The following is a 57204-nucleotide window of genomic DNA, read 5'->3' as shown; positions in this document are numbered from 1 at the left end:
GCCGTCGACGATATCGACCGGTGTGCGGCTTTCTACCGCGAGGTCTGCGGGCTGGTTGAGTTGGGGCGGGCTGACGCGACCATGAACGGGCGCGCGGGTACCGAGGTGATGTTCGCCCCCACGGCCGAGGGCGGGCCGATGCTCATCCTGGTCAAATTCCACGACGTGTCGGCACCGCGGAGCACCGACGTCCTGCTCGGGTTCAGGACCACCGACCTGGTGGCGTTCTGCGCCCGGGTGGACGCCGCGGGCGGGCGCGTGACGCAGGACATCAGGTCGATCCCCGAGCATGGTGTGGAGGTGGCTTTCGCCGCGGACGTGGAGGGGAACGTCCTCGAGGTGCTGCAACTGCTGCCGGCAAGTCCCGCCGACGGCAACCACCGCACCTCGTCGGCCTCTTCGCGCGGAACCCTGGAGGAGCGGTGAACGCCCCGACGACTGACGGCGGTGACCGGTCGGATCGACCGCCGCGGAGCCGCGTCCGTCCGGGCGGGCGCAGCGAGCGGACGCGGGAAGCCGTCCTGCGAGCGTGTCTCGACCTGTTGGTGGAGGGGGTGGTCGAGCTGCCCGCGGCCGAGGTCGCCGACCGGTCGGGCGTGAACCGCGCCACCGTCTACCGGTGGTGGCCCACTCCGGCCGACCTGCTCGCCGATGCGGTGGCGTTCCACTGGGATTACCGCATCGATGCGCCGGACACGGGCTCGTGGGAAGGTGACGTCCGTTCGGCTATGACCGAGGCGGTAGCCCTGGTCGACGAGCCCGTAGAAAGGGCGATCATGGCCGCCATGGCGACCGGTCGCTATCCGGAGTTCAACGCGGTCGTCACGGATGCCTGGACGAAGTCTCTACCGCAGTGGGTCGGGATGGTCGAGAGGGCCGTCGACCGCGGGGAGGTCCGTCCCGAGGTGGATCCGATCAGCGTCGTGAACCTCATGCTGGCACCCCTCATCGCCACATCGTTGCTGGGAAGGCGCGGGACCTCGTTGCAGGATCTCGAGATGCTGATCGAGCTGGTCTACCGAGCGACGGCCACGCCACCGGAGCGCTGACAGCGGGCGAACCACGCCCGACGGCCCTGCATGCCCATTCTTAAAGCGACAAACTGTTGACTTAGTGACGGGGGCTGAGCACCGTCGGCGTCGACAGCTGCAGCCGTCTCGGCTGCGGTCACCGTGCTCCTCTTCGAAAGGGATTTCATCATGAGTGCTTCTGGTGGGGTGACGGCGCTGACGACGTTGCCGGCGACGGCCACGGCGGCGGAGATCAAGGAGATCACCGACCGCGACGGCGGCGTGATCGTGGAAGACGTGTTGTCGCCACAGCTCCTGGCCCGGATCAACGAGGACGTGGGTCCGTACCTCGTCGGGATGGACCCGGTCCGGGACTTCGGGGCCATGCCCGGCGGCGGGTTCATGCCGCACACGAAACGCCTGGAAGGCCTCGTCGAGAAGAGTGACGCGGTCGTCGAGGTGATCCTCGACGAGCGGTACCAGGCCTGGGTCTCGGAGGTTCTCACGTGGGGGACGGACCACCAGTACAACGCCGGCCAGGTCATCGAGATCGGTCCGGGCGAGCTCGCGCAGACGCTCCACCGGGACGAGTCCACCTGGCCGCAGCTGGCCGGGGGGCCGCACGACATTATGGCCAGCTGCATGCTGGCACTGACGGACTTCACGGAGGAGTCCGGAGCGACGCGGGTCGTGCCCGGCAGCCACCGCCGCGAGGCCGGGATCGACCCGTACGCCCTCGACATCGACCGGGACACGGTCCCCGTCGTGATGAAGGCCGGCAGCGGCTTCTTCTTCACGGGGAAGCTCGTCCACGCCGGGGGAGCGAACCGGACCACCGACTACTACCGCCGGGGCATGTCCATCACCTGTTGCGTCGGGTGGTTGAAGCCCGAGGAGGCGCAGACGCTGGCCGTCTCCCTGGAACGCGCGCGGGCGCTTCCCCAGCGCATGCGCGAGCTGTGCAGCTTCGCCGGCTACCACGCGTACGGTGACAAGTCGCCTATATGCTCACACCGTCTCGACATGGTCGATCCGTACACGGTCTTGTTCGGAGAACAGCGTTGACCGCGGCATCGGCGGGGACTTCGGAGCTGCGCATCACCATGGGCCTTCCCACCCTGTTCCCCCACGGGCGGAAGGAGGAGCTCGCGTGGTACCGCAAGATCGACGAAGGACCGTGGCACGGCCTGGCGACGTGGGACCGCCTGCTGTACCCCGGCGGCTGGTCGGTCGTCCCGCAGCTTGCAGCCGCAGCGGCGATGACCGAGCGGGTGCGGCTCTGGACGGACGTCGTCGCCCTTCCCACGCGGAACGCGGTGCTCTTCGCGAAAGACATGGCCACCATCGACGTCCTCTCCGGCGGGCGGCTGACGCTCGGGGTCGGCATCGGCGCGTTCGACGAGGACTACCACGCAGTCGGGAGCGACCTTCACCACAAGCGGCAGCGCATGGACGAGATGGTCACCTCCATGCGCAAGGTGTGGGCGCAGGAGCCGCCCGTCGAGGGACACCACCCGGTCGGCCCGGCGCCGCTCCAGGAGGGCGGCGTGCCCTTGGTGGCGGGCGTTTCCGGTCCCAAGGCCCTCGCCCGGGCCGCGCGGTGGGCCGTCGGCGTGAGCGACCCGGCGCAGTCCCTCCACTTCAACGCCGAGGAACTGGCCAAGCAGCGTACTCGGGTCGTGGAGGCGTGGAAGGCCGCCGGGAGGAGCGAAAGGCCTCACTTCTCGGCGCCGGTGTGGTTCGCGCTCGGCCCCGACCCGAAGACGCAACTGGCCGAGCACGTCATGGACTTCTGGGGGCGAGGCGTCGCGGACGCAGTCCCGGGCTCCTTCCTCGTCGGTCCCGACGCGGGGACGTTGAACTGCGGAGCCTCCGGGCTCCGGGACGCTGTGAACGGCGCACGAGAGGCAGGTCTCGACGAGCTCCGGCTCATCCCCACAACCGCCGATTCCGACGAGATCGATCGGGCCCGCGAGGTGCTGGGCCTCTGACCGACAGCTTGTCCGGACGAACCTTCGAGGAGTGAGGACTCCGTGAAACTTGAGACGCTGGGACCCGACTGCGAGATCGACGACATCTTGGCAGCGATCGAACGGGACGGCGCGTGCATCGTGCGCGACCTGCTCTCGCCGGAGACGCTGCGGAGTATCGACGAGGACGTGGCGCCGTTGATCGACCGGACCGAGCCGAGCGGCAGCGAGTGGGCGGGGATCAAGACCAAGCGCACTGGTGGGCTGATCGCGCTGTGCCCGGCCAGCCGGTCGACCGTCCTGCATCCGCTCGTGATCGGTGCGGCCAACGCGGTGCTCGGTCCTTACTGCGAGCGGATCCAGCTCAACCTGACGCAGCTCATCACGATCCTTCCGGGCCAGGGCGCACAGCCCCTTCACCGCGACCGCTTCGTGTGGGGCGGAGCCGGCACCGGCTTCATCGGCGCCGGCGGGATCCCCCGTCCCATCGAGCCGCAGTTCAACGCGATCTGGGCGCTGACGGACTTCACCTCGGACAACGGCGCGACGAACGTCGTGCCCGGCAGCCAGACATGGGAGTTCAAACGCGACGCCCTGCCGAACGAGTGCGTGCAGGCTGTCATGCCACGCGGGTCGGTTCTCCTCTACACCGGCTCGGTCATCCACGGCGGCGGGGAGAATCGTTCAAGCGGGCCGCGAATCGGTATGACCTTCACCTATTCCCTGGCCTGGTTGCGCCAGGAGGAGAACCAATACCTGTCCTGCCCGCCCGAGGTGGCACGTCACCTCGATCCCGAACTCACCGACCTCCTCGGGTACACCATGGGGAACTTCGCGCTCGGCTTCTGCACGAACCCCGAGACGGGCCAGGAGGCGCCTTCGTCGAACGCGCCGGAATCCGTCCTGGGGCGTCGGCCGGCTACCCCGGCCGCGCAAGTGTGACCGGAGTGCGGCAACTCCAACCTTCTTGTCGGTTGCACACTCACGCGACGTGATCCCGGTTCGGCACCTGGCGACCTTGTCCGTGTTCTGGTCGGCCTGGTTCCGGCCCGGGTGTACCGCACGGCGGGCGGGTGCCGGTCGGAGGCGTGGCGTCCCAATGCGCGGGCGTTGGGACGCCACGTGTGCCGTAGCCGATCGCGCTGCGAGGCATTTCCATGCTCTCAGCTGGGACCGAGCGCAGTCGCCCAGTTCCCGATCCGGCGATCCGATGCTTGCCCCAGCGTCCTTGATTTTTGTATCGACAACGCTATTTCGCTTCGTGCACCGCGGCACTGTTGGGAGGATGGGTGTGCTGATCCGCTTGGTAAGGGCGCACATTCGGCCCTACTCCCGTGCAGTGGCGCTGCTCGTACTCCTCCAGCTGGTCCAGACCGCGGCCACGCTATACCTGCCCAATCTGAACGCCCGGATCCTCGACCGCGGGGTGGCGGACAACGACCAGGGCTACATCGTTCTCGTGGGCGCCATCATGGTGGGAGTGGCTTTCGTGCAGCTGGTCTGCACATTCGCTGTCGCCCGGATCGGCGCCCGCGTCGGCATGGCGCTCGGGCGGGACGTCCGCAGAGCGGTCTTTGCCAGGGTGCAGTCGTTCTCCGCGCAGGAGATGGGCCAATTTGGTGCGCCCTCGCTCATCACGCGCACCACTAATGACGTCCAACAGGTGCAGATGCTCGTGCTGTTCACCCTCACCCTGATGGCGTCGGCGCCGATCATGTGCGTCGGGGGAGTTCTGCTGGCCGTCAGACAGGACCCACCGCTCTCGCTCGTGCTCGTGGCCCTCATCCCGGTCCTGGGCATCGCGATCGGCGTGATTCTGCGCAGCCTGGGGCCGCTGTCGAACGCCCTGCAGCGCAGTATCGACACCGTCAACGGCATCATGCGCGAGCAGATCATCGGGCTGCGGGTCATCCGCGCATTCGTCAAGGAGGAGCACGAGAGCCGCCGTTTCGCCGCTGCGAACTCCGAACTCACCGATATATCAGTGCGTGTCGGGCGGTTGATGGCCTGGATGTTCCCCGCGATCATGACGATCGCCAACGTCGCCGGGGTTCTCGTGCTGTGGTTCGGAGCGCGACGCGTGGAGTCGGGCGAGATGACCGTCGGGGGCCTGACAGCCTTCATCAGTTACCTGCTCATGATGCTGATGGCCGCCGTGGTGGCGACGTACATGCTGCTGTGGATTCCGCGTGCCGAGGTCAGTGCCCGGCGCATCGTCGAAGTCCTGGACACCGAAAGCTCGCTCGTTCCGCCGCAACGTCCGGTCCAGGACATCGCGCGCCCCGGGCACATCGAGTTCCGCGAGGTCACGTTCCGGTACCCGGGGGCGGAGGAGAGTGTGCTGAGTGCGGTCTCCTTCTCCGCCGGCCCGGGGGAGACGACTGCGGTCATCGGCGGCACCGGCAGCGGCAAGAGCACTCTGCTCAGCCTGCTCCCTCGGCTGGCCGACACCACGGCAGGGAGCGTCCTGGTCGGCGGGGTGGACGTCCGCGACCTGGACCCCGCCGTCCGGAGCCGCGCGATCGGCTACGTACCCCAGCGGCCCCTTCTCTTCTCCGGCACCATCGCATCGAACCTGCGGTACGGGGCACCGGACGCCAGCGACGATGCGCTGTGGCAGGCATTGGAGACCGCGCAGGCCCGGGACTTCGTCGCCGCACTGCCCGACGGCCTCGAAGCGCACATCTCCCAGGGCGGTGCCAACGTGTCCGGCGGCCAACGTCAGCGCCTGGCCATCGCCCGGGCGCTGGTGAGCCGCCCCCAGGTCTACTTGTTCGACGACTCGTTCTCGGCCCTGGACTACGCGACCGAAGCGCGGCTGCGCGCGGCGCTGGCAAGGCAAACCGGCGATGCGACGGTCATCGTCGTCGCGCAACGCGTCAACACGATCCGTGAGGCCCATCGGATCGTCGTCCTCGACGAGGGCCGCGTGGTCGGCGTGGGGACGCACCGCGAACTCCTGGCCGCCAACGCCACGTACCGCGAGATCGTCCTCTCGCAGCTGACCGAGGAGGAAGCGGCGTGAACGCCACCGACGGCAGCAGCGGGCAGGCCGGACCACGGCGGGAGCGCTCGCCCGAGGCGGCGTCCCACCCCGACCACTCGAAGAACTTCCGCGCCACCGCACTGCGCACTCTTGCCCTGCTGGCTCATCGGCGCGGCCAGTTTGCAGGCGTGCTCGTTCTGGGGGCGCTCAGCGTAGGGCTGACCGTCACCGGACCTGTGCTCCTGGGGCAAGCCACAGACCTGGTCGTCCGCGGCGCGCTGGAGAACCCCGACCGCGGCATCGACATTGCCGCTGTGGCACGTGTGTTGGTGTGGACGGCGGCTGTCTACCTCGTCGCGGGTCTCTGCGGCGTCGTCCAGGGGCGCCTCGCGGCCATCGCCGTGCAGGACGCCGCCGAGAGGCTGCGGCGTGATGTCGAGGCCAAACTGTCCCGGATTCCGCTGAGCTACTTCGACCGCAAACGACGCGGGGACGTGATCAGCCGGGTCACCAACGACATCGACAACTTCGCCCAGTGCCTGCAACAGGTGCTAAGCCAACTGGTGATCTCCGTGCTGACGATCGTCGGTGTGCTCGCGGTGATGTTCTGGATCTCCTGGCTTCTGGCGCTGATCGCGCTGCTGACGGTCCCGCTGTCACTGCTCGCGATGACGCTGATCGGCAGGCGCTCCCAACCCGAGTTCGCCCGGCAGTGGCACCACACAGGCCGCCTGAACGCACATGTCGAGGAGATGTACACCGGCCATGCGCTGATCAAGGCATTCGGAAGGGAGGACCAGGCGTTGGCGGCGTTCGACGCCGAGAACGAACGGCTCCACGAGGCGGCGCGCAAGGCCCAAGCCGTCTCGGGATCGCTGCAGCCGCTGATGACTTTCGCGGGCAATCTCAACTACGTGCTGGTCGCTGCCATCGGCGGCCTGCGGATTGCCGCCGGAGCCCTCACCGTCGGTGACGTCCAAGCGTTCGTCCAATTCTCGCGCCAGTTCAGTCAGTCGCTGGGCATGGTCGCCGGCACGATCGGGATGGTCCAGTCCGGGGCCGCGTCGGCCGAGCGCGTGTTCGAGCTGCTGGACGCCCCCGAGCAGACGCCTGACCCCGAAGCTCCGGTGCGCCCCGGCGAAGGCGGACGGGTGGCGTTCGAGAACGTCTCCTTCCGCTACATGCTCGACAAGCCGCTCATCGAAGCACTGTCGCTCGTGGCCGAGCCAGGTCACACCGTCGCCGTCGTCGGGCCCACCGGCGCGGGGAAGACCACCCTCGTCAACCTGCTGATGCGCTTCTACGAGCCGACCGCAGGGCGCATCACCCTCGACGGCACCGACGTCGCCCTGATGTCCCGCGCAGACCTGCGCTCCCGCATCGGCATGGTGCTCCAGGACACCTGGCTTTTCGGCGGCACCATCGCCGACAACATCGCCTACGGCGTGCACCACGCCACCCGCGACCAAGTTGTGGCCGCTGCCCGGTCCGCGCACGCGGACCGCTTCATCCGCACACTTCCCGACGGCTACGACACCCTGATCGACGACGAGGCGGACGCCGCGATCAGCGCCGGGGAAAAGCAACTCCTCACCATCGCCCGCGCGTTCCTCGCCAACCCGAAAATCCTGATCCTGGACGAGGCGACCAGCTCCGTGGACACCCGCACCGAGGTGCTCATCCAGCAGGCCATGGCGCGGCTGCGACAGGGCCGGACCGCCTTCGTGATCGCCCACCGGCTCTCCACCATCCGCGACGCCGACACCATCGTCGTCATGCAGAACGGCAGCATCGTCGAACAAGGCTCGCACGACGACCTGGTGACGCTGCAAGGCGGCACCTACAGCAGCCTGTACGCAGCACAGTTCGCCCTCCTGCCCGCCGCTTCCGAGTGAGCGCGGGGCAAAGAACACCGGCTGTTCGCAGCCTAGGGGACAGCCGATCGCCGAACTTCCCCGCACCGCCGGGCCGCAGTACCTCGCCCCGCCCATCGGCAACAGATTCGTGCCCCCGACACCCACCGGACCCTAATTAACGTACGGCATACACTTAAATGAGGAGACCTGATGACCGCGGATAACCTCCGACTCAACGAAGTCCTCCGCCCCGCCGCCCCGCCCCGGATCGTCCAGGATCTGTACTCGGACGCCCAACACGAACGCATCCTCGACGTGCTCAAGACCCACGGGCCGTGGCCGACGATCGCCGCCCACCACTTCGACACCATCGAAGAGCTCGTCGCCACGTCGAACACCGGCACGGCGGACCAAGTCGACTTCACACTCGACGACATCGCCTCGCCGCACTTCCGCGGCTTCTTCGCGGAGAACTCCGTGCTCTACTACCCGGAGCTGCACGACTGCTTCTACAACGCCCGCTTCCTCGAACTGGCCAAGGACTACTGGGGCGCAAAATACGCGCGGCCGACGTTGATGCTGTTCAACCTCTGCGGGCCGCACCACAGCCGCCTGGCCTCCCACCTCGACGGAGTGACCTTCCGCGGCGTACGCATCGAGAAGTCGCCGATCTGGCTCCAGAACGTCATGGGCCGCTCGGGTCTGTTCACCGACCACGTGGTGAAAATGGCACAGGTGATCACCTGGTGGTACCTGGGCGAGAACGGCACCTTCACATGTTGGCCCGACGGACCGCTCGGCGAGCCCATGCGGCTCGAACACCCCTTGTGGAACAAGGGAGTCGTCGTACAGAACGAGATGATGTTCCACCGCGGTGACCCCGTCGGCCGCCCCGACGAACGGGACACGCCGGGAGTGAAGCACCGTTCCGTGATCCAGTACGACGCCGACCGCGGCGATTGGACGGCGATGACCGACGGCGAGGTCATCCGCCGGTACGCGCCGAACGAGATGCGGCTGCTGGTGCACTGGAACGCCGAACTCTACAACGACCTCGACGAGGTCAAGGCGAGCATGAACCCCGCCGACGACCTCACCCACGACGTGGTCTTCGGGCGCCTGCTCGCCGACATGCGCGCCCGCGGCATCAAGGTCACCGAACCGACGGACCCCCTCCACGACAAGGAGTTCATCCGCGCGCTCATCGACGCGTACTCGATCACGCCGACCACGGACTGGGCCGACCGCTCGGCCTGAGTCGCAAAAGGTAGGACGCTGCCTGGCGGAGCCGACACAGGCATCGCCAGGCAGCCTCCTTTGGCACGTCAGGCAGCAGAAGGAGTGGGCATGGCTCAGGGTTCGACAAGCGGACCCTCACGCACGCGTGGAAGGCCGGCGCGCTTGTCGCGTGAGCGGATTGTCGAGGCCGCGGTCGCATTGGCGTACGAAGATCCGGCGGAGCCGCTGACCCTCAGACGAGTAGCCAAAGCGGTCGACTCAGGTCCGATGGCTCTGTACCGCTACTTCCCCGACCGCGACGATCTGCTGCATGCGGTCGCCGACCGGGTGATGGCGCACATGCGGTTCACACCACCGGAAGGCGCAACCTGGCAGGCGAAGCTCCGCGAGTGGATGCTGTCGAGCCTCGACCACCTGCGGCCGTACCCGCACCTGCTGCCGCTCTTCGCCTCGACGCGAGAGCCTGCGTGGCTACCGTCCATCGTCTTGTTGACCGACATGCTGGGCCCCCTGAACCTGACGGACGAGGACATGGCCCTGGCCATCGCGCTCGTCGGCACAACCGTCGTCGGCCAGGCCACTCTTGCTGCGAGGCGCACCCCGGCCATCGAGATGGGGCCCGTGATGCGCGACGCCCTGCTACATGCGCCGACGGAGGCCCGCGCGCGCGTCGCACCAGTCGTCGACAACTTGCCGTCCGCTCTCGAGCGCCTCTTCGACCTGGTGATCGACATCACCGTCGAAGCGGTCGAAGGCATCGCAGGCTCAGCCGCGAGCACCGAGTACGCCGCAGCCCACACCCGTAGATCACCTTGAACAAGGTGGCGTCCCAGTGGCGGTGACGTCAACGCGGCCGCCGCCGACGGTGGTGTAGCGGGCCGCTCCCTGGGGCGAAATGTTGTGGACTGGGCGGATCACTTGTTCCCTGGCGTGGGCGTCACGTCCCGATCGTGCGGTGCAAGGTCCGGTTGGAGTGGGTCAGGTAGACCCTCCGCTCGGTGACGTCGGTGGTGTCACCGACGACGTCCAAGCGGCTCCGCAAGTGGAGGTCGCTCGATGACGAGCCGACAGAGATCCACATGGGTCCCGGATCCACGATCCATCTGTCGTCCAGGGACAAGTAGGCCAGGAGAGGCAGCTCCAGCGCGAACCTCACCGTTGCCTCTTCGCCTGGCTTCAGTGCGAGTTGATGGAAGCCGGCGAGTTGAACTGCCGGTCGCGAGATGCCAGGGGCGTCGTCCTCGACGTAGAGCTGGACGAGCTCCACTCCCGTGCGGTCGCCCGTGTTCTCAATGGTGACGGTGACGTCGACGGTGCTGTCGGGCGCTATCGCCGCGTGGCTGAGCTTGAGGTCGGAGTAGGCGAAGTGTGTGTAGGTGAGGCCGTGGCCGAACGGGTAGAGCGGTGCCGCGGTCTCGTCCACGTAGCCGCCGTTCGGGTCGCTGGCGCGGCGGCGGTATCCGCTGCCGAACCGCTGGGCGGCGTGGATGGGAACCTGTCCGCTGGAGCGGGGGATCGTATAGGGCAGGCGCCCTTGCGGCTGGGCTGCCCCGGTCAGAATGTCCGCGACTGCGCGCGTGCCGAATTGCGAGCCGTAGTATCCGAGCAGGATCGCGTCGAGATGGGGCTCGACATCCCCGAGGGCGACGGGGCGGCCGGAGAAGATCACGCCGACGGTCGGCCGGCCGAGCGCGGCGATCTCGTGTACGAGTCGGCGCTGCACGTCCGGCAGCGCGACATCAGCAGTGTCCGCGCCTTCGCCCTCTGTACGTACGCTCAAGAACCACCGGGCCAGGCCGCCGAGCGCCAGGACCACGATGTCGGCGTCACGCGCCGCCTCGACGGCGGCCTCGATCTCCTCGGCACCATCGGTTATTCCGCATCCTGTGGCAACGACTACGTCCGCATCGGGGAGCGCGGCGCGCAGCGCATCCGCGAGGGAGACCGCTCCGTACTGCGTCTGGGCGAACTCGTCCTCGTCCATCGCGAGAAGGTGGCCGATCTCCTGATCCACGTAGGCGTCGTCGGGGCCGAAGGTGTCGATGTCGTCGACGCCGACCATGGAGCTCGTCGCGCCGTTCAGCATGGCTCGGGTGAGCGCGATGAAGGAGGGGAAGGTGTACGGCGCGAAGGCCGCGCCGATCCGCTCGGCGTGCGGTCCGACAAGGGCGATGCGGGCGACGCCGCTCAGCGGAAGCACTCCGCCGACGTTCTTGAGCAGGGTGACCGACTCGCGCGCGAGGCGCAGCGAGAGGTCGTGCCCTTCCTGCGCTACGGACATGATCTCGACCGGATCGGTCTCCACGTACGGGTTCTCGAACAGGCCCAGCTGGAACTTGTGCGTCAGTACGCGCACGACCGACTCGTCGACGGTCGTTTCAGGGATCTCGCCTGCGCGGACAGCCTCGATGAGGCGGTCGCCGTAGCCGAACGGCTCGGGCAGCTCCACGTCGATGCCGGCCCGCAGACCCAGCACAGCGGCTTCGCGCGCGTCGCGCGCAGCGCGATGGTGGGTCACGAGGTTTTCGATCGAGAGCCAGTCCGATACGACGGTGCCGTCGAAGCCGAGTTCGTCGCGCAGCAACTCGCGAAACACGCGAGGGTCGGCGGCCGCGGGCACTCCGTCCCAGTCGGCGAGCGAGTTCATCACCGATCCGAGACCGCCGAGCTGGATCGCGGCGGCGAAGGGCCGCGCGTACACCTCCCGCAGCTCGCGCGCTCCCAGTGGCACGGTCGCCATGTTGAGGCCGGCCTCGCTCATGGCGTACCCCAGGAAGTGCTTGCCGGTGGCGATGACGCCGTCCTGGAACGACTCGCCTTGCAGATGGCGCACGAAGGACACACCGAGAGCACTGACCAGGTACGGATCCTCGCCGTACGTCTCGTGTACGCGACCCCATCGCGCGTCGCGGGCGACGTCGAGCAGCGGCGACAGAGCGTGGTGCAGGCCGACGGATCTCATCTGCCGGCGGGTCAGGGCGGCCATCTCGCCGACTCCGGCTGGGTTCCAGGTGGCTGCGAGAGCGATCGCGGTGGGGAAGGAGGTGAAGGTGGGCGCGTTCACACCGTTGAGCGCCTCGATATGCATGATGGCCGGCACGCCTAGACGGGTGTTCTGCACGAGATGACGCTGCACCGCGTTGTTCAGCCGGGCGAGTTCGACCGCGTTCGCCGGGAACCCGCCCATGTGCGGTTCGATGTAGCCGATGCCGTGCGCGAGCTTGGCGGCGGCGACCTCCGGGCGGATGCCGTTCGTGTCGAAAAGCATCGTGGGTATGAGCGACGTCAGTTGGGCGACCTTCTCGTGCAGCGTCATCCGACCGAGCAACTCGACCGCGCGGGAACGTGCGTCGGTCATGGCGCGCTCTCTGTACGAACGGGACATCAGATCTCCAGCCCAGATCCCAGGGGGAACAGCGGGTCGTAGGTTGCCGGCACGTCGGGCGCAGACTCCCGCACGGCCTGCATCGAGCGCGGCAGCTCGACGGGGAGTCTGCCCTGGGGGGCGATGCGGCCGGTGAGGGCGGCGAGCAAGGCGTCGTCCGAGACGCCGAAGGTCACCGTGAGGCCGGCAAGTGCGTCGATCAGCGGTGTGAGGATCGCGGGGCGGTCCAGGGCGACATCCACGATCAGCGGGGTCTGCTTGGCGATCGTGCGCAGTCGGTGCACGAGGCCGGGCGGCAGTTCGAGAGAACCCTGATGGAAGTAGGACTCCAGGAAGAGGTCGTTCCGTGGCTCGAAGGGCGCGTCGATCCGCACGATGGCCATGTCCGCATCCTTCGGCGTGGCCGCAGGCGTGAAGGCCCGTGCGAGGGCCTCCGGTTCCACGCCTTCCGCGTACACTCTCGCGCCCCCGGACAGGGGAAGCAGCGGCGCACCGTGGATTACGGAGTTCTTGAGCACGGTGACCGATCGGGACTGCGTCTCCAAGCCGGCCTGACGGGTCTCGGCGTTGCCGACGATGGCCGCGGCGGCTTCCTCGTCGACGAAGGGGTTGTCGAAGAGGCCGAGTTGGAACTTGACCAGCAGGACGCGGCGCGCCGACTCGTCGATCCGGCTCTCCGCGACCACGCCGTCCCGCACGAGCTCGAGCAGCAGGTCCGTGCACTGCTCGCCGCCGAACTGGTCCGCACCTGCACCGAGGATTTTGACCAGGCGCTCGCGGGCGTCAAGCTCCTCGACCCCCCACGCCCGGGCGGGAAGGACCTTGTCGGCGACGACGTTGTCGTTCACCAGCTCCCAGTCCGTGATGACGAGCCCGTCGTAGCCGAGCTTTTCGCGCAGCAGTCCGGTGAGAATCTGCTTGTTGTACCCGAACCCGACCTCCTCGATCGGGACACCGTCGATCTCGAGTCCGACGGGCATCCCGTAGTAGGGCATGATAGCGGCCGTGCCGTGTTCGACGGCCGCGGTGAAGGGGCGCAGGTGCTCGTCGAACGCCCCACCCCGGTAAACCTGTTCGCGGCCGTACGGGAAGTGCGCGTCCTCGCCGTCCAGCTGCGCGCCGGCGCCGGGGAAGTGCTTGGTGACGCAGGCGACGCTCGTCGAGTCCAGAGCAGCTCCCTGAAAGCCTTCGAGGTAGGCGCGCGTGTACGCCACCACAAGGTCGGTGTCGGCACCGAACGTCTGGAGCTGTCGTGCCCACCTGGGTTCGCTGGCAAGGTCGACCTGGGGATGCAGTGCCATGCGGACTCCCACGGCGCGGTACTCGTCGCGCGCCCTTCGCGCGAATTCGCGCACGACATCCGGGTCGCGGAGCGCCGCGAGGCCGAGCCCGTCAGGCCACTGCGAGAACGGGCCCGCCGTGAACGACGCCCCGGCATTCTCCAGGAACCCGTGTCGGGGGTCGGTGGATATCGTCACCGGGATGCCGTGCGGTGTCTTCTCGGCCAGCCGTTGGATGGCGTTGTTCCACCGCGCTGCCGCCCGGGCGTCTTCGATGCGGTGCACGTTGAAGTGGTTCATCGCCCTGTCGAGGATCACCTCGCTGGTAGGCGACTTGCTGATCGCACCGGGCTCTTCGAGGACAGTGCCGTCCGGGCCGATCTCGATGACCGTGTGGAAGAGGAGACCGACCTTCTCCTCGAGCGAGAGCCGGGCCAACAGGTCTTCGGTGCGTTCCTCGGCGCTGAGCCTCGGGTCCTCGTACGGGTCCATGCGGCCGTTGCCGTTGAGGTCGCGGAATTCGATGCGGTCCGGCGTGGTCGTGTCGTGCATGGGCGGTCGGTGGTTCCTCTCACATTCGTTTCCGGGGCCTCAGGGGCGGCCTCGGCAAGGCAGGGGCTCGAACTCGGCGGCAGCGCACAGCGGCGCACCACGAGCCCGTCAAGCGCTGCGGTCGGCAGCGTCACCCCTTGATGGCTCCCTGCATGACACCGGCGACGAGCTGCTTGCCGACCACGGCGAACAGCGCCAGCAGCGGCACCGCAGAAACGAGCACGCCGGTCATGATCAGGGGGATGTCCTTGAAGAACCCGGTTTGCAGCAGCTGCAGCGCAACGGGCAGTGTCGGGTTGGTGGTTCCGAGCGCGATCGACGGCCAGAAGAAGTTGGTCCACGCCCCGATGAAGGTGAACAGTCCGAGCATCGCCACTGCGGGCCTGGCGATCGGCAGCACGATGGACCAGAAGATGCGGAATGTCGATGCGCCGTCGATACGGGCGGCTTCGATGAGTTCAAAGGGCAGGGCCGCCTGAAGGTACTGGGTCATCCAGAACACGCCGAAGGCGGATGCGATGCCGGGGATGATCACTGCCCACAGGCTTCCCGACAGCCCCAGTTCGCGCATGACGATGAACAACGGCACCACGCCGAGCTGGGTGGGGACCGCCATGGTGGCCACGACGAACGCGAGCAGGCCGGCCCGGCCTTTGAACCGAAGCTTCGCGAAGGCAAAGCCCGCCAGTGTGGAGAGGAACACGACCGCGAGCGCCGTCGTCACCGAGACGATGACGGAATTCCAGGCCGCGTGCAGCAGATCGATGTCGGAGTCGAAGACGCGTGTGAGGTTGTCGCCCAGATGTCCGCCCGGGATCGGCGAGGGGATCGGGTTCTGCGCGACCTCCGCCGATGTCGACGACGCCAACAGGAGCGCGTAGTAGAGCGGAAAGATCGAAATGAGCGCGACCACGGTGAGGATGGCGTAGGTCATCCGTCCGGGCCGGCGCGCGGCGCCGTGTTCCCGCCCGCGACGGCGGCTTGCCGCTCGGGCGGCGCCGCGGCCGGATGTCTGAGCGATGTACGGGATGGAGGGTCTGGTCACGTGGTGCTCCCGGGCGTGTCACCGGACGGTGCGGAGGAGGCGGGCGTAAGCGCTGCTGCCCCGCGCGCGTTTCGTCGGGCGGCGCGGCGCGCCTTCCGGGGAACGGCGAGAGGATCGTCGCTGGACGCGATGCGTCGCGCCAGCCAGTTGCCGAACAACGCGAACACGATGATCAGCAGGAAGAGCAGCCACGCGACGGCCGCAGCGCGGCCCAGCCTCTGCTGATTCCAGCCGAGCTCGTACAGGTACAAAGTGATCGTCTTCCACTGCCCTGAGCTGCCGCCGAGCCCCTGAGTGTCGTACACCCGTGCCTCGTCGAAGATCTGCAGGCCGCCGATCGTGGACGTGATCACGACGAAGATGATCGTCGGGCGAATGGACGGCACCGTGACGGAGAAGAACTGCCGTACCCGGCCTGCACCGTCGAGGATTGCCGCTTCGTACAGGTCACGGGAGATCGCCTGCATGGCGGCCAGCAGCACGAGCGTGTTGAAGCCGGTCCACCGGAAGTTGACCATGTTGGCGATGACGATGTGTGCCGGCAAGCTGTCGCGGTGCCAGCCGATCGGGTCCATTCCCACTTGCTCAAGCAGTGCGTTGACCAGGCCGGACTGGTCCGCGAACATGCGCGAGAAGATGAGCGACACGGTTACCGGGGCGATGACGTACGGCAGCAGCACCCCCATCCGCCAGAAGGTCCGTGCGCGGATGTTCGCGTGCAAGAGGCTGGCGAGTACGAGCGCGATCGCGATCTGCGGGATCGTCGACAGCAGGAAGATGCTGACGGTGTTGCCCAGCGACTCCCAGAAGACCGGCTGCTTGAGAACAAAGGTGAAGTTGTCGAGCCCGACGAAGTCGCCCTGGCCGCCGATCAGGTCCCAGTCGTGCAGCGAGACATACGCGGTGTACAGGAGCGGGAACAGGCCGACGATTCCGAACAGGATGAAGAACGGTGAGATGTAGGCGTACGGCGACGCCTTCGTGTCCCAGCGCCCGAGACGCTGACGCCAGGTGCTGGGCGGTCCTGGGGGAGAGGTGCCCGTGCGGGTCGACTCGCTCGCTGTCGTATGGGCCATGCGCTTTTCCTTGGGTGATGACTCGGGGAGGCCCGCGGCGGCGGCCCTCCCCGAGTGCCCGGACTGACCGATCACTTCAGCGCTTTGAGATCATCGACGAATGTGCCCCACGACTTCTCCGCAGAGTCGCTCTTGTCGACCGAGACACGGTTGATCGCGTTGTTGAACGCCGCCGTGATCGCCGAGTAGTTGGCGCCCTTGAAAGGAAGGGTGGTGATCTTCGACGCGCGGTTGGCAAGGATCTTCCCCACCGGCGCATTGTTGAAGAAGGGATCGGTAACCTTCTGCAACTCCTCGCTGTTCTGGGCCCCGACCTGGCTGGGGAAGTTACCCGACGCCTTGAACGCCTTCAGCTGCTGCTCAGGGGCGGTGAGCCACTCCGCGAGCGCCTGTGCTTCCGCGCGGTGCTTCGACTGCGTCGGCACGGTGAGGTACGACCCGCCACTGTTGACACCGCCGCCGGGGTAGACGTCGGCGATGTCCCATCCCGTGACTCCGGCCGCGTTGCCCTCGATGACGCCGAGCATCCACGAGGGGGCGAGCATGACCGCGAACTTGTTGTTCTGGAACGCGTTCACCCAGTCGTCGCTCCACCGCATCAGGTGAGCCGAGAGGTTGTCGTGCGACATCACCGTGTCGTAGATGTTGCGAAGGTCCTTGTTGTTGCCTGCGATGATGTCGCCGGACTTGGGGTCTTCCCACAGCACCTCGTACTGGTCGCCCCAGCTGGTCGCGATCGAGGCTGATGCGTCGTAGAACGCCGGGCCCGTCTTGGCGGCCATGAACTTCTCGCCGACGGCGAAGAATTCGTCCCATGTCGCGTCGTCGCCCCCGAACAGCTCGGCTACCGCTTCGCGTTCGGTCGGCAGGCCGGCTGCCTTGAACAGGTCGCTGCGGTACGCGATGGACTGCGGGCCGATGTCCGTCGCGTAGCCGAGCAGCTTGCCGTCGTTGGTGGTCGCGAGCTTGGCGGTCCAGTCCTTCCACCGGCCCGCGACCTTGTCAGAGGCAAGGTTCACGAACTTGTCCGGGTGCTGCATGACCTGCGGCATCCAGCTGTTGTCGACGCCGACCACATCGGCGAGCCCCGAGCCCGCACCCAAAGCGGTCTGGAACTGTTCCTTGGCCGCATCGCTCGTGGCGAAGCGGTTGTTCTTGATCGTGATCTCGGGGTGGAGGGTCTCGTACTCCTTCAGGAGGTCGTCGTACCCCCACTCGCTGAACGTCGAGATCGTGAGCGTCGTCTTGCCGTCGCCGCCATCGTCACTGGATCCGCAACCAGCAGCGAGGACGGTCAGCGAGGCCGCTGCCAGCACAGCGATGGCCCTTTGGGTGGATCGCATCTGCACTCCTTTGTCCCACACGGTGTGCCTCGATTCCGCGGCGACAAGGCAGCCGCCCTGGCCGCTGCGCGCTCCCGCGAGATGCACGAACCCCTTGCGCCCGAGGGTCGCGCATGCCGCTGCGCCCCCGGCTGAGGTGTCGTTTCGGATGTCGTGGCGGCGGCCAGTATCACTCAATACAGTTCACCTGACAAGGTTTCGCGGAGTCCTCATCATCACGCCCACGCACAGGCCAGGAGCGGCACCGCGTCGCTGTATGTTGAGGGAATGGCGGAACACACGGGGCCTCGGGGGCCATATCGCAAGGGGCTTCAGCGCCGCCGAGAGATCATCGCCGCTGCGGCCGAGCTCTTTGCCGAATCGGGGTATGAGCATTCGTCGATGCGCGAGCTCGCCAGGCGCATGCGCCTCACGCAAACAGGAGTGCTGCACCACTTTGCCGACAAGGAAGAACTCCTCGTAGAAGTGCTTGGCCTGCGCGACGCGTCCGTCGCCGACTACCTGTCCGAGGTCCACGCCACTGATGTCGCGACCCGGTCGCGGGAGGTCGCGCGCCACTCCGCGGAGCACGAGGGGCTGACGTCCCTGTTCATCATCCTCTCCGCCGAGGCGATCGATCGCGATCACCCAGCGCACGCCTACTTCGTCGAGCATTACCGCGCGGCTCAGACGCAGACGCTCGATCCCGGCCCCGAGGCTTCCGAACACGCCCCCATGGGAGTCAGTCCGGAGGTGATCGCCAGCCTGGGTATCGCCGTGCAGGACGGTCTGCAGCTCCAGCGGCGATACCGGGACGATCTCGATGTCGTCGAGGCTGTCGACGCCTTCTGGCGCCTTGTAGCAGCTGCCCGGGCGCACTGGTCACAGCAGTCGACTTCGGAAGGCCCCGACCGGTGCGACGGCGGCGACTCCGACTAGCGCCGGCGTGGTTGCGGTGGGGGCGACGTCGGGCTCGTCTGGGTTAGCCGCCGGTCCGCGATCCGCAACCGTAGGGGGCTGGGGCGGGGTCGCCCACGCACGCCGGAGTCCTGTAGGGGGCCGCAGGCGTGCTCTCGCGTAGCCCTGAGCGCGCGCAGCTTCTCATGGCGCCGGTCAGGAATGGCGCTCAACCGTGCCTTCAATCAGCAGGCCTCAGACCTCTACCAGCCGTTGTGGTCGGGTGCCAGTCGCAGTGAGCGGGCCTTCCGGGAGTGAGACGCGCAGAGCCCGGTGGGCTCCTGCTCCGATAACTGTTCAGGTGATAGGTTTTGGCGCCACGTCACCAGGGAGGCTGATCCATGTATCGCGACTCGATCGCCGGCGGGCACCTGACGTTCCCGCCCGACTTCATCCTGGGCGCCGCGACCGCCGCTTACCAGATCGAAGGCGGCGCGAACGAGGGCGGCCGGGGCCGTTCCATCTGGGACACCTTCAGCCACACGCCGGGAAAGACCGCCCAAGGCGCGACCGGTGACATAGCCGCAGACCACTATCACCAGGTCGAGACCGATCTCGACCTGATGGATTCCCTGAACCTCGGCGCCTACCGGTTCTCGATCTCCTGGCCGCGCGTGATGCCCACGGGTGAAGGCGAACTCAATCCAGCGGGCCTGGCGTTCTACTCGCAGCTCGTCGACGGCCTGCTCACACGCGGAATCACGCCGATCGTGACGCTCAACCACTGGGATCTCCCGCAGGCACTGGAGGACCGCTACGGCGGCTGGCGGGGACGCGAGACCGCCTTTGCCTTCGAGAAGTACGCGGAGGTCGTGGGCGCCGCCCTCGGAGACCGGGTCGCCATGTGGTCGACGCACAACGAGCCGTGGAACAACTCGTTCGCCGGATACGGCAGCGGGGCCTTCGCACCCGGTCTCAAGAACCACGCAGATGCACTCAAGGCCGCCCACCATCTCAACCTCTCGCACGGGCTCGCAGTGGCAGCGCTGCGGCGAACCGTAAAGCACCCCGATGCACAGATCTCCGTTGTGCTGAACATCTTCCGCATCGAAGCCGAGACCGCGGAGGACGCCGAGGCCGCACGTCGTTTCGATGCCGTAGCCAATCGCGTCTTCACGGGCCCGATGCTCCGCGGGGAATACCCGGCCGACCTCCTCGACGACACCCGTACTTTCACCGACTGGAGCTTCGTGCACCCAGGCGACGTGGAGCTCTGCCATCAACCGATCGACCTGCTCGGGGTCAACTACTACGAGGTCATGCACGTACGCCTGAGGCCGCACTTCGACCCCGCCACCGAAGCCACTGGCGGCACAGCCTTTCCGGGCTCCGAGCGCATCGAGATCGTTCGCCGCCCTGAGCTGGCGCGAACAGCCATGGACTGGGGGATCGAACCCCAAGGGCTGGAAGACCATCTGGTCACCCTCTCAAAGGAGTTCCCCGACTTGCCGATCATGGTCATGGAGAACGGCGCAGCGTTCGCGGACGTGGTCAGCGACTTCAACGGCCAGCGCGTGGTCCTGGATCGCGACCGGACGCAGTTCCTCATCGATCACGCAACGGCGACGCACCGCGCTCGGGAACGCGGCGCGAACGTCATCGGTTACCTCGTGTGGTCGCTGCTCGACAACTTCGAATGGGCCGAGGGGTACGGCCCTCGCTTCGGAATCATCCGCGTCGACTACAACACCCAAGAACGCACCCCGAAGCTGAGCGCGCATTGGCTCTCCGAGCTCTGTGCGACAAAGGTCATTCCGGTCCTCGCTGACCAGTGAGATGACCCGGCGCGTCAGATAGACCCTGCACGCGACGGGCCGTCTAAGAAGCCGCATGACGACGACCGCAGGTTCTTGGCGGCCGGTCTTCAAGTGGGTGATTCGTTGGAGATCCGCGCCCATGTGACGGTTCGAGCCCCAGGGACGTCGCCGCCGAGGCGGGCGTGGGCGCTGTGTCGCCGGCCCCGACGGCGCCGTCGGGCTCTACCCGACCCCCTTACCCTGATGGGCTCAATTTGTGTTCCTCGTACGCCTGGCGGATGCAGTGCGGGACGGCGCTTCACCTTGGCTGGGAGGGCTCTGTGGCTGTTGTCGACGTGGAAATGCACTGGACGATCAGCCGGTTTGTCGCCGGAGAACATCCTTGGGGCTCTGTCCGGACCGTGGTGTGGGGTTGCGCGAGGGGGTGGAGTCCACTTGCTCATGTCATCGCCGACGACCTTCTGGAGGCCTTGTCGCGTCTCGCCCCCGCAGGAAGGACGGTCCCACCGGTCAGCGGGTGTCGAGCCAGGCGAGTGCGGCCACCGTCATGGCCTGGACGCCGATGTCGAGGGTGGGGTTGATGAGCGGGGCGAAGAACGGGGAGTGGTTCGAGGGGATGTCGCGTCCCGCGGTCCCGTTCTTCACGGCCGTCTCGAAGGCAGCCGGGTCGGTGCCGCCGAAGTACCAGTAGCAGATCGGTGCTCCGGAAGCCGTGGCCAAGACGCCGCAGTCCTCGCTGCCGGTGGCAGGCCCGCCGTCGACGACGGCGTCCTCACCGAAATGGGCGCGCAGCGCCCCGGTGGTGCGCTTGACCGCCGCCGGGTCGTTGACCAGCACAGGGAACGTGTCGAGGGGAGTGATCTCCGGGGTGCGTTCGGCGCCGGCGGCTTCGGCTTCCGCATTGACGATGCGGGAAACCGCGCCCAGGACGGTGGCGCGGACCTCGGGGGTGTAGGTGCGGATGTTGAGCTTGAGCTCTGCCTCGTCGGGGATCACGTTGTCCTTGGTCCCGGCGTTGAGCGCCCCGACGGTGACCACGGCAGTGTCGCCGCCGGCGATCTCGCGGGAGACCACGGTCTGCAGGCGCATCACCGTGGCTGCGGCCATGACCACCGGATCGATCGCCGCCTCGGGGCGGGAGCCGTGCGCGCTGCGGCCGAACATCCGCACCCGCAGCGCGTCGGTGGCCGCCATGGCCGCCCCGGGGTGGCAGGCGATCATCCCGGTCGGGACGGGTGCGACGTGCTGGCCCAGGACGACGTCCGGGGGGCCGACCTTGTCGAACAGGCCGTCGTCGACCATGGCCTGGGCGCCGGAGCCGACCTCCTCGGCGGGCTGGAACACCGCCACGATCGTCCCGGACCAGGAGTCTCGTGCCCCGGCCAGCAGGTCCAGGGCGCCGATCAGACAGGCGACGTGCATGTCGTGCCCGCACGCGTGCATCACCGGAACCTCGTCGCCGTCCGGACCGGTCGCGGTCACGGTGCTGGCGTAGTCCAGGCCGGTCTGCTCCTTGACCGGCAGCGCGTCGAAGTCCGCCCGCAACAGCACCCGCGGACCCGCGCCGTTGGCCAGCACGCCCACCACACCGGTACGCCCGACACCGGTGGTCACCTCGAACCCGAGGCCCTCCAGCTCCTCCGCTACCACCCCCGCCGTCCGCGTCTCCGCGAACGATAGCTCCGGGTGCGCGTGCAGGTCCTTGTACAGCGCCTCCAGCCGCGGGTGGATCTCCGCCAGCCTGCCCACAACCCCGGTGGCGGCGCTCGGCCGCATCGTGTCGGTCATGCCATCATCCTCAGCGCACCCCACCACGCCCGCGACTTGAGCGGGCGGTGGAGCCACCGCCCCGGAACCGTCCCGGTGGGGGCATGTTCGGTGACCTCTACAAGGACTTCGAGGGCAATGACCAGCCGTTAGGGCCCGCCCTGCAGAACGAACCGCTGCCCCGCCGGGTCCCGCCCCCGCCCCGGGTGGGACCTGGGTCGCCGCCCCTCGGGGCCGACAACATGACTGGACCTATGTCGTCGAGCCCCCATTCGAAAGCCGAACGAGGGCTCGCGCGTGCTGCGGGGCGGAACAGCTCCCCACGGGTTAGCGCGTGACCAGCTGGTTGGGGGCGACGGGCACGGCCAGGCCGATCGCGGCCGCGAGTCGGGCGTTGCAGGAGCCGACGCCGGCTGTGCCGCGGCGCAGGCGACCAGGACCAGGGCCCGCAGCAGGTCGAGAAGCGGCCCCGGCTTTCGGGCCTGCCGTCCTTAACACTGTCCCTCGACATAGATAGATGTAGATCTTCGAGTGCCGTTGCGTTCGAACGAGGGCCTTCTGCCCGGCTTCGCGGACGCCGCGCCCCGCGCCGTCCATGATCTGGACGACGCGGACGCGGTAGTCGTTGGCCGCGGCTTGATGCTGACCGGTCGTCAGGAAGGTGTGGATCGCCGCGGCGTCGGCGTGCAGGGCCTGCTCGGCCGCGGTGCGGACGGCGGGTGTTTCGGAGTCGGCGGCGAGGCACGTGGCGCGGGCGCGTTCGTCTTCGTCGGCGGCCCAAATCCAAGAAGAACGCCCCGGATTGGTACGAGGAGATCCACGAACGGCGCGAAGGGCGCACTTTTCACGCCGGATCCCCGTCGAGCACGGCATCGCGCACCTGAAGAACTGGCGGTCACTGGCCCGCCACCTCGGCCGCCGCGAACACGTCGGCGACATGATCCGAGCCGTCGCCGGTCTTCTCTCGCATCAGCATTCGGCAGACTTCGCGTCGGCAGCGCAGCGGTGCGCACCAAAGCCCTGTCGCAGGCTTCGACGCGTCACCACCAACCATGCGCGAGCTCGTTAGGCCTCGGCGGGGCGCGGCAGGACGGCCCCGTACATGCGCGAGACGTGGATCCGGATGACCACGCGCTCCTCCTCGACGAACTGCGCGAGCAACTCGGCCTGGCCCTCCGGGTCGTCGGGGCCCTCGAAACCGAGCAGGACCGCCAAGGTCTCCCGGCCCACCGGGTCACCCGGCTCGGTCGACGGCGCCGAGACCTCCGCCTCGCCCTCCGCGACGCCGAAGGACCACACGTCCGGCCCGTTCACGTGCAGGGAGACCAGCGGGTTGTTGCGTACCTGACGGGTCTTCAGCCGGGGGTCGGTCGTGGAGATGCGGATGATCCGCTCCTCGGGCGACCACTGGTACAGCACGGTGGACTGATGCGGATGCCCGGTCTTCCTGACCGTGGCCAAGACGCCGAACTGCTGGGTGCCGAGGAGTTCGGCCACCTCGTCCTCGGTGAGGACCTTCGGCCCTGGGTGCTTCGCCATGATGCCCGCCTCTCTGGTTGATCGCGTCCGCCTCCGGACGTGAGAGAAACTAGCAGATAGTTTCGTTGCGGATCATATTCCGCGGAACATTAGCCGCCCCGCGCATCAGTCGGCGACGTCGAGGACCGCCTCACCGCGCGGGCGTCGTTCGCGCAGACCGCCGCGCAGCGGGCCCGTCGATTGCCGTCGGACGCCACGACGCTCGGCGCGGCATCTGACCGGCCCGGCCAGCCGCGGAGATGCACAGGGACAGCGCTCCGGCGCTGCCTGCGAGGAGGGTACCGAGCGCCGTCCAGCGCGCGTGCCGTTCCGACGCCTGAACCCGCCGTTGCGGACGGGATCGGCTTTTGAGCCGCGACGCTGATGGTCGAGATCGCAACCCCCAGTTGTTGGTCCGCCGCTGCCCCTGGGCACACCCACCACCCCGTTTACGACGGTGCCTCGTGATGCCGCTGATTCGCCACGGGGATTGCCATCACTTCGGCATCCAGCACTCTGGAATCTCATGCTTGTCGACCGCGATGCCCGTCGAAGGCGCGCTCACGTCCACCGGCGGCCCCGCACACCGTGCGCCGGACGGCTCCCCGCCCTGGAGCAGTTGCGTGACAGAACCAAGCTGCAGCCGGGTGCGCCCGGGGGCTTGCCGCTCGTTCCGGTGCCAGGTGCGTGGCACCACCGATCAGGACACGTTGCGTCCGAGGAAGTCGCGGATCAGCGCGGCGATTTCCGGGGTGTGGGTGGCGAGCGCGAAGTGCCCGGCGTCGAGCAGGTGGATCTCCGCGTCGGGCAGGTCACGGGCGAACGCGCGGGCCCCGTCCGGGCCGAAGATCTCGTCGCCCGCGCCCCACGCGACCAGTGTCGGCGGCTGGTGGGTGCGGAAGTACTCCTGGAAGGCCGGGTAGCCGTCCAGGTTGAACTGGTAGTCCCAGAACAGCTGCAGCTGGATCTCCTTGTTGCCGGGCCGGTCCAGGTACGCCTGGTCCAGGACCCAGGCGTCCGGCGCCACCTGGGCCAGGCGGTCCGCCGGGATGCCGTGCGTGTGCTGCCACTTGGTGGCCTCGGCGGTCAGCAGTTCGCGCACGGCAGGCTCGTGCGCCTCGCGGTCCTTGGCGTGCGCGAACAGGATGTCCCAGAACGGGGTGAAGCCCTCCTGGTAGGCGTTGCCGCTCTGGCTGATCAGCGCGGTGACGCGGTTGGGGTGCGCGGCGGCGATTCGCAGGCCGATGGGGGCGCCGTAGTCCTGGATGTAGAGCGCGAACCGGCCCAGGCCGAGGCGGTCGACGAGCCCCAGGGTGACCTCGGTCAGCTTGTCGAAGCTGTAGGGAAAGGCGTCCACGGCCGGCGCGTCCGACTGCCCGAAGCCGATGTGGTCGGGGGCCACCAGATGGTAGGTGTCCGCGAGTTCGACGATGAGGTCGCGGTACATAGCGGAGCTGGACGGGAAGCCGTGCAGGAGGAGCAGCGTGGGGTTCGCCGGGTCGCCGGCCTCGCGGTAGAAGACGTTCAGGCCGTCGATCTCCACGGTCGCGTGGTGGACGGCGCCGTCGGCGGCGGTACGGGCGGGGTTGGCTGCGGGTGTGGTGACGGCGTTCATGGTGATCGTCCCTTTCCGGGTCACGAAGGAGATGCGGGGGTGCGCACAGTGGTACGCGCCGGGCTTACGGAGGTCGGGGTCGGGTTCGGGTTCGCGGCTACGGGCGTGGTGGCGTTTGCGTCTGTGGCCTTGGTGGCCTTGGGAGTTGCGGTCAAGATGGCGGCGAGCAGGCTGAGTCCGACGCCGGTCGCGAAGTAGGCCCGGTAGCCGCCGGTGGCCGCGTGTCCGGCGGCGGCCGCGGCGAGGCCGAGGCCGGCCGCGCCTTGGTGGAGCGTCCAGGCCGGGGCGAGCGTCCGGCCCAAGCGTGCCGGGTCGAGGCCGCGGGTGACGGCCGCCATGGTCAGCGGGATCACCGTGAACGACGCCGCACCGAACAGCATCGCGGCGGCGACGAGCAGCCGCGGGTCGGTGGCCGCAGCGGCGAGCACCAGGGACGCGGCGCGCAGGACGTGCAGTCCGCCGAGCACCACGTACGCCACGACGAACTGCCCGGCGCCGCGGGCCGCGCCGAGCGCCAGGTAGCTCGCCGACAGCAGCAGGAGCGCCGCGACGACCACCCGCTTGGCGCCGTACCGGTCGAGCAGGACGCCGACCAGCGGCTGGGCGGCGCCGGTGGCCGCCGTGGACAGCGCCGCCGCCACCGCGAGGGTGCCGGCCCCGATGCCGTAGTCCTCCGCGACCGGCGCGAAAAACACCCCGGCGGAGAAGTTGAGGCCGAACGACACGGTCATGGCCGCCAGGCCCGCTCCGGTGCTGTCGATGCGTGGCACTGCCGCCACCCTCTCGTTTGTAACGCCTAACTCGATGCCTAGACATTAGATATCGTGAATCTGACCTGTCAACATGTATTCATCGGTTAGATTGGTCGGTGTGGACATCCGGCCGCTGACCGGCGAACCCCTGGCCTTGGACCTGGCCAACACTCGCTGGCCGCTGCACGGCGCCCTGCACGACCACTTGGACGACCCCGTCCTGCTGCGGGCCTGGTTGGCCGAACACGCCTTGGGCGGATACCTCGACACCACGCCCGAGATGGTCCTCGACGCGGTGCGCGACGCGCTCCTCGTCACCCGAGAGGCGATTCGCGCCTCACTGGAGGAAGGGGCGTACCACGGCCTGGACGCGGTCCTCGCACGCGGGACGGTCCGCCTCGGGCTCGGCACGCAGGGTCCGACCGAGCAGGTGGACGTCGACGACCCGGCATGGCGCCCGGCTTGGCACGTGGCGCGCGCCTACCTGGAGTTGATCCGCACCGCGGATCCGGAGCGGATCAGGCGCTGCGCGAACCCACAGTGCACGCTCTGGTTCGCGGACACGTCCAAGAACGGCCGGCGCCGGTGGTGTTCGATGGCCGGGTGCGGTAACCGGGCCAAAGCCCAAGCGCACTACGCCCGGCGAAGGTGACCCCGGACCGACCCGCGCGCACCCGAAGGCAGCCCTGATCGACATCGGGCAGTTCGGCGCCGGATCAGGGTGTGGCGACCGTCGACGTCGACCCCGGCAGCTGCGCCGACACCGAAGCCGCTTTCAAGGCACCGCGAACAGCCAGTCCCGACCTGCGCCGCCGCCGGGGAGCTGCCGGCGGAGCGTCGCCCACGTCGGGACTATAAAACTGACGGCTCTGCCTCACTTTCGGTGGTAGCTCTGCGTGAGTGTTACGGGAGAAGGATGCGGTGGCGGAGGAGGGCGAATCCGGCGCGTCCGTGCATTTGCTGCATGATGCGTTTGGTTCGGGTGTCGACGCCTTCGGTGCGTCCGTTGTGGTGGGGTGTGGTGAGCGCGGCGTCGACTGCCGCGCGGTCGAGTTCGAGGCCGTCGGCGCCCGCCAGGGCAACTCGGCCCGCTCTCGCCACGTCGCGCTTCGCAGCCTGTTCCAGGCGCTGAAACAGGAACAGTTGATCTTCCGGAACCCCACCCGGGGCGTCGTCGTCGGAGGCGTCCAGACCCTTCCGCCAGCCGTTCCCTCCGACGTCCTGGCCGGACTGCTGGACCGCTCGAACAGCGGCGCTGGACGACTCGCGCTGGCCCTGGTCGCCGTCCATGCCCTGACCCCTCACGAGGTCCGGCACCTGCTGACGGCCGACCTCGACCTCTCCAAGGGGCACCTCGTCGTCCGCCGCGGCCTGCGACGCCACACCATCCACCTCGAAGAGTTCACCCAGACCATCGCCATGGAGTGGCTCACCGAACGGCACCGCCGCTGGCCCGGCTGCACGAACCCCTACTTGCTGGTCAGCCAGCACAGCGCGATGCACTCCGAGCAACCGCCGGTCACCAGCACCATGCTCAAGCGGACCTTCCGCGAGCTGGACGCCTCGATGTCCCAGCTCCGGCAGGACCGCATCCTCCACGAAGCCCGCAAGTGTGCCGACCCTCTCCGTCTCATGCGGCTGTTCGGCATCAGCGACACCACCGCCATGCGCTACATCTCCGCCGCCCACCCCGAGAAGACCGCCAAACCCCCTCGTTGATCGCGCCGTCCCGGGCAACGGGGCATGCTCTACGGGCGGCGGGCCAGCAAGTGGGCGTCGAGGAAGCCCCGTTCGGAGGCCGGGTCGTGGAGCAACCGAGCCACCGTGACGAGTCCGGCCCTGGCCAGCAACTCGGCAAACTGCTCCGTCGGCCAGCTATAGGCGGGCACGACCTTGTGGTCGAAGCGGACCGGCTCCGGTCCCTCGGTCCCGAAGAAGGACACCAGGAGCAGGCCCCCTGGTGCCAGGACACGCACCTGCTCGGCGAGCAGCGCGGGCAATTCCTCAGGCGGGGTATGGATCATCGAGTAGTGGGCCAGCACTCCGCCGAGCGCGCCGTCCTCGACCGGCAGGGCCTCCATTCGTGCTTCGTCGAACCGCAGCGCCGGCTGGGCCCGCCGGGCGTGGGCGACCATGGCCGGGGAGAGGTCGAGCCCGAAGGCGTCCAGCCCCAAGTCGTGCAGCATGGCCGTCAGATGACCGGGCCCGCACCCGACGTCGGCTACCCGCAGGTTCCCCGTCCCGCGCACGAGCTCGGCGAAGGTGCCGATCATGTTCCGCGCGAACGGCTGCGTCTCCAACCGATTAGCGAACATCGACGCATACAGCTCGACGACCCCGTCATAGGCCGCCCTGGTCTCCTCCTGGTGTTCCAACACGGGAAGGGAAACTACACCCGCACCGTTCGCAGCGGTTCTCCGGCCCCATACCGACCCTTCCCCTCCGGACTGAGCGTCCCGTCACCTGATCACGGGACAACCCGCACAGGGGTCGGCTCCCAACAGGCGATCCCCATGCAGGTTCCAGCCTCAGCACGTCCAGGAATCCGCGAACCCGCGCGCTTCTCCCGGCTCCCGCGCCAACCTCGACCACATCCTCGCCGGGCCCGGCGGGGTGATCTACCTGGACACCAAGCACTGGACCGCCCGCACCGTCGAGGTCCGCCGCGGCGCGCTCTGGTACGGCGGCGACAAGACCGCCGCCATGCGCACCGTGCTGTGGGAGGCCGGCCACGTCGCCCGCGCCCTCGGCGTCCCGGTCCGCGCCGCCGTGTCCTTCCACGGCCAATCCCAACACCACCGTGTGGGACAAGGTCACCACCGCCGACGGGAAGACCGGGTTCGCCTCCGACGGATGGGTGCTGACCTCTGCCCAGGCCGACCAACTGGTACCCGCCTGCTGAACCGTCGCCCGTGACACGAGCCGGGCCCGGCTCGTTGAACACCGCACCACCCCGAACGCCCCACCGCAGCCCCCGTGTTGACGGATGGGACGTGTCACAGCCCCCGGCCGGCACCACCGCGTCGAAGGCGACATCCGGTGGCCGCACGGCGACATCACCGCCGCACCCGCCGCCTACGCAGCCGGACGCGACCAGTTGATTTTCAATGATCACCGCCGACGTCACAGTGTTTCTTTGGCGGCAGTACCCGGCGCCGCTCCCACCACCCGGGCGGGTGTTGCCTGCAAGCCCGGCTCAGAAGCCGTGCAGGGTGTCGGTGTTCCACCCGCCGACGCGTCCGGGTCGAAGATCTACGCGCCGACTTTGGCGGCATCCACTGAGCGCCCGCCGGCGGACACCCCTGCACGAGACCGCGCACGTGAGGCCCCGCCATCGGGGCGGAGCCTCACCCGTCCTACACCACGGCTACGAGCATCGTGATCAGTGCGGCGATGCCGAGGACCACCAGACCGCCCACCACTTGGACGGCGACGTCGCGTGCGAACGTCGGCAGCCAACGCGTCCCCCGACGCGCAGGCCCGCGGCCGCCCGGGCAGTTGTCCGTCTCCGCGCCGTCGCCCGCTCCGCGCGGACTGGGCAGGGCCGACGTGCCCGCGTCCTCGGGCTCCTCGCACGGGGTGCGACCTGTCAACGGCATGGGGCGTTCCGCGGCGCGACCTGCCTCGCTCGGTGTGCGAGGTGTCAATCGCGGTTCCAGGTCGGGAACTGCGTCGTGGGTAGTACGGTGCATGCCTGACTCCCCCTCTGTTGGGGTCGGGCCTGTCAGGGCCGCCCGTACTCGCCAAAGTTGCCGGGGCGGCCCTGTTCTTGTCTGTGCTGTTGTCGCGCCGGCAGCGACGCCGCGTGTTCGCTCGGCGACGCTCGGCGCCGTGCCGGATTCAACGCCCGCGGCGCCGATCCGTGCCGAGGGGAATCCCTCACGTACGGGTGCTTTCCGCGTGGCACGCGCGATCGGATGATCGGATGGATCGCGAGCGTGGGAAACCAGTCGGTCGTGTGACCGTCGGCATCGGGAGGGCTGAGTACTGGGCAGGCGCGCATGGACGAGCACAGCGACCGCCGGGATCGTCATCGCCGGTCTGCTTATCGCATGGTTCGTCGTCCGAGAGGACTCCGCATCCGACGGCGCGGCGAACGGAAGGCCGGGCCCGGTACCCCAGCAGGGCCCGCGCCTCGCCGGAATCGACCCCGGCGCACCCATCGTCGGCCTACAGCTCACCTCCGACAACCGGCGGGCGCCGCTGCCGGGCATGTACGACTGGTCCAAGGCCGGCTTCCGCTCCGGCGCGCCGCTGCCCGGCGACGGCGCCATCCGTTCCGAGGGGCAGTGCCGCATCACCCCGGACGTGCTCTCGGGCCAGTTCGGCGTCAAGGCAAACGACGGCAAGGACGATACCGACGGCATCCAGAAGGCGGTCGACCAGATCAAGTCCGCGTGCTCTCCGTCAGGTTCGTACGACAAGGACTGCCCGCCGGGCAACTGGACATCACGCACGAGATCCACCTCGACGCCGACTACCTCATCGTGCGCGGCGCCGGCGCCGACCCCGCCAACGGCACTCGGCTGGTGTACACGCCGGACGCCGACACCCGCTACGACACCGTCACCAAGGACGGCACCCGCTGGGACCAGGACAAGATGGAGTACGAGGGCGGCTCCGGCGGCTGGCTGTGGCCCGGCCGCGGTCTCTTCCGCGTCCAGTCCCGGGCCGTGCATCCCGACTACGCCAAGGACCACGACTCGGCCCCGGACAACCGCAAGGACCTGTACGAGGGCACTGTCAATGTGCACTGGAAGGCCGGCGTCGAACTGCGCGAGAAGCCGGGTGACGCGGGGTTCGCCGCGCGCGCCGGAGACACCGTCGTACCGCTCGCCCGGAACGTCGAGCTCGACAACCTCAAGGTCGGCACCCTGGTCAACGTCCGGGCGGCCAACTCCCGCAAGTTCTACGAGTCGATGAACGCGGCGGGCACCGGCGGCAAGGACTCCGGCATGGAGAACCTGCACATGCGGCAGCAGATCTTCACCGTCACCGCCATCGACGCGGGGGCCAGGACCGTCACCCTCGACAAGCCGCTGGAGTACGACGTCCCGGTCGACTCCGTCTCGGACGGCTCGGCGCCGATCCGCAACAAGCCCTACCCGTCCAAGGTCGCGCCGCTGGTCGACCCCGTGCTCGGCGTCGGCATCGAGGCGTTGTCCATCACCCAGACCGAGGAGAAGCTCGACGCCGCCGCGTCGGTGGACAACTACGGGAACATGGACCCCGCGTCCGCGATGCACGGCATCGTCCTCAAGTGGGCCGCCGACTCGTGGGTGAAGGGCGTCTCGATGCAGATGACCGGGTCGCACCCGATCGTGACCGAAGAGGCGTCGCACTTGTCGATCGTCGACAACACCCTCAACGGGTCCTGGAACAAGGGCAAGGGCGGCAACGGGTACCTGCGCGGCTCGCGCGTGTGGGATTCGCTGTACGCCGGCAACAAGGCCGTCAACTTGCGGCACTTCACCTTCCAGTGGTCCGCGTCCGGCAACGTCGTGATCGGTAACAGCTTCGACTCCGACCTCAACCTGCACGGCGGTTGGGAACGCCACAACCTGTTCGAGCTCAACAAGGTCGTCGTGGGCGCCGGGCACCGACCGGACAGCTGCCAGGCCAATTGCGGCGACGAGGGCGGCTCCGACCCGGACGGCGCCGACTGGTACCCGATCTGGTGGGCGGCGGGCCCCAAGGCGGTCAAGTGGTCGGGGGCGTCCGGTCCCGACAATGTCTTCTTCCACAACGAGATGAGCAAGCAGGCCACCGAGGACGGGCCGTACCAGCCGTACTACGCCGACCCGAAGCGGATCTACCGGTTCGGCTGGGACGGCACGGCGTACCGGCCGCTCTCCGTGGACGGCACCCCGATCGCCGACTGGGCGGGAAACGAGACAAAGGACTTCACCAACGGGCAAGGCATCGACGCCTCGAAGACCTTCGACGGCCCGTCGATCTTCCTGAAAACCGTCCCCTAACAGATCGGCGGGCGAAGTGTGGGCCGGCCGCCGGATTCGGCGGTCATCGGCCGTCCTGCGCGCAGCCAACTCGTTGCTCGACCTGGTCGCCGGGTCATCGCGCTATCGTCGGCGGTCGTGACTCAGCCTGCCGAGGATGACACCGCGACCGGACCACGTACTGCGTCGACTCCACGAGGCGGCGGCTGATGAGCACGCCGCCGCCCCCGAGCCACCCGCCGAACCAGCCGCCGCGCCCGCCGGGACCGCCGACCGTCCCGGGGTACCCGCCCGGCGGGGGAGGAGCCCGGCCGCCCGCGCCGCGTCGGCGGCGCGTGTTCCCGCTGATCGCGGTGGGCGTGGTCCTCGCGCTGGTCGCGGCGGTGCTGGTGGTCGTGCTGCGGGACGACGACGGCCCGGCCGGGCGGATCCGGCCCGCGGACGTGCTCGACGACCGGCAGTTGGCGTTGATCCGTCAGGCTGTGCCCGACCCGAAATGCGACCGGCCCGACCCCGTGCCTCGCCCGGACGACCCGTCGCTCAGGGCCCTCGACGTCATGCGGGTGGACGGCACTTGCCTGTCCATGACGACCGAGTACCTGCCCGCCGACCAGGTGCAGGCACGCCGCGACGCGCTGTCGCGGGACCCGGCCGTCGTGGAATCGGCAGTCGCCCCGCCCATGTCGCCGGACACCCTGCCAATCTCGCCGGACGCGGTGGACCTGCCCGCCCTGGAGGACCGCCGCGACAACCAATGGGCACTGGACGTCCTCGGGGTTCCGCAGGGGTCGACGGACCTGCCGTGGCCGGACGGCACCGGCGTGGTCGTCGCGGTCGTCGACTCCGGGGTCGACGAGACACATCCCGACCTGGCGGCGGCGGTGGTCGGACGCCGCCACTTCGCGGGCGAAGGAGCGCATGACCCTGACGGGCACGGCACGCACGTGGCCGGCATCATCGGCGCCCGCAATGGCAACGGCGGCATCACCGGTGTCGCGCCAGGCGTGTCGATCCTGGACGTGCCCGTCGCGCTGAAGGGCATCAACCCTTCGGGGCCCTCCTCGTGGGTCGGCGTGGTGTGGGCGGTCAACCACGGTGCCGATGTGGTGAACATGTCGTTCGGGGCCGCGTACAAGTCCTACGACACACCCGAGTACCGCGGCGCCATCACGCTCTGGGCGGCCACGGTCCAGTACGCCCGGGCCGCGCAGGTGGTCCTGGTCTCCTCCGGGGGCAACTGCGGCGGCCGGTTCGCCGGGAACCCGCTCGACAAGGACTGCGTCGACCGCAATCAGCGGCAGGTCCCGCAGACTTTCGACGGGGTCGTCAACGTCGGGGCGGTCGATCGCAATCGCGAGGTCACGTCGTACTCGACCAAGCGCGACGAGATCGACCTGGTCGCACCCGGCGGCGACAACGGCGGGCCGCCCGTCGGTCCTTGGACCGTCGACATGGTGGAGTCCGACGCGCCCGGCGGCGACTTCGCGCGGATCCAAGGGACGTCGCAGGCGGCGCCGCACGTGGCCGCCGCGGCGGCGATCGCGCGTTTCGTCCGCCCCGACGCGAGTGCCGACGAAATCATCGCGGCACTGAGGGACTCCGCGGACATGAAGAAGCTCTACGTACTCAACCGCGACAAGAAAGGAAGCGGACGCGGCTTGCTGAACATCCCCGGCATGCTCGACCGCATGCGAGCCGGCCCACCGGCCCCCTCGCCAGGCACCCCCACGGGCCCGTCGCCGACGCCCGGTCCCGCGGACCTCGCGGCACGCACCCAGGCCGCGTACGTCACCGACGGCACCTTGTACGTCTACGACGGCAAGACGTCGAACCCGGTGCGCCGCGTGGACCCGCAGGCCCCCGTGCGCTGGCTCACCTGGTCCGCCGACCACACCCTGCTGGTCGGCGCCGACCGCAGCACCCTGTTCTCATGGGCCGGCCCCGGCACCCAGGTGGTCGAGAAACCGTGCGACTGGTGCGACGACCCCAACAGCCGGCCGGCGCTCGTCGACAACGCCGCCGTCACCGACCCGTCCGGCGGCGCGGCCACCGGGGACCTGGTCGTGCGGGTGTCGTACGACGGCACCCTGACCCGGTTCAACGCGCACACCCTCGACGAGATCGGCTCGTCGCCCGTGGTGTTCCCCCATGACCAGGTCGGCAACATCACCCTGCACGGCAGCGTCGGCGGCAAGTTGTTCGTGCACACGTCCGGCGGCGCGCACTCGTTGGACACGATGTGGCTTGTCGACCCCATGTCGGGCCAGGCGGGCCCGTCGCACGAGGTCTTCGGGTCGGTACTCGGCGACGTCGGGATGCCCGGCATCGGGGACTCCGGCGACATCGCGGTCTCCGCCGACGGCACCAAGGTGGCCTTGGCGACCGGCTACTCCAGCTGCGGGTCGCCCGAAGGCATCCACGTCCTCGCGGGCGCGGACCTGAAGGAGATCTCCCAGACGAAGGCGCCGCCCGGGCTCCAGGTCGACGAGCTGTTCTTCAACGGCGGCAGCCTGTTCGGCACCATGTCGACGTACCTGATCGCTTCGGGGCAGCCCTGCAAACGGCTCGCCCCGGCCGGCCTGTGGCAACTCAACGGCACCTCCTGGCAGCGGCTCGACCAGAAGATGACCACCGGCCGCCCGCTGGAAGGGCGCACCGGCACCACCGACCACGGCTGGCTCACCGTCCGCGACGGTAAGGCCGCCCTCGAACCCGCCACGCCGACCGACCTCGCCCAAGGCGACCTCGGCCCCGTGGCCGGCCGAGTGTGGGCCACCCCGACACGGACGGAGGTACCCATCCCTCCACCGCGGTGAAGACCTGGCACGGTGCGCCGCATCGCTTCATGTTCGACGGGATCGCCCTGTACACCACCAATTTCGACCACCTCCCTGAGCGGTGAATTGGCAGCGCCGGTGGGCGGCGGGGTGGCCGCGGCCTGCCGCGCGCAGCAGTTCCGCCGTCCCGCATCGACCGGGCCGACGCGAGCGTGGGCAGCGCGGCCGGGAAGCGTGTGTGATGGCCGACCCGAACAAGCGCGAAATCAAGGCCCGTCAACAGGCGACGGGCGAGGGGTACATGGAGGCACGCCGCCGGATGAGCGACGCGGGCGACGACGCCCTCACCACTCCCGGGCCGCAGCCTGTCCTGGTCGAATACTCGGCCACCAGAAGCGCGAGGATCTGTCGGTCTCCGAGGTCGTCCAGGCGCAGGGTGCCGAGGGCGGGGATGAGGTCGTTGTTGACGTAGTCGCGGTAGCGGGCGTACGTCGTGGGTTTGAGCGTGAGTTGCTTCTCCGCGAGCCAGGCTTCGAGGTATTCGGGGAGGGTCCGGTTCGGATCCGCGTCGAACCCGCCGGCCTCACCGTCGATGAGCCGTCGAAGCGCTGCGCGGGCGGCGGGCTCGTCGGCGAAGCCTTCGGCAGACGTTGGTGCGATGTCCTCGCGGTGCGGGGACATCGACGGCGAACACCCATGTCCCGTGGCCGGGGCCGGTGGCGAGCCTGGGGCAGTGTGCGCCGAGCTGGTGTCGCTCGGAATTACGGCAGCCGCAGCGGCGGTAGACGCGTCCGCGGTTGGTGGAGGAGCCCATGGTGATCGCCTCCGGTCGTGCACGGTCCCCGGGCACTTCCAGTGTCCGACCACCGCGACCACCGCGTCGAGAGGACCAAGACCGGGCGCCCGTCGAGTACTTCTGACAGGGATGTGCGGCGTGGTGATCTCCACTGGGTATCCGAGGTGTCCGACGGATAGCGGCGCGGAGATTCACCGCGACGCACCCGCCCATAGGACGTCGATGATCAACGTCGCCATCTCCGACGGACGCCGGTTGCTTCACAGGCTCTAACGGTTGCCTCAGGTTCGCTCGTTAGGAAGTAGGCCTCAGATAAGCGATGCAACTCGTATGTAGGAGGCTGGTGATGGCAGTCAACGCAGCGCCGTCCGAGGGAGCGCCGGCCGGTCGGTTGGCAGGCCGGTGGGTGCCGTGGTTGGTGATTGGCTTGTGGGTGGTGCTGACGGCGTTCATGGTGCCGCTCAGCGGAAAGTTGAGTTCGGTCACCACCGACAGCGCCGCGGACACCCTGCCGGCCAGCGCCGAGTCCACCAAGGTCGCGGTACTGGAGGACAGTCTCCCCGGCGGTGACGACAACACGTTCGTCTTCGTGTACCACCGCGCCGGCGGCATGACCGACGCCGACCGCGCGACGGTGGAGCGCCACTACAACGCCCTTGCCAAGCGGTACCCGCCGAAGGTGGCGGCCCCGGGGGGCGGCGACGACGAGGGCCCACCGACGCGGCCCTCCACCGACGGCAAGGCGATGATGTTCACCCTTGAGGTCAGCACGGCCTACGGCGCGCCGGAGGCCGTCGTCGGCCCATTGCGTGACGCCGCGAAGGACCGCCCCGCGGGCCTGGAACTCGACGTGACCGGCCCGGCCGCGGTCGACGGCGACATGGACGCCGTCTTCGACGGCATCGACGTGCAGGTCTTGCTCACCACCGTCGTCGTCGTCACGCTCCTGCTCATCCTCACCTACCGCAGCCCGGTGTTGTGGTTGATCCCGCTGGTGGCCGTGGGCGCGGCCGCACTGACCGCGATGGCGACCGTCTACCTGCTCGTCAAGGGCTTCGGCATCGTGGTCAACGACCAGAACTCGGCGCTGCTGACGATCCTGGTGTTCGGCGTCGGCACGGACTACGCGCTGTTGCTCATCGCTCGGTATCGGGAGACGCTGCACCACCACGAGAACGTCCGGGTCGCGATGGTCCACGCGCTGCGCGGCGCGGCACCGGCCATCGTCGCGTCCGCGGCCACCGTGATCGCCGGCCTGCTCTGCCTGCTCGTCGCCGACCTGAACAGCACCAGCGGGTTGGGCCCGATCGGCGCGGCCGGCATCCTGTGCGCACTGGTGGCCATGCTGACGCTGTTCCCGGCGGTGCTTGTGGTGCTCGGCAGGCGGATCTTCTGGCCGGCCATCCCGCGGTTCAGCACGGCCATGGAGGAGAAGCCGGGGCTGTGGGGACGGCTTGGCGCCGCCATCAGCCGCCGCCGGTGGGTGGCGACGCTCGGCTCGCTCGGAGTCCTCGGCGTGCTCGCCATGGGGCTGGCGGGCAACACCGGCGCCCTGCGGGAGCAGGACCAGTTCCTGTCCGCGCCGGAGTCGGTCACCGGCTTCACCGTTCTCCGCCAGCACTTCCCGGAGCTCGGCGGTCAACCGATGACGATCCTCACGCGGCCGGCGTACCAGGAGCGGGTGCTCGACATCGTCAAAGGCACGCGCGGTGTGGCCCTGGCCATCCCGGGTGAGGGCGGCGGTGGCTGGGCCGACATCTCCGTGTTCCCGACGGACGCGCCGGACACCGTCGCCGAGTACGAAACGATCAAGCGGGTGCGCACCGCCGTGCACTCGGTGAGCGGGGCGGAGGCGATCGTCGGCGGGCCGAGCGCGGAGAATCTCGACACCGAGGTGACCACCGGACGCGACGAGAAGCTCGTGATCCCGCTGGTGCTCGCCGTCGTCCTGATCGTCCTCGGGCTGCTGCTCCGAGCGATCGTGGCCCCGCTGGTCCTGATGGCCACGGTGGTCGTCTCATTCGCCGCGGCCTTCGGCGGCAGCGTGTTCGTCTTCGACACGATCCTCGGGTTCAAGGGCGTCGACTCTTCGGTGCCGCTGCTGGCATTCCTCTTCCTGGTGGCGCTCGGCGTCGACTACAACATCTTCCTGGCCAGCCGGGCCCGGGAGGAGACCGTGCGCCTCGGCACGAGAGAGGGCATGCTCAAGGCCCTCTCCGCCACCGGTGGCGTCATCACCTCGGCAGGCATAGTCCTGGCGGCGACGTTCGCGGTCCTCACCACACTGCCGCTGGTGATGCTGATCGAGGTGGGGTTCCTGGTTGCCTTCGGCGTGCTGCTCGACGCCCTGCTGGTGCGGTCGGTCCTGGTGCCCGCCCTCACCCTGCTGATCGACCGGCGGATCTGGTGGCCCAGCGGGCTGTCGCGTTCAGCGGCGGAGCTCCCGGACAGTCACCAGTCGCTCGCCGACGGCGAGGAACCCGCGCTGCAACCGTGAGCGCGGCGGGACAGAAGAGATCCGGGACGGGCCCCAGGCCCGTCCCGGATCTTTTCATGGGCCCGACGGTCGCCGCCCTTTGGTCTTGCGCCACGCGCCGGGGCCGGGGTCGGCGCATGGAGGTGTCCTGCCCGGTGGTGGGCCGCTTGTTCTGCGCCGTGCGGCCGGGGCGGGTCAGCGCGCCGCGGTGTCCTCCCCGGCGGTGAGCCGCGCGATCGGGGCGGGCGGGGCCGCGGCCGGAAGTTCGACCCGAAGCAGTGCGCCACCGCGTGCGGAGCGGGCGACGGTGGCCCGGCCGCCGTGGGCGTCGACGACCCGCTGCACGATCGACAGCCCCAGACCGGATCCCGGCAACGCCCGGGCGCTGTCGGCACGGTAGAACCGGTCGAACACCCGTGGTACGTCGGCGGCGTCGATGCCCGGCCCGGCGTCGTCGACCTCGAGCACCGCCGACGCGCCCTCGGCACGGAGCCGGACCTGGACCGGCTGGTCCGCGGGGGACCACTTGCCGGCGTTGTCGATGAGATTGAGCACCGCCCGCTGGAGCGCAGCGGGACGCCCGTTCACCCACACGGAGGTCACGTCGAGCGCGACCTCGATGTCGGGCACCCGGGAACGCGCCCGGGCCGCGGCGGCCGCCACCACGTCGGCGAGGTCGAGCAGTTCGGTGTTCTCGTCGCTGACGTCACCGCGCGCCAGGTCGGTCAGCTCGGCGGCAAGGGTGCTCAACTCGGCCACCTGGGCGCCGAGATCGTTGAGCAGCCGGGCCCGGCTCTCCGCCGGCAGTGCGCTGTCCAGGGTGCCGCGCCGATCGAGCCGGATCAGCAACTCGACGTTGAGGCGCAGGCTGGTGAGCGGTGTCTTGAGCTCGTGCGCGGCGTCCTCGGCGAGCAGCCGCTGGGCCCGCCGGGAGTCCCGGAGCGCGGCGAGCATGTCGTTGATCGACCGGATCAGCCGCCGGATCTCCCCACCGCCCTCATCCGGGATGTCGGCGTCGAGATCCCGGGTGCGCGCGACACGTACCGCGGCGGCGGTCAGCCGGTCGATCGGTGCCAGCCCGGTCCGCGCCACGGCCCGCCCGACAAGGGCACCGCCGACCACGCAGAGCAGCCCGACCAGCAACATGCCCAACCCGAACCGGTTGATCGGACTGTCGTCGGCAACGCGGGCCACCTGGACCGCGCCGTCGCCCGCCCGCAGCGTGTAGATGCGGTAACCGTCCTCGTCGCTGTCTTTCGACTCCATCAGGTCGGCCGACGCGCCCTGCGCCACACGCCCGGCGCGCTCGCTGACGGGGGGCAGCGCGGGTTGGCCGTCCGGCGTCCGGGTCGAGCCGTCGGGCAGGATGACCCGCACCAGCCGACCGAATTCGGGATACGGCGGTAGCGGGACCTGCGCCAGACCGGCGCGCTGCGCGTTCGTCGCCAGGACGCGGGCGTCGGCGCGTAGCTGATTCTCGGCGGTGTCCTGCAACTCCCGGTCCAGTAGCTCGCTGGCCAGCTGGAAGGCCACGAACACGCTGACCGCGATGGCCGTCGCCGCGATCACCGTCAGCCTGGCCCGCAGGGACCGCCGGCGCCACCATCGGGTCAGCCGGCGCGGTTCCCGGTTGGCGGGCCTGCTCACGGAGGAGTCTCCCGCAACGTGTATCCCAGGCCGCGCAGCGTGTAGATCAATCGCGGCTCCCCCTCGGCCTCCATCTTGCGGCGCAGGTAACTCACGTACACCTGGAGGTTGTTGGCGGTGGCGCTCATGTCGAAGCCCCAGACCGCCTCGAACAGCGCGTCGCGGGTCAAGACCCGGGTCGCGTTGCGCAGGAGGACGTCCAGGAGGGAGAACTCGGTCCGGGTCAGGCGCAGCGGCCGCCCGCCCCGCCACGCCTCGAACCGGTCGGGATCGAGCCGGACGTCCGCGAACGACAGGATCTGCGGCTCCCCGTCGGTCGGTGTGCGCCGGCGCAGCAGGGCGCGTACCCGGGCCAGCAACTCCTCGGTGGCGAACGGCTTGGGCAGGTAGTCGTCGGCGCCCGCGTCCAGCCCCGCGACCCGGTCGGAGACCTGGTCGCGGGCGGTCAGCATCAGCACCGGCAGATCCCGACCCGCGGCCCGCAATCGCCGGCAGGTCTCCAGCCCGCCGAGGCGGGGCATCATCACGTCGAGGATCAGCAGATCCAGTGTGTCACCGCCGTCACCGCCGACCGCGTCGAGCACGGCGAGACCGTTGGCGACGATGCTGGTGTCGTAGCCCTCGACCTGGAGCACCCGCTCCAGCGACTCACGGATGGCCGCTTCGTCATCCGCGATCATGATCCGCACGCCGGCCGCCCCCTTTCAGTCGATGCCTTTTGCGCTCAGTGTCCCCGATCAACCTGAGGCCAGGATTAGCGCGTCGCTGGGACCACGCTCGACGCGGCGCCGACGCTGCAGCAGGCTCGGGAAGAAGCTCCTGCCCGCAGTTTCGGAATCGCGAGCTCCAGATCACCGGCCTGCGTGGTCACGTCCTTGTCCCGGTGGCCGTTGCCATAGGCGGCCCTGGACTCGGTGTGCTCGCCCCAGTCTTCACGTGGACGTGAGGCGTGGCAGGCAACCGGGGGCCACCGTGTTGATGTCCTGGTTGTCCTAGGGGTGTTCTGGCGGGCGACCGGCGACCGGCGACCGGCGAGCAGCGGTGGCGCGTGCTGCGTCCCCATCACTGCCATGACCGGAGCACCGGGACACGCTGAACGACTTGTATCGGCGGGGGATGGTGCTGGTGGAGTCGAGACTGCCGTCGGGGCACCAGTTGTGGGTGCTGACCGTGCGCGTTCGTGCCGAGGTCAAGGCGATTCTGCCGGCGGGCGTGCGGATGTCGGCGCTGCGTGATTGAGGGCGGTGCCGTGGTCGGGACCGCGTTGGCGAGGCGGATCACGGGCTGCCGAGTCAAAAGCTTGGTTATGGGCCTCGCGCTGATCCGCGGGGTGGTCCTGCTGCTGAAGGGCTTCATGAAGGGTTGACCCGCATGCCTCCCCAGCCCCGGCTGGGGAGGCATGCAGCAGCGCCCGGATGAGGACCGGTTTACTGTCCCCGTATCCAAGGATTGTGAACGAGGGCGGCTGCCGTGACCCACGGATTGTCGTCCGGCTCGGGGCGGTTACTGCGGGTCGTCATGACGAGCATGCCCACGCCGGTGATGGATGCGGCAAAACCGCCTGCAGCGACCAGTGTCAGGTCCTTGGCGCCGGTCTTGGCCAGGGTCGGCGGCTCGGTCTCCGATACGTCCTGGGCGGAGTCGGGGGTCGGCGGAGCCACGATCTTTGCGGCAGGCGACTGCGACCGTGTCGGAGTCGTCGGTGTACTGGTCGGCAGGGGCACGCGCGTGGGTTCGGTCGCCGACGTACTCGCCGTCGCGGACAAGGGCGTTGGCGGAGCTGTCGTTCCCGTGTCAGCCGTCGGTTGTACGAACGCCGTCGGTATGCGCGGGTTCGTCGTGGGGTATCCGCTGAAGGACCCACTGGGCGTGAACGCCGTGGGTGTGCGGTTGGGACCAACCGTGAAGGGCAGTTCGTACAATGAGGTCTGCTCGGGCGCGGGTGAAATCGTGTAGATGTACACAGAGGGCGAGTCGTCCTCGGGCGCCGGGTCGACCACGTTGAGTTCGATCGGGCCCGTCGTCGTCTTGGTCGAGGGCTTCGCGGAGGGCTTCGCCGAGGGCTTGGCCGAGGGCTTGGCCGAGGGCTTGGTCGTGGAGGGCTTCGGCTTCGTGGTGACCGGGGGAGAAGGCTTTGCCGTCGGTTTCTTGGTCGTCGCTTGCGGACGAGGAGTTTGCTTGGGCGTGGCCTGGTCGGTGGTCGGCTTCTTGCTCGGCGACACTTTGGGCTTCGTGGTCGTGGGCTTGGGCTTGGTGCTGGTCGGCTTTTTGGACGTGGGCTTGGACGTCGTCGAGTCACCGCAGATGAACGCGCAGGGCTTGACTGTGGATCCGCCAGGCGGAAAAGGCTCGGACTTCGTCGGGGTGTTGCAGAAGTACAGGCAGGTCGTCGGCGCCCCGGACGGAAAAGGCTTGGTGGTGGCAGAGCCGTCCGCCGCCATGGCGATACTGGGGGCGGACACTGCCACGAACAGCGCGACTGGCCCCGAGAGGATCAGGCAGCCGGCGCCGGCGGAGCTCACAACCCGAGTGATCCGTTGCAAGTCAATGCTCCTCTGGGGGTAGTGCCGCGGGGGCCGCAGGAGCGTAACTTGCCGCGGGAAGCCCGGGATATCCGTCTCACGACGCCGCGTCGGACTGGATAGTCCCAACTCGGCGTCGGGTAAACACGTTTCGCCGCAAGGGACACTGGTGGCGCGGGAGCATGCGGTATCGATGCCCGAATGCGCCGTTGTGCCAACGAGCTCGCGCACGGTTGCCGGCGATGCGTCCAAGCTGTGGGCAGGCGTGGGATGTGACGTAGGACGTGGGCGGCGGCGAATTGGGTGAGCGGGCTCGGCCGCACCGTGCATCGGGGCCCCAGCGGGGGAACCCGGGTCCCGGAATCTTTGCGCAAAATATCGGAGTCTTACTCGCCAGCGCGGGGCGAGGCTCTGTGTGCGTTGGCTGCGGCTGTCGCAGACGTCACGAACGACAGAGCACGCGTATGTGCGTTTCTTGACCAGACTACTGCCGACCAGGGCCGGCTCACAGGTCCATGGAACTTCGCCGGTCCGGGACGGCGCCGTCCGACTCCCTGCAATGCCGCGGGCGTGGCCCATGTCTTCGGCGGCTTCCTGGCTCAGTTGGAAGGCATCGACGGCCCTGACGGGATCACCGTCGGGGTCGCGTGCCACTGGGAGGGTGCCCACCCGGAGGGCGCGCGGCTGCTGTTGGTGTTGAAGGCACCTGCGCTGGAGTTCGCGGAGGGCTTGGCGCCGGACCTGATGCCGTCGGCGTACGCGGAGCAGTACGCGCCGGAGTTCGTGCGAAGGTTCATTCTCGTGACCGCCAGCATGGTCGAGCGCCTGACGTCGACTTCGTGGCGCGGACTGGTCAGCACGCGGAGGAACTCGCGTTCCGGCTCCTGCTCGATGAGGCCGGGGCGGTGCTGGACCTGTACGACCTGGACGACGACGCGACGCGCAGCGCGCTCTCCACGTTCAAGGCCGTCGTGTACGACGACTACTTGGGCGAGGCGGAGAGGCGACGTGGTCATGGTCGGTCCTTGGTGCTTGGAGGCCGCGGCACAGAGCTGGCGGGGCTCTCGGTGAGTCTGGCGGCTGGGGATGCGCCGGGGATGGAGGCCGCCGTGGGCGGCGGTGTACACCTCGTGTTACATCGCCCTGGGCTGAGCGGCTGTCTTCTACCTGCCGGACTTCGCGCACCGGCGGCACCGCGGTCGTCGTCCTCGAGTGGGGTGCGGATCCCGCTGGTGAGGCGTTCGACGATCCGTCGGTCGCAGCCCCCGGTGGATCCGCGCGGACAAGGCGACCTCGTCGCGGCGGTGTGCAGCGGGTTCACCGGCGTAGGTGCCGGAGAAGGCGGTGGCCATGACCGCGCGGAGGCGGAGCCTGCTTGCTCCGGGGCAATCTCCGTGTAGCGTCTGGTCCAGCAGTCGTGGTTCCGAAGTACCGTCCGTGAGCGCGAGTTCGCGGGCGACGTGCTGTCCGGCAGTCTCTGAGGACCAGGACGACCACCTCCGGTTCCCGCGCCTCGCGGGAACCGACTCTATCCGTCTCCTTGGAGGACAAATGGCCAGCGGAACCGTCAAGTGGTTCAATTCGGAAAAGGGCTTCGGCTTCATCGAGCAGGACGGCGGCGGCCCGGACGTCTTCGCCCACTACTCGAACATCGCCGCCTCGGGCTTTCGTGAGCTCCAGGAAGGCCAGAAGGTGACCTTCGACGTCACCCAGGGCCAAAAGGGCCCGCAGGCAGAGAACATCGTGCCTGCCTGACCGTAGCTCCGCCTGATCGCAGCCACGACGCCCGCCCCGGCTGCCCGGGGCGGGCGTCGTGCGTTGACCCGTCGCCGTGTGCTGGCGTCCCTGCCTGGACGTAGGTCCGTCAGCGGTTGGGGACCCGTGCGTACGCCACGGTGGCGTTGTGAGCCGGGAAGGTCTTCCGCGCGGTGATGACCCACCACCGGACCGCTCAGCGCCCGGAGTCGGAACACGCCACCGGGCTGACCGTGCCGCAGATCCGCGCCGCGTTCGCCTGACTGGACGAGCGCAGATCCGTGACGCACCTCCCGTGTCGCCTCGTCAGCCGGCCCGGGCCGGGCGGCCGTGGATGCTTCCCTCCGCAGACCGTAGGCGCGTCACAGTCGCGTCACGCTGCCCGCGGCGCCCGCGGCGGGTGGTACTGGCCTGCGGGGCCGGCGACCGTCCGGCCGCCGGTACTGCGAGGAGGAATTGCTGCGGACGCGTCCGAGAACCGCATCATCGCCGTCGTCGCCGACGAACTGGGCGTCCCGGAGGCGGAGGTGACCCCCGACTCACGGTTCGCCGAGGACTACGGCCTGGACGCCTTCGACGTCGCCGCTCTCGCGCTGCGCCTGGCCGAGGAGACCGAGGTCGTCCTGCGCGCCGACGACATCGAGGCGATCAAGTCCGTCCGGGACCTGATCGGCGCGGTCCGCGAACTCGCGGAACCCCAGGCGACCTGACCGCCACCACCCACGGGCGACGCGCCGACCGGAAGGTGCCTCTGAGCAAGGATGAGAGTCCTGACCAGAGGCGCCTTCCGTCTTTTGCGACGTATCGGAGCGGAGTCGGAAGTAGACGCGTTGCCAGGCGGCGGTTTTTCGGCAGTGGCGAGGGGGCCGTCGTGTGCGGCATGCCGTGGAAGAGGCGTCGCACGCAGGCCGGTGCGTGGACGGGCCCGGCGGGCCGGGGCGCGTACGAGTCGATGGTCGTGGACTCCGCGAACCACCACAGCTGGACCCTCGCGCCCTCGGCCGGCCGTGGCGCGTCACGGCCGCATGGTACGGCCCCGCTGCGGAAGCCCCGGCCGACGTCGGTGAGGATCGTGTCGTGGACGGGTCAAGAGGCCAGGATCGCGCGGGAGTTGGTTGCTGCCGCGGAGGCGTGCCCGGTGCCGTCCTGGTTGGACAGGATGACGACGGTGTCGCCGCGCCCGAGGTAGATGTCCAGTTGCCCGTGTCCGACGATGCGAGCTCCGTTGTGCGTCTCGTCGGTGAAGCCGTACGCGTAGCGCGGCGGCGGTCCGCTCGGTCGTCCTGGAGGACATCGCCCATCCCGACGTATGGGTGAGCAGATGATGGATCGTGACCTTGTCGGCCGGCGCGCCGCTGCGTGCTGGTCAGGCACGCGTGCCCCAGCAGCGTCTGCAGCGACGTCAGCGGGACGTTCGGGTCCGCAGCCATCCGCACCGCGAACGTATGCCTTGTGCCCGCCGAGGCCGTGCGCGGTGGACCGTGTGTGGCGATTGAGCAGACGGTCGTCGCGGACCACTTTCGCGACGCAGGCAGCCGGAGGTGTTGTATTCCGAGACCGTGGATGTGATGCGCATCTCACTCTCTGAATACCTCGGGTCGGGCATGCGCGACCATGGTCCGAATGGACTCTCGTTTCCTTGGCATCCCTGAGCTGGTCGAAGCCCCGTCCGTGGCGGTCGTGGTCGATGTCATGCGTGCGTTCACGGTGGCTGCCTGGGCGTTTGCCCAGGGGGCGGAAAAGATCGTGCTTGCCGAGTCGCTGGACGAAGCCTTGGCACTCAAGGCTCGCCACTCGGATTGGGTGGCGCTCAGAGACGGCCCGCCGGCGCCCGGGTTCGACGCTGGCAACTCGCCGGGCCTGCTGCGGTCTATTGACCTTGGCGGACGGACTGTTGTGCAGAAAACCACGGCGGGGACGGTCGGCGCCCTTGCGGTCAAGGAGGCGTCGCTGGTGCTGTGCGCCAGCTTCGTGGTGGCGGAGGCAACGGCTCGGCTCTTGCGCACACGCAAGAGTGACAGTGTCGCGTTCGTGGTCACTGGCGAGGATGGGCAGGCAGATGAAGATCGGGCGTGCGCTCAATACATCGCTCGGAGGGTCACCGAGGCTGGGACGGATGCCGCTGGTAGGCGCGGCCCGCGACGCGTGTCAGTCCTGCCGCTTCGGTCCACTCCAGGAAGCGCCCCAGACGCCGTGACGCCCATGGGAAGCTGCCCGGCGAGGACCGTCGTCCCGAGGATCTGTACGCCGCTGAATGGGTGGCCTAGAAGCGGTGAGGGGCGGACGGCTCGGCGCGCAGCGTCCAGGACGGGTGCAGGTGCCAGGTTCTCGGCACGGCGTCCGGCGGGGGCCAGTCGGAGTATCCCCGCCACTTGCCCAACCCGGTGACATACAGCCGCACTGCCGAACGTACGAACCCGTTTGCGCCGCCCCCCAGTTGCAGACGGAAGCAATCAGTGGCCTCACGCAGCGACGCCACGATCTGACGTGGGTCGAAGTGACTCTACGGCCCGACGGTCAGCCACGGTTGACGGCCGGCCGCCCGCAGCATGCGGTCGTCGGCCAGTTGCCATGGCAGCAAGATGTCGTGCCACCCGGCGACCAGATGCATCGGCACACTCGCCCGTTCGCCACAGCCTTGGAAATCCCCTGGGATGCTGGTCCAACCCACCTGGTCGACCGAGTATCGGCCGCGTACCCCTGTGTCGGGGGCAACTGAGAGGCTGGTGGTATGAGTTCGGTTACCGCGGCCGATTACGGCTGTATACGCACCTCGGAAACCTTCGGCCTCGGGCTGGAGTTCGGATACACCCTGATCCTGGTGCAAGGCCTTGGGCCCGCGCAGGTGGTGGATGCCTTGCGCGCCGAACCGTCGGGCGCCGGCAGGGGCATCGACCCGATCGTCCAGGCGGCGCTGGACGGCTGGGACACCGTCGGCGTGGTCGCGGTGCCCGGCGACGATGGCCCCTGGGCGCTGGTCCTGACCGTCACCGACGAACTCGCGATGCGGCCGCGGCTCTTGGAGCCTCTGTCGCTCGGGCGGCGCATGGTCATGCACTCCAGCAACGGCGGCAAGCCCATGCACTACTTCTTCTGGTACGAAGACGGAGTGCTGCGCACCTGGTTCGAGTGGGCCGCGGACCGCTCCGGCAGCACCCCCGACGACCTTGTCCCGTTGATGCGCGAAGTCGGCTGCGACCTTGAGGACGAGTTGGACCTGGACGTGTACGACGAGAGAGCGGCAGTCCTCGCCCTCGCAGAGCGGCTGACCGGTGTACGCATTACCGAGGACCTCCTGCGTGACGCCGAATACCAACTCGTCCGTGTTCCGGACGGACCCGACGAGGCGTAGGGCCGCGCCGACACCCGCACCCCCTACTCGGGCCCGGCCCACCATGCCGAGATGGGGGCCTCTGTCCCACCACCAAGCGGGGGCATCAAAGGTCCTCTCGTCCCATGCGTTGCCGCCCGGTTGGTCATACGCCGCTGGTGACGTGGCCATGAAGCCAACACCGTGTTCACCACGGCCCTGCGACCTGAAGGCCGCAGGGGCCTCTTTGCACCACTTTGTCGACAGCGAAGACGTCGCCCTCGTCCTCACCTGCAACGTCGCGCAACACAACCTGCCGAACCGCTTCCACGCTGGCCGTCGACGCCCTGTACTGGACGTTGGCGCCAACTACGGTTCGTCGTCCTCGCGGGTGAAGGGTAGGGGACCATGTCGCGGGACCAAAGGATCTTGTCGCGCGCGGCACTTGTGATTGCCGGTGCGTTCCTGTTCGCGATTCTCGTCGAGGACAGCATTTTTCTCCTCGTGCTGGTCATCGTTGTCTGCGTGGTGACAGGGCACCTCCTTTCGTCGGACGGTGCCGACAGCGGCGATGCCGGCGGGGCCGGTTACGACGGTCGGTCCTCTGGTGGCGACGGCTTAGGAGACGGCGGAGGTGGAGACGGAGGCGACTGAGCGCCACGGCCCGCAGTGCTCGAACAGACGAACAGCTGCATCCGGGGGCCAACGCGCGTCCCGTACAGACACGGCGCAAGCCCCCGAAGCGCGGAACAGAGCAGAAGAAGCAGCCGCAGGAACTGGCTCAAACGCACATCGCCTTCGCCGCCGTCACGCAGCTGCGAGAGGACGGGGTCCTGACTCGCCCACCTTCGGAGGCATCGGTAGCTGCGCCCCTGTTCAGTGCATTGGGATAGGTGACGTTGGTGCCCCACACATACAGGAGAGCCGATGCGTCCGCAGACCTTCCCCCTCACCGTGACCCTGGCCGCCGTTGTCGTCCTTGGCGGTGCCACCACCGCTTCGGCGGACGTCGTCGATCGCAGCGGCAGCAACGCTGTCGCCCAGAACAGCGCCGCCGTTGCCTCGGACGGTGTGTCCGCTGTGACGGACAGCACCGCCGTTGCCCAGAACAGCGCCTCGCTCCTCTGAACGCCCTCGCCCGGGCCCTCGGGCCCCGTTCCCGCCCGACCGGTCAGGGGGAGCCCGCGATGGAAGACGGCGACCCGACGAACTGGTCTCTGGCGGTCGCGCACGCCATGGTCCGCAAAGCACCTCCTGGTACGAGCCGATTCATGGGCATGCCGCCGCGTCTGCACGAGGCGTGCCCGGGCACGTATCCCATGCTGCGTGCCATCGGCGAGACCGAGGACCGTGTCGGCGGGGTCGGCAAGCTGACTCCCACCGACCTGGACTACTGCCACCGCTTCTTCCCGCCGTCGCAGACGGCGTGACCCCGTCGACCGTCCCTTCTGAGCGGTGGGAGTTCGTCGCGCTGCTCGAGCTTCCGGTGTGATCCGTCGTGGCCGCTCGGCGTTGTGTGCGCTTCGGCTGGGTAGGGCTTGGTCAACTTCGAGGAGGGGCCGACCATGCCGCAGATACGGATCGTCAAGCGTCCTACGCAGTCACGCCCGGCTCCTCCGCTCGACCTGCGGACGCCGTCTGGTCGGCCCCTGCCCTACTGAGCTCCGGCGGCAACCGCGAGGCCGGCCAGCCCCGGCTACCTGGCCACTTCGCGCACATCGCCCTTGCGCACGCTTGTATGACTTCCGAACTGCCGTCGAAGCGACATCGCAACTCGGCGTACAGAACCATGTCAGAGCTTGCCTTCGAGCAGTACGGTGCGGTGGCCACCGAGACGGCGTGCGAAATCCACGACGAACTCCGGGCGCAGCGTGGACCAGTTCCAGAACGTGAAGCCGAGATGGCCGAACGCGAAGTAGTTGTCGGCCCAGAGCCACGTGTGCACGGGAGCCGTCCGGCCGCAGGACGGGCACGCGACGGGCTCGTCGTGGCCCTCGCCCCAGGATTCCATGGCATCCATGAACCGGGCCCACGTCTCCTCGACGAGCGGCCCGTGCTCGTCGCCGAGGGGCATTTCGGCTGCGCAGTGCGGGCACGTGACGGCCGTGGGTTCACCCTGCCCGGCATCGAAGACCGTACGTTCTACGGTGACTTGCAGGCCGTTGCTCCACACGTTGACCAGTTCGGGATCCGGGTCCTCGACGGCTTCGCCGTAACGCGTCCCTGGCGCGTGCCCGGTGTCAGCGCCGAGGACGCAGTCGGTACGTTCCGCTGAGACGAAGCCGTCTGCAATCAGCCAATCGAGTATGTTCGCCGCGAGTACCTGCGCCTCCTCTGGCGTGGCCTCGATGTCGACGATCGTCTGGAACCAGTCGCCCATACTTTCCCTCTCCAGTGTTCGTGCCTGCGTACCGTACGTCTCGCGACGGGCAATTGCAGCGGCACCACCGACGTCGCGTTCGTATCGAAGCCGTCGTTCGCGGCAGGGCGAGCGGACTGGGCCGGCGCGGGGCCGGCCGTAGCTGTCCCGTCATCGGCAGGGCTTAGGGGTCAGGCGTTCGGCTGCGTCACCGCGCGGCGTTACGCCCGCCGACTATGACCGACCGCCAGACGTACACCTTCAGTCAGGCCGACGAACTCCTCGCCGCGGCAGCCTCCGGCGATCCGAAGGCGGTCGCCGACATCGTTCGTCGTGACCTCCGGCTCGCCGACGACGAAGGCGACGACGCCGAGGTCTGCGGCGTACTCCTCCGCGGCGGCGGACACGCCCCATTTGCCGAGGACAATCCCTGGGCCGTCTCCCACAACCGGGACCTGACCGAAATGCTCGCCCGCATCTGGGCGCCCGTCGCCGCCGAAGTCCCCGAGTTCGTCCGTACGCTGTCACACGAGGTCATGGGACTGGTCCTGGTCCGAGTCGGGGGTGAATACCGCCTCGGGTACGTGGCGTTCAAACCCGCGTACCGGAGCACGACGCGTGCCCCGTCCACCGTCACCGACCTGCCCTCCGTCGCTCGCTGGACGTCTCCGTCGGCGAAACCCTGCGCGCGCAGTTCGCCCAATGGAGGGAGACCGACGAAGACGACGATGACGACACTGAGTACGCCTACGACGACGATGACTTCAGCACCTATGACAACCACCGCCTGCTCGCCTCGTACGAACCCGGCATGCAGTGGAGCATCCTCGTACCGCCCGGTGCCGACGGACGCTGCCTGGTCTCGACATTCGACCACCAAGACCTGAGCGTCTTTGGCACCGCACCCTTCCGGGAGTGGTTCGACGACATCGCAACGGACACCCTCTTCGGGTCGGCCTAACCCCAGGAACGGACTGACACCCGGGGTCAGGCCGGCGCGTTTTTCCATGCCAACAGCCGGGCAGTGACATCGATTCACATCGACATTGATCTTGCGACGGCGCCTCAGACGGCGCCTCAAGTGACTCCCGAACTCGCCCCGTAACGACTCCACGAACGGTGACACAGAGCGGGGCCCTGGCAGGAAGAGCCGCGTGGGGGCTCTGGATCCGATGTCCATCCGCATCAAGGGCATGAATGCTCGAATCAGGCGAATCCGGTCGGGGGTTTTCCTCCGATTGCCTGGGTGATGCGGCGGCAACCCGCGAGCAGGCGTCGGCCCGTGCGTTCGATGGCTCGCGCTCTCATCTCGCGGTGTGTCGCCGGCTGTGCCTCGACCCGGCGCGGGTCGGAGAAGTTCTCCCGTACCACTGGCGCAACCAAGCAATCTTTCGAATAATCGCCCTTTAAGTTCGTATATTCGAGGAGCGGATCATGGGTGGCCAGGCGCGGGCGGCAGTCTTCCTGGGGAACGGGACCTACGAAGTACGGGAGTTCCCGATCCCTGATCCGCCGGTCGGCGGCGCGGTGCTCCAGGTCGAGGCGGTGGGCATGTGCGGAAGCGACGTCATGCAGTTCCACGGGCAGAGCCACGTCCCCGGGGAGGCCAGTCCGGTGATCCCCGGACACGAGATCGTCGGCCGACTGACCGCCGTGACCCCGGAGGCGGCGGCGAATTGGGGGGTGGCAGAGGGCGACCGCGTGTGTGTCGACGAGATCGTCAAGTGCGGCCGGTGCGCCTCGTGCCTGGCAGGCGGTACGGGGCTCTGCGCGAACCTCCAGCTCTACGGCTACACCATGGGCCCGGACCACGAAGGCGGCCTGTGGGGCGGTTACGGCGAGTACCTCCGCCTCCTGCCCAACACCCACGTGATGAAGGCCCCCGAGGGCCTCACGCCCGCGGAACTGACCGTGTTCGAGCCGCTCGCGAACGCGCTCAACTGGGTGACGTCGGTACGGGTCGGGCCCGGCGACGTCGTCGTGGTGCAGGGCCCGGGGCATCAGGGCCTCCTCTGCGCGTCTGCCGCCCTGGCCTGCGGTGCGAGCCAGGTCATCGTCACCGGAACCGGCGCCGACGCTCTGCGCCTCAAGACCGCCACGGCGTTGGGCGCGCACGCGGTGGTCGACGCCGAGGCGGAGGACGTGGTTGCCCGTGTCGGCGAACTGACCGGTGGGCGTATGGCGTCGGTGGTGATGGACCTGACGCCCGTGACGGCCACCGTGCGTACGGCGCTCGAGCTGACGGGCAACTCCGGCGCCCGGATCGCTTTCGCGGGCCTCAAGCACTTCACCCCGGTCGACGGCCTGCTCACCGACCTGATCACCCTAAAGAACATCACCATCCAGGGCTGCGCCGGGTCCACCCCCGGTTCCATGGAGCAGGCCGTCCGGCTCCTCGCCGGCCGGCCCGACATCGCCCGCACCATGGCGGGTACCCACGTGACCCTCGACACCGTCGAGCACGGCATCGCCCTTCTCGAGCGCCGCGCGGAGGGCGAAGACGCGGTGCACGTAAGCCTGGTGCACCAGCACTGACCCCCATCCGTGGCAAGAGCGTTCAGGGTGCGGCCGTCGGTTCAGGCACCGAGGTGGCCGTCAGTGTGGTCGAGGGAATCAGTCGTTTCCCTCAGGACGCGTCCCCCGATTCCCGGCCGGGCTCCGCCAAGTACCGTTCGACGTCCAGCGCCGCGGCGCACCCGCTTCCGGCGGCCGTGATGGCCTGCCGGTACGTGTGGTCGACGACATCACCGCAGGCGAAGACACCCGCGAGGTTGGTCCGCGTGTAGGGCTGTGCGACCCTGACGTACCCTTCGCGTCCAACTCCAGCTGGCCCTCGAGTAGTTCGGTACGCGGATCGTGGCCGATGGCGACGACCAAGCCGGTGACGTCGAGGTCGCGCTCGGCGCCGGTACGGGTGTCGCGCAAGCGCACCCCGGCGAGCCTGTCTTCTCCCTGGAGTTCGGCGACCTCGCTGTCGAACGCGAAGGTGATTTTCGGGTCGGCCAGCGAGTATGGGGCGGAACGGGTTGCGCAGGTGTGTTGACGAGTCCAGCGCCCGAGTGCCGGCGCTGTTCACCGTCGGAGGCAGGCGCCCTCGATCACGTGGTCCTGGAACAGACGTCGATCTGCGACAGGTATCGTCTGGTCGTCATGATCCGTGACCGACCGGGGCTCCGGCGTAGCCGACGACAGGGGTGAACCCGCAGGTGGACCGCGCAGTTGAAGGGCCACGAGTCGGCGTCGGGCACACGCCCGTCCACCACCAGGCGGTGGCCGAGGCGGTGGCGGCCACGCTGAGGCGGCGCATCCTGAACGGTGAACTCGGCGACGGCGACGTCCTGCCCAAACAGGACGACCTGCTCGCCGAATTCCAGGTGGGCAGGACCACCCTGCGCCAAGCCATGTGGATTCTGGAGACCGAGGGCCTGGTCACGGTCCGCAGAGGGAAGGTCGGCGGAGCGGTAGTGCACGCCCCGCGCCCGCAGGACGCCGCGCATATGTTCGGCATGGTCATGCAGGCACGCCGCGTCCCGTTGGAGGACTTGTCGCTGGCGCTGCGCTCCCTGGAGCCGGTCTGTGTGGGGCTGTGCGCACGGCGGCCCGACCGGGATCGTACGGTCGTCCCGGAACTCCAGTCGGTGCACGACGAGATGATCCGCCATCTGGACGACGGCGCGGCGTACATCCGCGCGACGCGCGGGTTCCACGAGGCGATCGTGCGCAACTGCGGCAACCAGACCATGCAGATCCTGTTGTCCGCCGTCGAGGAGCTGTGGAGTCGGCAGGAGCGACTCTGGATGACCGAGGGTCTGCGGGAGACCGGCCGGACCACCCGGCTGGCCGGGGCCCTGGAACACGCCCAGTTGATCGAGCTCATCGCCGCCGGGGACGACGTCGGCGCGTACCATCTCGCGGTGCGCCACCTCGAAGGCGCCCACGCCTTCCCGCTGAGCGCCCACGGAAGCCGCCCGGTCGAAGCCGGAGACTGAACAACGGTCGCAAAGGGCCGGATCACTCCGGCGGCCCGCGCTCGGCACATCTACGACGAACTGCGCACCGTCGGCGTGCGCCGGTACGAGCACAGGGGCCGCACAAGCCACGGCGCATTCGCCGCCGCTTGCGGCGCGCTTGACGGCCAGGTCCTTCCGTCGATGTACGCGGTCTCTTCTCGCTGTGTCAGGACAGCAATTGCCGGATGGCCGGGCTGCTGAACGGGTGGATCACCGAAGACCCGGACCGTGACCGGCCCGAGGTGGCGACGGCGCTTGCCCGGCAATGGGAGAACTATCACCGGCACGCGGCCCAGGGCACCGACGCGCCCGTTCCGCCGCCGGTCAAGCCGGAACGCCGGCGGGCTCGCGGCGTCAGCGCGGCTCCTGGTCACTTCCTGCACGCGACGCCCGCCGACACCGCCGACGCGATCAGGACGTACTTGGGGGACGCCCCGGTTGAGACCGTGTGGTTCTTCGCCGGCCTGGGCGGCATGCCGGAGGAATTGGTCCGCCGCCATGTCACGACCCTGTGCACCGAACTGGCACCACGCCTGCGGACCCCGTGACGCGAGGCCCTGTGTAGGTCGTGAGCCTCACCGGCCTATGTGAGACCTCAAACATAGCCATCTTTTATTCCTGGTGGTCCCTTGTTCTCCTTAACATATGCATGATAGCTATGTTTTCAGTCGGCTCGGCCGACCTTCCCGGGCGTGCCCATCCGGCGCCGGCCTGTCTGCTGCGAGAGGACTCCGATGACTGACGACAAGCGCGTGCTGTACATCTCCGCCGTCTACGACGAAGCGGAGATCGAGGCGGTCAACCGCGTGCTGCGCAGCGGCAAGCTGGGAATCGGAGCCAACGTCGCGGAGATGGAGCGCCGCGTGGCCGAGATGACCGGCAAGCGCCACGGCATCATGTGCAACTCGGGCTCGTCCGCGCTCTACCTGGCCGTCGAACTGCTGGACTTGCAGCCGGGCGACGAGGTCATCACGTCCCCGCTGACCTTCTCCACCGATGTCGCCCCCATCGTCCGGGCAGGTCTGGTCCCGGTTTTCGTGGACGTCGAACCGGACACCTTCAACATCGACGCTTCGCTGCTGGAAGCGGCGGTGTCGGACAAGACCAAGGCGATCCTCCTGCCCAACCTCGTGGGCAACGCGCCGGACTGGGACGTCGTCCGTGAGGTCGCCGACCGGCACGGTCTGAAGGTGATCGAGGACGGCTGCGACTCCCTTGCGCCCAAGCTGCGTGGCACGCCCACCGCGACGCGCGCGGACATCTCGGTGACCAGCTTCGCGTTGTCGCACATCATCACCGCGGGCGGCACCGGCGGCATGGTCCTGGTCGACGACGACGCGCTGCGCGAGCGCTGCCTGTTGCTGCGTCGCTGGGGGCGGCGCTCCGAGGTGCAGGTGTTCGGAGGTGTGGGGGAGCGCAGCTACTGGGAGGACCTGGACGGGGTCGCGTACGACAGCGGGTTCATCTTCGACGAACTCGGCTGGAACTTCGAACCGAACGAGATCAGCGCGGCGTTCGGCGTCGAGCAACTGAAGAAGGTGCCGGTCAACTTCGCCCGACGGCGCCGCAACTTCGCGCTCTACACCGAGTTCCTCGCGCAGTACCCCCAGTACTTCATCCTGCCGCGCGAACTGGAAGGGCTCGAAACGGCCTGGCACACCTACACGTTCCAGATCCGTCCGGACGCCGGGTTCACCCGCTCCGACCTCCAGCAGTACCTGGAACCGCGCGGCGTCGACACCCGCACGGTGTGGACCGGCAACATCACCCGGCACCCGATGCTGAAGAACTCCACGTACCGCATCGCCGGTGACGGGCTGCCCAACGCCGACCAGGTCATGCGGCAGGGCATTCTCGTGTCCGGCAACCACGGCCTCGGTGACGCGGACATCGCCCGCGTCACCGGCCACATCGCCGACTTCCTCAAGACGCTCTGACCGACGCTCCGAACGGATGCTCCGAGGCGCGCGCCGCCGCGGCGCGCGCCGCCATCGGGGGGATCTCCCCACGACCAGGAAAAGAGGCAGGCGTGTCGCGCTTGCAGGACCGCGTCGCCGTGATCACCGGGTCAGGCGCGGGAATCGGGAAGGGCATAGCCCGCCGGTTCGCCGCGGAGGGCTGTCGGATCGTCGTGAACGACATTCGCCAGGAGCCCGCCCGTGCGGCGGCGCGCGAACTCGCCGAGGACTTCGGCGTCGACACGCTCACCCTTGTGGGCGACGTGACCGACCGGGACTTCGCGACGGGACTCGTCGCCGAGGCGGTCGACCACTGGGGGCGGATCGACGTCCTGGTCAACAACGCATGGGGCGGCGGACGTACCAACCGTCTGGAGAACAAGACCGACGCCATGTTCGCCCATGGCCTGAACATGGGGCTGTGGGCGGGCTGGTGGACCATGCGGGCCGCTTTCGAGCCGATGCGGGAGGCCGGGGGAGGCTCGATCATCAACATCTGCTCGCTGAACGGCGTCAACGCGCATCTGTACACAGCCGAGTACAACGTCGGCAAAGAGGCCCTTCGCGCGCTCACGCGATCAGCCGCACGCGAGTGGGCCGAGCACCAGATCCGCGCCAACGTCATCTGCCCGGGCGCCAAGACCGAGGCGTTCGCGGCGTTCGCCGCGGCCAACCCGGAACAGGCCGCGGCCGCCGAGGCCAACAACCCCATGGGCCGCATGGGCGACCCCGAGACCGACATCGGCGGGGCCGCGCTGTTCCTCGCCTCCGACGACTCCCGCTATGTCACCGGCAACACGCTGTTCGTCGGCGGCGGCAGCCACATCAACGGCGTCGTCTGGCGGCCGGTTCCCGAAGAGGACCGGGAGGACGGGGCATGAGCGGGCAAGAAGATGCGGCTGTCGCGCCACACGGCGGCACGTTGGCCGGACGCGTGGCGATCATCGCCGGAGCCGGCGCGGGGATCGGCCGTGCCACCGCGCTCGCGCTCGCGGAGGCCGGCGCCGACGTCGTCCTTGCCGCGCGTCGACCCGGGCCGCTGCGCGAACTTGCGGACGAGGTACGGAAATCCACCGGACGGCGGGCACTGGCCATCCCCACCGACATCGCGGATCCCGACGCGGTCCGCGCCCTGGTGGACGGAGCGGTCGCCGAATTGGGCCGTCTCGACGTCGTCGTGAACGTCGCGACCTACAACCCCGGAGGTTTGCTGGAGAACCTTGAACGGGACGAGTTCCGCCGCGCCTTCGACATCAACGTCCTGGGCGTGCTTGAGGTCAGTCGCGCGGCGCTTCCCCACCTGCGCCGCTCCGGGGGCGGGTCGATCGTCCAGATCAGCAGCGAGGCTCCGCGCATGAAACTCGCCGGGCTCGCCGCATACGCGTCCACCAAGGCGGCGATGGAGACCGCGTCCGCGATCCTGGCGCGTGAGGTCGGCGGCGACGGAATCCGTGTCAACGTGGTGGCGCCGGGGACAACCGAGAACGCCAAGCTGTCCGCGTGGATCGAGGAACTCGCTCGGGAGCGGAACACCACGCCCGCGGCCGTAC

General features: G+C 68.7%; 50 protein-coding genes and 4 pseudogenes (2 of these 54 running past the window's edge). 34 read left to right on the top strand and 20 right to left on the bottom strand.

Features of this window, described 5'->3' with window-relative positions:
* From ACWD12_RS34755 to ACWD12_RS34715, 9 genes are all read left to right on the top strand, one after another.
* Positions 1–426 carry the 3' portion of a VOC family protein gene (locus tag ACWD12_RS34755; RefSeq protein WP_450102932.1) on the top strand. The gene continues 39 nt to the left of window position 1, outside the view, so only the last 426 of its 465 coding nucleotides appear in the window; the start codon falls outside the window, past its left edge; its stop codon occupies positions 424–426.
* Between the two features lie 128 nt (positions 427–554).
* Positions 555–1049, top strand: a complete 495-nt coding sequence (locus ACWD12_RS34750) for a TetR-like C-terminal domain-containing protein (protein ID WP_450102931.1) — start codon at positions 555–557, stop codon at positions 1047–1049.
* 150 nt (positions 1050–1199) lie between these two features.
* Positions 1200–2075 carry a phytanoyl-CoA dioxygenase family protein gene (locus tag ACWD12_RS34745; RefSeq protein ID WP_450102930.1) on the top strand — a complete coding sequence of 292 codons (876 nt, stop codon included), beginning with the start codon at positions 1200–1202 and terminating at the stop codon, positions 2073–2075.
* On the top strand, positions 2072–3001 hold the full coding sequence (locus ACWD12_RS34740) for an LLM class flavin-dependent oxidoreductase (RefSeq protein ID WP_450102929.1): 930 nt from the start codon (positions 2072–2074) through the stop codon (positions 2999–3001). The genes ACWD12_RS34745 and ACWD12_RS34740 overlap by 4 nt, the downstream gene beginning before the upstream one ends.
* A gap of 42 nt (positions 3002–3043) precedes the next feature.
* Positions 3044–3922 (top strand): phytanoyl-CoA dioxygenase family protein, encoded by an 879-nt coding sequence (locus tag ACWD12_RS34735; protein WP_450102928.1) that lies wholly within the window; start codon positions 3044–3046, stop codon positions 3920–3922.
* Positions 3923–4271: 349 nt separating this feature from the next.
* Positions 4272–6005, top strand: a complete 1734-nt coding sequence (locus ACWD12_RS34730; RefSeq protein WP_450102938.1) for an ABC transporter ATP-binding protein — start codon at positions 4272–4274, stop codon at positions 6003–6005.
* The gene (locus ACWD12_RS34725; protein WP_450102927.1) at positions 6002–7861 is read left to right on the top strand and encodes an ABC transporter ATP-binding protein; all 1860 of its coding nucleotides are present in this window, start codon (positions 6002–6004) and stop codon (positions 7859–7861) included. Before ACWD12_RS34730 ends, ACWD12_RS34725 begins: the two co-directional genes overlap by 4 nt.
* 171 nt (positions 7862–8032) lie before the next feature.
* Positions 8033–9079: a hypothetical protein gene (locus tag ACWD12_RS34720; RefSeq protein ID WP_450102926.1), complete on the top strand. Its 1047-nt coding sequence runs from the start codon at positions 8033–8035 to the stop codon at positions 9077–9079.
* Positions 9080–9169: 90 nt separating this feature from the next.
* Complete coding sequence (locus ACWD12_RS34715) at positions 9170–9877, top strand: TetR/AcrR family transcriptional regulator (protein ID WP_450102925.1); 708 nt, start codon at positions 9170–9172, stop codon at positions 9875–9877.
* A gap of 121 nt (positions 9878–9998) precedes the next feature.
* On the opposite strand, the gene ACWD12_RS34710 is transcribed toward ACWD12_RS34715, so the two are convergent.
* From ACWD12_RS34710 to ACWD12_RS34690, 5 genes are all read right to left on the bottom strand, one after another.
* Complete coding sequence (locus ACWD12_RS34710) at positions 9999–12419, bottom strand: glycoside hydrolase family 3 N-terminal domain-containing protein (RefSeq protein ID WP_450102924.1); 2421 nt, start codon at positions 12417–12419, stop codon at positions 9999–10001.
* A 26-nt stretch (positions 12420–12445) separates the two neighbouring features.
* Positions 12446–14278 carry a glycoside hydrolase family 3 protein gene (locus ACWD12_RS34705; protein WP_450102923.1) on the bottom strand — a complete coding sequence of 611 codons (1833 nt, stop codon included), beginning with the start codon at positions 14276–14278 and terminating at the stop codon, positions 12446–12448.
* Positions 14279–14408: 130 nt separating this feature from the next.
* On the bottom strand, positions 14409–15323 hold the full coding sequence (locus ACWD12_RS34700; protein WP_450102922.1) for a carbohydrate ABC transporter permease: 915 nt from the start codon (positions 15321–15323) through the stop codon (positions 14409–14411).
* A complete protein-coding gene (locus tag ACWD12_RS34695) occupies positions 15320–16399 on the bottom strand; it encodes a carbohydrate ABC transporter permease (RefSeq protein WP_450102921.1) in 1080 nt (359 codons plus the stop codon). Before ACWD12_RS34695 ends, ACWD12_RS34700 begins: the two co-directional genes overlap by 4 nt.
* A 71-nt stretch (positions 16400–16470) precedes the next feature.
* Complete coding sequence (locus ACWD12_RS34690; protein ID WP_450102920.1) at positions 16471–17742, bottom strand: ABC transporter substrate-binding protein; 1272 nt, start codon at positions 17740–17742, stop codon at positions 16471–16473.
* Positions 17743–18009: 267 nt separating this feature from the next.
* Here ACWD12_RS34690 and ACWD12_RS34685 point away from each other — a divergent pair, with 267 nt between their 5' ends.
* Positions 18010–18660: a TetR/AcrR family transcriptional regulator gene (locus tag ACWD12_RS34685; RefSeq protein WP_450102919.1), complete on the top strand. Its 651-nt coding sequence runs from the start codon at positions 18010–18012 to the stop codon at positions 18658–18660.
* Between the two features lie 359 nt (positions 18661–19019).
* Complete coding sequence (locus ACWD12_RS34680; RefSeq protein ID WP_450102918.1) at positions 19020–20453, top strand: GH1 family beta-glucosidase; 1434 nt, start codon at positions 19020–19022, stop codon at positions 20451–20453.
* 492 nt (positions 20454–20945) lie between these two features.
* On the opposite strand, the gene ACWD12_RS34675 is transcribed toward ACWD12_RS34680, so the two are convergent.
* From ACWD12_RS34675 to ACWD12_RS34655, 5 genes are all read right to left on the bottom strand, one after another.
* The gene (locus tag ACWD12_RS34675) at positions 20946–22223 is read right to left on the bottom strand and encodes an amidohydrolase (RefSeq protein ID WP_450102917.1); all 1278 of its coding nucleotides are present in this window, start codon (positions 22221–22223) and stop codon (positions 20946–20948) included.
* Between the two features lie 306 nt (positions 22224–22529).
* Positions 22530–23075 carry an ALF repeat-containing protein gene (locus ACWD12_RS34670; RefSeq protein ID WP_450102916.1) on the bottom strand — a complete coding sequence of 182 codons (546 nt, stop codon included), beginning with the start codon at positions 23073–23075 and terminating at the stop codon, positions 22530–22532.
* Positions 23076–23267: 192 nt separating this feature from the next.
* Positions 23268–23741: a pyridoxamine 5'-phosphate oxidase family protein gene (locus tag ACWD12_RS34665; protein WP_450102915.1), complete on the bottom strand. Its 474-nt coding sequence runs from the start codon at positions 23739–23741 to the stop codon at positions 23268–23270.
* Positions 23742–24420: 679 nt separating this feature from the next.
* Positions 24421–25335 (bottom strand): alpha/beta fold hydrolase, encoded by a 915-nt coding sequence (locus tag ACWD12_RS34660; protein WP_450102914.1) that lies wholly within the window; start codon positions 25333–25335, stop codon positions 24421–24423.
* Positions 25336–25355: 20 nt separating this feature from the next.
* Positions 25356–26105: an MFS transporter gene (locus tag ACWD12_RS34655; protein WP_450102913.1), complete on the bottom strand. Its 750-nt coding sequence runs from the start codon at positions 26103–26105 to the stop codon at positions 25356–25358.
* Positions 26106–26178: 73 nt separating this feature from the next.
* On the opposite strand from ACWD12_RS34655, the gene ACWD12_RS34650 reads away from it, so the two are divergent.
* Positions 26179–26739 carry a CGNR zinc finger domain-containing protein gene (locus ACWD12_RS34650; RefSeq protein WP_450102912.1) on the top strand — a complete coding sequence of 187 codons (561 nt, stop codon included), beginning with the start codon at positions 26179–26181 and terminating at the stop codon, positions 26737–26739.
* 251 nt (positions 26740–26990) lie between these two features.
* Here the strand turns inward: ACWD12_RS34650 and ACWD12_RS34645 are convergent.
* Positions 26991–27152, bottom strand: a pseudogene (locus tag ACWD12_RS34645) (ISL3 family transposase); the annotation flags it as partial.
* A 78-nt stretch (positions 27153–27230) separates the two neighbouring features.
* On the opposite strand from ACWD12_RS34645, the gene ACWD12_RS34640 reads away from it, so the two are divergent.
* On the top strand, positions 27231–27806 hold the full coding sequence (locus ACWD12_RS34640) for a hypothetical protein (RefSeq protein ID WP_450102911.1): 576 nt from the start codon (positions 27231–27233) through the stop codon (positions 27804–27806).
* A gap of 29 nt (positions 27807–27835) precedes the next feature.
* Here ACWD12_RS34640 and ACWD12_RS34635 read toward each other — a convergent pair whose 3' ends face one another.
* Positions 27836–28465: a class I SAM-dependent methyltransferase gene (locus tag ACWD12_RS34635; protein ID WP_450102910.1), complete on the bottom strand. Its 630-nt coding sequence runs from the start codon at positions 28463–28465 to the stop codon at positions 27836–27838.
* Positions 28466–28550: 85 nt separating this feature from the next.
* On the opposite strand from ACWD12_RS34635, the pseudogene ACWD12_RS34630 reads away from it, so the two are divergent.
* Positions 28551–28766: pseudogene (locus tag ACWD12_RS34630) on the top strand (nuclease-related domain-containing protein); the annotation flags it as partial.
* A gap of 677 nt (positions 28767–29443) precedes the next feature.
* On the opposite strand, the gene ACWD12_RS34625 reads toward ACWD12_RS34630, so the two are convergent.
* Positions 29444–29686: a hypothetical protein gene (locus ACWD12_RS34625; protein WP_450102909.1), complete on the bottom strand. Its 243-nt coding sequence runs from the start codon at positions 29684–29686 to the stop codon at positions 29444–29446.
* Positions 29687–30484: 798 nt separating this feature from the next.
* On the opposite strand from ACWD12_RS34625, the gene ACWD12_RS34620 reads away from it, so the two are divergent.
* Positions 30485–32065, top strand: a complete 1581-nt coding sequence (locus ACWD12_RS34620) for a hypothetical protein (protein WP_450102908.1) — start codon at positions 30485–30487, stop codon at positions 32063–32065.
* 188 nt (positions 32066–32253) lie between these two features.
* Positions 32254–34860: a S8 family serine peptidase gene (locus ACWD12_RS34615; RefSeq protein WP_450102907.1), complete on the top strand. Its 2607-nt coding sequence runs from the start codon at positions 32254–32256 to the stop codon at positions 34858–34860.
* A 237-nt stretch (positions 34861–35097) separates the two neighbouring features.
* Here the strand turns inward: ACWD12_RS34615 and ACWD12_RS34610 are convergent, their stop codons facing one another.
* Positions 35098–35502, bottom strand: a complete 405-nt coding sequence (locus tag ACWD12_RS34610) for an N-terminal phage integrase SAM-like domain-containing protein (protein ID WP_450102906.1) — start codon at positions 35500–35502, stop codon at positions 35098–35100.
* Positions 35503–35963: 461 nt separating this feature from the next.
* On the opposite strand from ACWD12_RS34610, the gene ACWD12_RS34605 reads away from it, so the two are divergent.
* The gene (locus ACWD12_RS34605; protein WP_450102905.1) at positions 35964–38114 is read left to right on the top strand and encodes an MMPL family transporter; all 2151 of its coding nucleotides are present in this window, start codon (positions 35964–35966) and stop codon (positions 38112–38114) included.
* A gap of 174 nt (positions 38115–38288) precedes the next feature.
* Here the strand turns inward: ACWD12_RS34605 and ACWD12_RS34600 are convergent, their stop codons facing one another.
* The 3 genes and pseudogenes from ACWD12_RS34600 to ACWD12_RS34590 form a co-directional block, all read right to left on the bottom strand.
* The gene (locus ACWD12_RS34600; protein WP_450102904.1) at positions 38289–39740 is read right to left on the bottom strand and encodes a HAMP domain-containing sensor histidine kinase; all 1452 of its coding nucleotides are present in this window, start codon (positions 39738–39740) and stop codon (positions 38289–38291) included.
* The gene (locus tag ACWD12_RS34595; RefSeq protein ID WP_450102903.1) at positions 39737–40429 is read right to left on the bottom strand and encodes a response regulator transcription factor; all 693 of its coding nucleotides are present in this window, start codon (positions 40427–40429) and stop codon (positions 39737–39739) included. The genes ACWD12_RS34600 and ACWD12_RS34595 overlap by 4 nt, the downstream gene beginning before the upstream one ends.
* An 84-nt stretch (positions 40430–40513) precedes the next feature.
* Positions 40514–40662 (bottom strand): annotated as a pseudogene (locus ACWD12_RS34590) (transposase); the annotation flags it as partial.
* Positions 40663–40856: 194 nt separating this feature from the next.
* Here ACWD12_RS34590 and ACWD12_RS34585 point away from each other — a divergent pair.
* The 3 genes from ACWD12_RS34585 to ACWD12_RS34575 all read left to right on the top strand — a co-directional run bounded on the left by ACWD12_RS34585 (position 40857) and on the right by ACWD12_RS34575 (position 42305).
* Positions 40857–40979, top strand: a complete 123-nt coding sequence (locus tag ACWD12_RS34585; protein ID WP_450102902.1) for a hypothetical protein — start codon at positions 40857–40859, stop codon at positions 40977–40979.
* 279 nt (positions 40980–41258) lie between these two features.
* Positions 41259–41696 carry a hypothetical protein gene (locus ACWD12_RS34580; protein WP_450102901.1) on the top strand — a complete coding sequence of 146 codons (438 nt, stop codon included), beginning with the start codon at positions 41259–41261 and terminating at the stop codon, positions 41694–41696.
* Positions 41697–42305: a hypothetical protein gene (locus ACWD12_RS34575; RefSeq protein ID WP_450102900.1), complete on the top strand. Its 609-nt coding sequence runs from the start codon at positions 41697–41699 to the stop codon at positions 42303–42305. It abuts the gene before it with no gap.
* A 556-nt stretch (positions 42306–42861) separates the two neighbouring features.
* Here the strand turns inward: ACWD12_RS34575 and ACWD12_RS34570 are convergent.
* Positions 42862–43278 (bottom strand): hypothetical protein, encoded by a 417-nt coding sequence (locus tag ACWD12_RS34570; protein ID WP_450102899.1) that lies wholly within the window; start codon positions 43276–43278, stop codon positions 42862–42864.
* A 535-nt stretch (positions 43279–43813) separates the two neighbouring features.
* Here ACWD12_RS34570 and ACWD12_RS34565 point away from each other — a divergent pair.
* The 7 genes from ACWD12_RS34565 (at position 43814) to ACWD12_RS34535 (ending at position 48757) form a co-directional block, all read left to right on the top strand.
* Positions 43814–44017, top strand: coding sequence for a cold-shock protein (locus ACWD12_RS34565; protein ID WP_358361346.1), 204 nt, complete (start codon positions 43814–43816; stop codon positions 44015–44017).
* 281 nt (positions 44018–44298) lie between these two features.
* Complete coding sequence (locus ACWD12_RS34560; RefSeq protein WP_450102898.1) at positions 44299–44727, top strand: acyl carrier protein; 429 nt, start codon at positions 44299–44301, stop codon at positions 44725–44727.
* A gap of 913 nt (positions 44728–45640) precedes the next feature.
* Complete coding sequence (locus ACWD12_RS34555) at positions 45641–46405, top strand: 2-phosphosulfolactate phosphatase (protein WP_450102897.1); 765 nt, start codon at positions 45641–45643, stop codon at positions 46403–46405.
* Between the two features lie 343 nt (positions 46406–46748).
* Positions 46749–47369: a DUF6461 domain-containing protein gene (locus tag ACWD12_RS34550; protein ID WP_450102896.1), complete on the top strand. Its 621-nt coding sequence runs from the start codon at positions 46749–46751 to the stop codon at positions 47367–47369.
* 366 nt (positions 47370–47735) lie between these two features.
* Positions 47736–47981 (top strand): hypothetical protein, encoded by a 246-nt coding sequence (locus tag ACWD12_RS34545; RefSeq protein WP_450102895.1) that lies wholly within the window; start codon positions 47736–47738, stop codon positions 47979–47981.
* Positions 47982–48254: 273 nt separating this feature from the next.
* Positions 48255–48455, top strand: coding sequence for a hypothetical protein (locus ACWD12_RS34540; protein ID WP_450102894.1), 201 nt, complete (start codon positions 48255–48257; stop codon positions 48453–48455).
* Between the two features lie 59 nt (positions 48456–48514).
* Positions 48515–48757 carry a hypothetical protein gene (locus ACWD12_RS34535; protein WP_450102893.1) on the top strand — a complete coding sequence of 81 codons (243 nt, stop codon included), beginning with the start codon at positions 48515–48517 and terminating at the stop codon, positions 48755–48757.
* A gap of 362 nt (positions 48758–49119) precedes the next feature.
* On the opposite strand, the gene ACWD12_RS34530 is transcribed toward ACWD12_RS34535, so the two are convergent.
* Positions 49120–49707 (bottom strand): hypothetical protein, encoded by a 588-nt coding sequence (locus ACWD12_RS34530; protein WP_450102892.1) that lies wholly within the window; start codon positions 49705–49707, stop codon positions 49120–49122.
* 215 nt (positions 49708–49922) lie between these two features.
* Here ACWD12_RS34530 and ACWD12_RS34525 point away from each other — a divergent pair, with 215 nt between their 5' ends.
* Positions 49923–50573, top strand: coding sequence for a hypothetical protein (locus ACWD12_RS34525; RefSeq protein ID WP_450102891.1), 651 nt, complete (start codon positions 49923–49925; stop codon positions 50571–50573).
* A 547-nt stretch (positions 50574–51120) separates the two neighbouring features.
* Positions 51121–52221: a zinc-dependent alcohol dehydrogenase gene (locus ACWD12_RS34520; RefSeq protein WP_450102890.1), complete on the top strand. Its 1101-nt coding sequence runs from the start codon at positions 51121–51123 to the stop codon at positions 52219–52221.
* Positions 52222–52312: 91 nt separating this feature from the next.
* Here ACWD12_RS34520 and ACWD12_RS34515 read toward each other — a convergent pair.
* Positions 52313–52695 (bottom strand): annotated as a pseudogene (locus ACWD12_RS34515) (NAD(P)/FAD-dependent oxidoreductase); the annotation flags it as partial.
* Between the two features lie 197 nt (positions 52696–52892).
* Here ACWD12_RS34515 and ACWD12_RS34510 point away from each other — a divergent pair.
* The 5 genes from ACWD12_RS34510 to ACWD12_RS34490 all read left to right on the top strand — a co-directional run.
* Entirely contained in the window at positions 52893–53675 is a 783-nt protein-coding gene (locus ACWD12_RS34510) for a FadR/GntR family transcriptional regulator (RefSeq protein WP_358361364.1), read from the top strand.
* A 206-nt stretch (positions 53676–53881) separates the two neighbouring features.
* Positions 53882–54244: a hypothetical protein gene (locus ACWD12_RS34505; protein ID WP_450102889.1), complete on the top strand. Its 363-nt coding sequence runs from the start codon at positions 53882–53884 to the stop codon at positions 54242–54244.
* 186 nt (positions 54245–54430) lie between these two features.
* Positions 54431–55633 carry a DegT/DnrJ/EryC1/StrS family aminotransferase gene (locus tag ACWD12_RS34500; RefSeq protein WP_358361367.1) on the top strand — a complete coding sequence of 401 codons (1203 nt, stop codon included), beginning with the start codon at positions 54431–54433 and terminating at the stop codon, positions 55631–55633.
* 92 nt (positions 55634–55725) lie between these two features.
* Complete coding sequence (locus ACWD12_RS34495) at positions 55726–56535, top strand: SDR family NAD(P)-dependent oxidoreductase (RefSeq protein ID WP_450102888.1); 810 nt, start codon at positions 55726–55728, stop codon at positions 56533–56535.
* Positions 56532–57204: the 5' portion of an SDR family NAD(P)-dependent oxidoreductase gene (locus tag ACWD12_RS34490; RefSeq protein WP_450102887.1), read on the top strand. 149 nt of this gene lie beyond the right edge of the window; 673 of the gene's 822 nt are visible here — the first part of the coding sequence; its start codon is at positions 56532–56534; the stop codon falls past the right edge of the window. Before ACWD12_RS34495 ends, ACWD12_RS34490 begins: the two co-directional genes overlap by 4 nt.

This window comes from Streptodolium elevatio (assembly GCF_053592165.1).
This window is presented reverse-complemented; position numbering and strand designations above follow the sequence as displayed.

What these genes read in the sequence shown, in the direction of transcription:
- ACWD12_RS34745 (WP_450102930.1), top strand. Translation starts at nt 1,200, where the DNA reads ATGAGTGCTTCTGGTGGGGTGACGGCGCTGACGACGTTGCCGGCGACG.
- ACWD12_RS34720 (WP_450102926.1), top strand. Translation starts at nt 8,033, where the DNA reads ATGACCGCGGATAACCTCCGACTCAACGAAGTCCTCCGCCCCGCCGCC.
- ACWD12_RS34715 (WP_450102925.1), top strand. Translation starts at nt 9,170, where the DNA reads ATGGCTCAGGGTTCGACAAGCGGACCCTCACGCACGCGTGGAAGGCCG.
- ACWD12_RS34710 (WP_450102924.1), bottom strand. Translation starts at nt 12,419, where the DNA reads ATGACCGACGCACGTTCCCGCGCGGTCGAGTTGCTCGGTCGGATGACG.
- ACWD12_RS34705 (WP_450102923.1), bottom strand. Translation starts at nt 14,278, where the DNA reads ATGCACGACACGACCACGCCGGACCGCATCGAATTCCGCGACCTCAAC.
- ACWD12_RS34695 (WP_450102921.1), bottom strand. Translation starts at nt 16,399, where the DNA reads ATGGCCCATACGACAGCGAGCGAGTCGACCCGCACGGGCACCTCTCCC.
- ACWD12_RS34690 (WP_450102920.1), bottom strand. Translation starts at nt 17,742, where the DNA reads ATGCGATCCACCCAAAGGGCCATCGCTGTGCTGGCAGCGGCCTCGCTG.
- ACWD12_RS34685 (WP_450102919.1), top strand. Translation starts at nt 18,010, where the DNA reads ATGGCGGAACACACGGGGCCTCGGGGGCCATATCGCAAGGGGCTTCAG.
- ACWD12_RS34680 (WP_450102918.1), top strand. Translation starts at nt 19,020, where the DNA reads ATGTATCGCGACTCGATCGCCGGCGGGCACCTGACGTTCCCGCCCGAC.
- ACWD12_RS34675 (WP_450102917.1), bottom strand. Translation starts at nt 22,223, where the DNA reads ATGACCGACACGATGCGGCCGAGCGCCGCCACCGGGGTTGTGGGCAGG.
- ACWD12_RS34670 (WP_450102916.1), bottom strand. Translation starts at nt 23,075, where the DNA reads ATGCCGTGCTCGACGGGGATCCGGCGTGAAAAGTGCGCCCTTCGCGCC.
- ACWD12_RS34665 (WP_450102915.1), bottom strand. Translation starts at nt 23,741, where the DNA reads ATGGCGAAGCACCCAGGGCCGAAGGTCCTCACCGAGGACGAGGTGGCC.
- ACWD12_RS34660 (WP_450102914.1), bottom strand. Translation starts at nt 25,335, where the DNA reads ATGAACGCCGTCACCACACCCGCAGCCAACCCCGCCCGTACCGCCGCC.
- ACWD12_RS34650 (WP_450102912.1), top strand. Translation starts at nt 26,179, where the DNA reads ATGTATTCATCGGTTAGATTGGTCGGTGTGGACATCCGGCCGCTGACC.
- ACWD12_RS34625 (WP_450102909.1), bottom strand. Translation starts at nt 29,686, where the DNA reads ATGCCGTTGACAGGTCGCACCCCGTGCGAGGAGCCCGAGGACGCGGGC.
- ACWD12_RS34615 (WP_450102907.1), top strand. Translation starts at nt 32,254, where the DNA reads ATGAGCACGCCGCCGCCCCCGAGCCACCCGCCGAACCAGCCGCCGCGC.
- ACWD12_RS34610 (WP_450102906.1), bottom strand. Translation starts at nt 35,502, where the DNA reads ATGTCCCCGCACCGCGAGGACATCGCACCAACGTCTGCCGAAGGCTTC.
- ACWD12_RS34605 (WP_450102905.1), top strand. Translation starts at nt 35,964, where the DNA reads ATGGCAGTCAACGCAGCGCCGTCCGAGGGAGCGCCGGCCGGTCGGTTG.
- ACWD12_RS34585 (WP_450102902.1), top strand. Translation starts at nt 40,857, where the DNA reads ATGGTGCTGGTGGAGTCGAGACTGCCGTCGGGGCACCAGTTGTGGGTG.
- ACWD12_RS34580 (WP_450102901.1), top strand. Translation starts at nt 41,259, where the DNA reads ATGACGAGCATGCCCACGCCGGTGATGGATGCGGCAAAACCGCCTGCA.
- ACWD12_RS34575 (WP_450102900.1), top strand. Translation starts at nt 41,697, where the DNA reads ATGTACACAGAGGGCGAGTCGTCCTCGGGCGCCGGGTCGACCACGTTG.
- ACWD12_RS34570 (WP_450102899.1), bottom strand. Translation starts at nt 43,278, where the DNA reads ATGACCACGTCGCCTCTCCGCCTCGCCCAAGTAGTCGTCGTACACGAC.
- ACWD12_RS34565 (WP_358361346.1), top strand. Translation starts at nt 43,814, where the DNA reads ATGGCCAGCGGAACCGTCAAGTGGTTCAATTCGGAAAAGGGCTTCGGC.
- ACWD12_RS34555 (WP_450102897.1), top strand. Translation starts at nt 45,641, where the DNA reads ATGGACTCTCGTTTCCTTGGCATCCCTGAGCTGGTCGAAGCCCCGTCC.
- ACWD12_RS34550 (WP_450102896.1), top strand. Translation starts at nt 46,749, where the DNA reads ATGAGTTCGGTTACCGCGGCCGATTACGGCTGTATACGCACCTCGGAA.
- ACWD12_RS34545 (WP_450102895.1), top strand. Translation starts at nt 47,736, where the DNA reads ATGTCGCGGGACCAAAGGATCTTGTCGCGCGCGGCACTTGTGATTGCC.
- ACWD12_RS34540 (WP_450102894.1), top strand. Translation starts at nt 48,255, where the DNA reads ATGCGTCCGCAGACCTTCCCCCTCACCGTGACCCTGGCCGCCGTTGTC.
- ACWD12_RS34535 (WP_450102893.1), top strand. Translation starts at nt 48,515, where the DNA reads ATGGAAGACGGCGACCCGACGAACTGGTCTCTGGCGGTCGCGCACGCC.
- ACWD12_RS34530 (WP_450102892.1), bottom strand. Translation starts at nt 49,707, where the DNA reads ATGGGCGACTGGTTCCAGACGATCGTCGACATCGAGGCCACGCCAGAG.
- ACWD12_RS34525 (WP_450102891.1), top strand. Translation starts at nt 49,923, where the DNA reads ATGACCGACCGCCAGACGTACACCTTCAGTCAGGCCGACGAACTCCTC.
- ACWD12_RS34520 (WP_450102890.1), top strand. Translation starts at nt 51,121, where the DNA reads ATGGGTGGCCAGGCGCGGGCGGCAGTCTTCCTGGGGAACGGGACCTAC.
- ACWD12_RS34505 (WP_450102889.1), top strand. Translation starts at nt 53,882, where the DNA reads ATGGCCGGGCTGCTGAACGGGTGGATCACCGAAGACCCGGACCGTGAC.
- ACWD12_RS34500 (WP_358361367.1), top strand. Translation starts at nt 54,431, where the DNA reads ATGACTGACGACAAGCGCGTGCTGTACATCTCCGCCGTCTACGACGAA.